Origin of the sequence: Streptomyces hokutonensis, from assembly GCF_042751305.1 — a bacterium.
Classification (GTDB): domain Bacteria; phylum Actinomycetota; class Actinomycetes; order Streptomycetales; family Streptomycetaceae; genus Streptomyces; species Streptomyces hokutonensis_A.
The window spans coordinates 1-56,446 of the sequence record NZ_JBHYWD010000019.1 but is presented as its reverse complement, the minus strand read 5'-3'; the positions used below and the strand labels follow the sequence as shown (position 1 = coordinate 56,446).

The 56,446-nt window shown below is 70.2% G+C and carries 51 protein-coding genes, 1 tRNA gene and 1 pseudogene (1 of these 53 cut by a window edge); 19 read left to right on the top strand and 34 right to left on the bottom strand.

Annotated elements, in window-relative coordinates; genetic code table 11:
• Nucleotides 1-414, top strand: the 3' end of a protein-coding gene (locus ACFXC1_RS37300; RefSeq protein WP_381251402.1) for a coagulation factor 5/8 type domain-containing protein. Its footprint begins 1,353 nt before the window's first position; only the last 414 of its 1,767 coding nucleotides appear in the window; its start codon lies off the left edge, out of view; the stop codon is at nt 412-414.
• Between the two features lie 53 nt (nt 415-467).
• Here ACFXC1_RS37300 and ACFXC1_RS37295 read toward each other — a convergent pair whose 3' ends face one another.
• From ACFXC1_RS37295 to ACFXC1_RS37265, 7 genes are all read right to left on the bottom strand, one after another.
• A complete protein-coding gene (locus ACFXC1_RS37295; RefSeq protein ID WP_381251400.1) occupies nt 468-794 on the bottom strand; it encodes a putative quinol monooxygenase in 327 nt (108 codons plus the stop codon).
• Between the two features lie 229 nt (nt 795-1,023).
• Nucleotides 1,024-3,078: an elongation factor G gene (fusA, locus tag ACFXC1_RS37290; RefSeq protein WP_381251398.1), complete on the bottom strand. Its 2,055-nt coding sequence runs from the start codon at nt 3,076-3,078 to the stop codon at nt 1,024-1,026.
• A 268-nt stretch (nt 3,079-3,346) separates the two neighbouring features.
• Complete coding sequence (locus tag ACFXC1_RS37285; RefSeq protein WP_381251396.1) at nt 3,347-4,480, bottom strand: lactonase family protein; 1,134 nt, start codon at nt 4,478-4,480, stop codon at nt 3,347-3,349.
• A gap of 153 nt (nt 4,481-4,633) precedes the next feature.
• A complete protein-coding gene (locus ACFXC1_RS37280; protein ID WP_381251394.1) occupies nt 4,634-5,326 on the bottom strand; it encodes a response regulator in 693 nt (230 codons plus the stop codon).
• Nucleotides 5,323-6,639 (bottom strand): sensor histidine kinase, encoded by a 1,317-nt coding sequence (locus ACFXC1_RS37275; RefSeq protein WP_381251392.1) that lies wholly within the window; start codon nt 6,637-6,639, stop codon nt 5,323-5,325. The genes ACFXC1_RS37280 and ACFXC1_RS37275 overlap by 4 nt, the downstream gene beginning before the upstream one ends.
• A gap of 128 nt (nt 6,640-6,767) precedes the next feature.
• Nucleotides 6,768-7,613, bottom strand: coding sequence for an ABC transporter permease (locus ACFXC1_RS37270; protein WP_381251390.1), 846 nt, complete (start codon nt 7,611-7,613; stop codon nt 6,768-6,770).
• Entirely contained in the window at nt 7,610-8,545 is a 936-nt protein-coding gene (locus ACFXC1_RS37265; RefSeq protein WP_381251388.1) for an ABC transporter ATP-binding protein, read from the bottom strand. The genes ACFXC1_RS37270 and ACFXC1_RS37265 overlap by 4 nt, the downstream gene beginning before the upstream one ends.
• A 300-nt stretch (nt 8,546-8,845) precedes the next feature.
• Between ACFXC1_RS37265 and ACFXC1_RS37260 the strand changes: the two genes are divergently transcribed.
• Nucleotides 8,846-9,958, top strand: a complete 1,113-nt coding sequence (locus ACFXC1_RS37260; protein WP_381251386.1) for a glycoside hydrolase family 53 protein — start codon at nt 8,846-8,848, stop codon at nt 9,956-9,958.
• 75 nt (nt 9,959-10,033) lie between these two features.
• On the opposite strand, the gene ACFXC1_RS37255 is transcribed toward ACFXC1_RS37260, so the two are convergent.
• The gene (locus tag ACFXC1_RS37255; RefSeq protein ID WP_381251384.1) at nt 10,034-11,047 is read right to left on the bottom strand and encodes a glycoside hydrolase family 26 protein; all 1,014 of its coding nucleotides are present in this window, start codon (nt 11,045-11,047) and stop codon (nt 10,034-10,036) included.
• A gap of 265 nt (nt 11,048-11,312) precedes the next feature.
• Here ACFXC1_RS37255 and ACFXC1_RS37250 point away from each other — a divergent pair, with 265 nt between their 5' ends.
• Nucleotides 11,313-11,666, top strand: coding sequence for a response regulator transcription factor (locus tag ACFXC1_RS37250; RefSeq protein ID WP_381251382.1), 354 nt, complete (start codon nt 11,313-11,315; stop codon nt 11,664-11,666).
• A 10-nt stretch (nt 11,667-11,676) separates the two neighbouring features.
• Here ACFXC1_RS37250 and ACFXC1_RS37245 read toward each other — a convergent pair whose 3' ends face one another.
• The 6 genes from ACFXC1_RS37245 to ACFXC1_RS37220 form a co-directional block, all read right to left on the bottom strand.
• Entirely contained in the window at nt 11,677-12,549 is an 873-nt protein-coding gene (locus ACFXC1_RS37245) for a GNAT family N-acetyltransferase (RefSeq protein WP_381251380.1), read from the bottom strand.
• 157 nt (nt 12,550-12,706) lie between these two features.
• Nucleotides 12,707-12,850, bottom strand: coding sequence for a hypothetical protein (locus tag ACFXC1_RS37240; RefSeq protein WP_381251378.1), 144 nt, complete (start codon nt 12,848-12,850; stop codon nt 12,707-12,709).
• On the bottom strand, nt 12,847-12,990 hold the full coding sequence (locus ACFXC1_RS37235) for a hypothetical protein (RefSeq protein ID WP_381251376.1): 144 nt from the start codon (nt 12,988-12,990) through the stop codon (nt 12,847-12,849). Before ACFXC1_RS37235 ends, ACFXC1_RS37240 begins: the two co-directional genes overlap by 4 nt.
• A gap of 2 nt (nt 12,991-12,992) precedes the next feature.
• Complete coding sequence (locus ACFXC1_RS37230) at nt 12,993-14,390, bottom strand: MATE family efflux transporter (protein WP_381251374.1); 1,398 nt, start codon at nt 14,388-14,390, stop codon at nt 12,993-12,995.
• Nucleotides 14,381-15,361 carry a dipeptidase gene (locus tag ACFXC1_RS37225; protein ID WP_381251372.1) on the bottom strand — a complete coding sequence of 327 codons (981 nt, stop codon included), beginning with the start codon at nt 15,359-15,361 and terminating at the stop codon, nt 14,381-14,383. The genes ACFXC1_RS37230 and ACFXC1_RS37225 overlap by 10 nt, the downstream gene beginning before the upstream one ends.
• Nucleotides 15,362-15,386: 25 nt before the next feature.
• Nucleotides 15,387-16,391 (bottom strand): LacI family DNA-binding transcriptional regulator, encoded by a 1,005-nt coding sequence (locus ACFXC1_RS37220; protein ID WP_381251370.1) that lies wholly within the window; start codon nt 16,389-16,391, stop codon nt 15,387-15,389.
• Nucleotides 16,392-16,528: 137 nt separating this feature from the next.
• Between ACFXC1_RS37220 and ACFXC1_RS37215 the strand changes: the two genes are divergently transcribed.
• Both ACFXC1_RS37215 and ACFXC1_RS37210 read left to right on the top strand, forming a co-directional pair.
• On the top strand, nt 16,529-17,683 hold the full coding sequence (locus ACFXC1_RS37215; protein WP_381251368.1) for a Gfo/Idh/MocA family protein: 1,155 nt from the start codon (nt 16,529-16,531) through the stop codon (nt 17,681-17,683).
• A 175-nt stretch (nt 17,684-17,858) separates the two neighbouring features.
• Nucleotides 17,859-20,168 (top strand): LuxR C-terminal-related transcriptional regulator, encoded by a 2,310-nt coding sequence (locus tag ACFXC1_RS37210; protein WP_381251366.1) that lies wholly within the window; start codon nt 17,859-17,861, stop codon nt 20,166-20,168.
• Nucleotides 20,169-20,443: 275 nt separating this feature from the next.
• Here ACFXC1_RS37210 and ACFXC1_RS37205 read toward each other — a convergent pair whose 3' ends face one another.
• The 8 genes from ACFXC1_RS37205 to ACFXC1_RS37170 form a co-directional block, all read right to left on the bottom strand.
• Nucleotides 20,444-21,370, bottom strand: coding sequence for a trypsin-like serine peptidase (locus ACFXC1_RS37205; protein WP_381251364.1), 927 nt, complete (start codon nt 21,368-21,370; stop codon nt 20,444-20,446).
• Between the two features lie 65 nt (nt 21,371-21,435).
• Nucleotides 21,436-21,825 carry a hypothetical protein gene (locus tag ACFXC1_RS37200; protein ID WP_381251362.1) on the bottom strand — a complete coding sequence of 130 codons (390 nt, stop codon included), beginning with the start codon at nt 21,823-21,825 and terminating at the stop codon, nt 21,436-21,438.
• A 46-nt stretch (nt 21,826-21,871) separates the two neighbouring features.
• The gene (locus ACFXC1_RS37195) at nt 21,872-22,582 is read right to left on the bottom strand and encodes a DUF4232 domain-containing protein (RefSeq protein WP_381251360.1); all 711 of its coding nucleotides are present in this window, start codon (nt 22,580-22,582) and stop codon (nt 21,872-21,874) included.
• A gap of 237 nt (nt 22,583-22,819) precedes the next feature.
• A complete protein-coding gene (locus tag ACFXC1_RS37190) occupies nt 22,820-23,710 on the bottom strand; it encodes a glycoside hydrolase family 19 protein (RefSeq protein WP_381251358.1) in 891 nt (296 codons plus the stop codon).
• Between the two features lie 231 nt (nt 23,711-23,941).
• A complete protein-coding gene (locus ACFXC1_RS37185) occupies nt 23,942-26,257 on the bottom strand; it encodes a penicillin acylase family protein (RefSeq protein WP_381251356.1) in 2,316 nt (771 codons plus the stop codon).
• A gap of 246 nt (nt 26,258-26,503) precedes the next feature.
• Nucleotides 26,504-27,523, bottom strand: coding sequence for a DNA-directed RNA polymerase subunit alpha (locus tag ACFXC1_RS37180; protein WP_019073061.1), 1,020 nt, complete (start codon nt 27,521-27,523; stop codon nt 26,504-26,506).
• 175 nt (nt 27,524-27,698) lie between these two features.
• Nucleotides 27,699-27,786, bottom strand: a tRNA-Leu gene (locus ACFXC1_RS37175).
• Nucleotides 27,787-27,970: 184 nt separating this feature from the next.
• Entirely contained in the window at nt 27,971-28,408 is a 438-nt protein-coding gene (locus ACFXC1_RS37170; RefSeq protein ID WP_381251354.1) for a MarR family winged helix-turn-helix transcriptional regulator, read from the bottom strand.
• A gap of 73 nt (nt 28,409-28,481) precedes the next feature.
• Here ACFXC1_RS37170 and ACFXC1_RS37165 point away from each other — a divergent pair, with 73 nt between their 5' ends.
• Nucleotides 28,482-29,429 carry an LLM class flavin-dependent oxidoreductase gene (locus ACFXC1_RS37165; protein WP_381251352.1) on the top strand — a complete coding sequence of 316 codons (948 nt, stop codon included), beginning with the start codon at nt 28,482-28,484 and terminating at the stop codon, nt 29,427-29,429.
• Nucleotides 29,430-29,444: 15 nt separating this feature from the next.
• On the opposite strand, the gene ACFXC1_RS37160 is transcribed toward ACFXC1_RS37165, so the two are convergent.
• The 3 genes from ACFXC1_RS37160 to sucC all read right to left on the bottom strand — a co-directional run bounded on the left by ACFXC1_RS37160 (nt 29,445) and on the right by sucC (nt 33,068).
• The gene (locus tag ACFXC1_RS37160) at nt 29,445-30,980 is read right to left on the bottom strand and encodes an aldehyde dehydrogenase family protein (protein WP_381251350.1); all 1,536 of its coding nucleotides are present in this window, start codon (nt 30,978-30,980) and stop codon (nt 29,445-29,447) included.
• 64 nt (nt 30,981-31,044) lie between these two features.
• The gene (gene sucD / locus ACFXC1_RS37155; RefSeq protein WP_381251348.1) at nt 31,045-31,926 is read right to left on the bottom strand and encodes a succinate--CoA ligase subunit alpha; all 882 of its coding nucleotides are present in this window, start codon (nt 31,924-31,926) and stop codon (nt 31,045-31,047) included.
• Between the two features lie 11 nt (nt 31,927-31,937).
• The gene (gene sucC, locus ACFXC1_RS37150) at nt 31,938-33,068 is read right to left on the bottom strand and encodes an ADP-forming succinate--CoA ligase subunit beta (RefSeq protein WP_381251346.1); all 1,131 of its coding nucleotides are present in this window, start codon (nt 33,066-33,068) and stop codon (nt 31,938-31,940) included.
• Between the two features lie 154 nt (nt 33,069-33,222).
• On the opposite strand from sucC, the gene ACFXC1_RS37145 reads away from it, so the two are divergent.
• The 5 genes from ACFXC1_RS37145 to ACFXC1_RS37125 all read left to right on the top strand — a co-directional run bounded on the left by ACFXC1_RS37145 (nt 33,223) and on the right by ACFXC1_RS37125 (nt 41,206).
• On the top strand, nt 33,223-34,905 hold the full coding sequence (locus tag ACFXC1_RS37145) for a thiamine pyrophosphate-binding protein (RefSeq protein WP_381251344.1): 1,683 nt from the start codon (nt 33,223-33,225) through the stop codon (nt 34,903-34,905).
• Between the two features lie 11 nt (nt 34,906-34,916).
• Nucleotides 34,917-36,149: a formyl-CoA transferase gene (frc, locus tag ACFXC1_RS37140; RefSeq protein ID WP_381251342.1), complete on the top strand. Its 1,233-nt coding sequence runs from the start codon at nt 34,917-34,919 to the stop codon at nt 36,147-36,149.
• A 4-nt stretch (nt 36,150-36,153) separates the two neighbouring features.
• Complete coding sequence (locus ACFXC1_RS37135) at nt 36,154-38,298, top strand: acetate--CoA ligase family protein (protein WP_381251340.1); 2,145 nt, start codon at nt 36,154-36,156, stop codon at nt 38,296-38,298.
• 120 nt (nt 38,299-38,418) lie between these two features.
• Complete coding sequence (locus ACFXC1_RS37130) at nt 38,419-39,807, top strand: OFA family MFS transporter (RefSeq protein ID WP_381251338.1); 1,389 nt, start codon at nt 38,419-38,421, stop codon at nt 39,805-39,807.
• 1 nt (nt 39,808) lies between these two features.
• Complete coding sequence (locus ACFXC1_RS37125) at nt 39,809-41,206, top strand: OFA family MFS transporter (RefSeq protein WP_381251336.1); 1,398 nt, start codon at nt 39,809-39,811, stop codon at nt 41,204-41,206.
• 124 nt (nt 41,207-41,330) lie between these two features.
• On the opposite strand, the gene ACFXC1_RS37120 is transcribed toward ACFXC1_RS37125, so the two are convergent.
• The 4 genes from ACFXC1_RS37120 to ACFXC1_RS37105 form a co-directional block, all read right to left on the bottom strand.
• The gene (locus ACFXC1_RS37120) at nt 41,331-42,008 is read right to left on the bottom strand and encodes a GntR family transcriptional regulator (RefSeq protein WP_381251334.1); all 678 of its coding nucleotides are present in this window, start codon (nt 42,006-42,008) and stop codon (nt 41,331-41,333) included.
• Between the two features lie 181 nt (nt 42,009-42,189).
• Nucleotides 42,190-43,128, bottom strand: a complete 939-nt coding sequence (locus ACFXC1_RS37115; RefSeq protein WP_381251332.1) for a beta-ketoacyl-ACP synthase III — start codon at nt 43,126-43,128, stop codon at nt 42,190-42,192.
• Between the two features lie 150 nt (nt 43,129-43,278).
• Nucleotides 43,279-43,413 carry an MFS transporter small subunit gene (locus ACFXC1_RS37110; protein WP_019073074.1) on the bottom strand — a complete coding sequence of 45 codons (135 nt, stop codon included), beginning with the start codon at nt 43,411-43,413 and terminating at the stop codon, nt 43,279-43,281.
• On the bottom strand, nt 43,382-44,713 hold the full coding sequence (locus ACFXC1_RS37105; RefSeq protein WP_381251329.1) for an OFA family MFS transporter: 1,332 nt from the start codon (nt 44,711-44,713) through the stop codon (nt 43,382-43,384). The genes ACFXC1_RS37110 and ACFXC1_RS37105 overlap by 32 nt, the downstream gene beginning before the upstream one ends.
• A 240-nt stretch (nt 44,714-44,953) precedes the next feature.
• Here ACFXC1_RS37105 and ACFXC1_RS37100 point away from each other — a divergent pair, with 240 nt between their 5' ends.
• The 3 genes and pseudogenes from ACFXC1_RS37100 (at nt 44,954) to fdhD (ending at nt 46,929) form a co-directional block, all read left to right on the top strand.
• Nucleotides 44,954-45,925, top strand: a complete 972-nt coding sequence (locus ACFXC1_RS37100) for a 2-dehydropantoate 2-reductase (protein WP_381251327.1) — start codon at nt 44,954-44,956, stop codon at nt 45,923-45,925.
• A 10-nt stretch (nt 45,926-45,935) separates the two neighbouring features.
• Nucleotides 45,936-46,073 (top strand): annotated as a pseudogene (locus ACFXC1_RS37095) (2Fe-2S iron-sulfur cluster-binding protein); the annotation flags it as partial.
• A 7-nt stretch (nt 46,074-46,080) separates the two neighbouring features.
• Nucleotides 46,081-46,929 carry a formate dehydrogenase accessory sulfurtransferase FdhD gene (gene fdhD, locus ACFXC1_RS37090; protein ID WP_381251326.1) on the top strand — a complete coding sequence of 283 codons (849 nt, stop codon included), beginning with the start codon at nt 46,081-46,083 and terminating at the stop codon, nt 46,927-46,929.
• A gap of 505 nt (nt 46,930-47,434) precedes the next feature.
• Here the strand turns inward: fdhD and ACFXC1_RS37085 are convergent.
• The gene (locus ACFXC1_RS37085) at nt 47,435-47,983 is read right to left on the bottom strand and encodes an isochorismatase family protein (RefSeq protein WP_381251324.1); all 549 of its coding nucleotides are present in this window, start codon (nt 47,981-47,983) and stop codon (nt 47,435-47,437) included.
• 19 nt (nt 47,984-48,002) lie between these two features.
• Nucleotides 48,003-48,440 carry a MarR family winged helix-turn-helix transcriptional regulator gene (locus ACFXC1_RS37080; RefSeq protein WP_381251322.1) on the bottom strand — a complete coding sequence of 146 codons (438 nt, stop codon included), beginning with the start codon at nt 48,438-48,440 and terminating at the stop codon, nt 48,003-48,005.
• An 83-nt stretch (nt 48,441-48,523) separates the two neighbouring features.
• Between ACFXC1_RS37080 and ACFXC1_RS37075 the strand changes: the two genes are divergently transcribed.
• The 3 genes from ACFXC1_RS37075 to ACFXC1_RS37065 all read left to right on the top strand — a co-directional run bounded on the left by ACFXC1_RS37075 (nt 48,524) and on the right by ACFXC1_RS37065 (nt 52,719).
• The gene (locus tag ACFXC1_RS37075; RefSeq protein ID WP_381251320.1) at nt 48,524-49,441 is read left to right on the top strand and encodes a quinone oxidoreductase family protein; all 918 of its coding nucleotides are present in this window, start codon (nt 48,524-48,526) and stop codon (nt 49,439-49,441) included.
• Nucleotides 49,442-49,598: 157 nt separating this feature from the next.
• Complete coding sequence (locus tag ACFXC1_RS37070) at nt 49,599-51,470, top strand: exo-alpha-sialidase (protein ID WP_381251318.1); 1,872 nt, start codon at nt 49,599-49,601, stop codon at nt 51,468-51,470.
• Nucleotides 51,471-51,480: 10 nt separating this feature from the next.
• Entirely contained in the window at nt 51,481-52,719 is a 1,239-nt protein-coding gene (locus tag ACFXC1_RS37065; RefSeq protein WP_381251316.1) for a DUF4185 domain-containing protein, read from the top strand.
• Here the strand turns inward: ACFXC1_RS37065 and ACFXC1_RS37060 are convergent.
• Entirely contained in the window at nt 52,652-53,668 is a 1,017-nt protein-coding gene (locus ACFXC1_RS37060) for a bile acid:sodium symporter family protein (RefSeq protein ID WP_381251314.1), read from the bottom strand. The genes ACFXC1_RS37065 and ACFXC1_RS37060 overlap by 68 nt on opposite strands.
• Nucleotides 53,669-53,851: 183 nt before the next feature.
• Here ACFXC1_RS37060 and ACFXC1_RS37055 point away from each other — a divergent pair, with 183 nt between their 5' ends.
• On the top strand, nt 53,852-54,721 hold the full coding sequence (locus tag ACFXC1_RS37055; RefSeq protein ID WP_381251586.1) for a LysR substrate-binding domain-containing protein: 870 nt from the start codon (nt 53,852-53,854) through the stop codon (nt 54,719-54,721).
• Between the two features lie 146 nt (nt 54,722-54,867).
• On the opposite strand, the gene ACFXC1_RS37050 is transcribed toward ACFXC1_RS37055, so the two are convergent.
• On the bottom strand, nt 54,868-55,797 hold the full coding sequence (locus ACFXC1_RS37050; protein WP_381251312.1) for a DUF3500 domain-containing protein: 930 nt from the start codon (nt 55,795-55,797) through the stop codon (nt 54,868-54,870).
• Between ACFXC1_RS37050 and ACFXC1_RS37045 the strand changes: the two genes are divergently transcribed.
• Nucleotides 55,781-55,990 (top strand): hypothetical protein, encoded by a 210-nt coding sequence (locus ACFXC1_RS37045; RefSeq protein ID WP_381251310.1) that lies wholly within the window; start codon nt 55,781-55,783, stop codon nt 55,988-55,990. The genes ACFXC1_RS37050 and ACFXC1_RS37045 overlap by 17 nt on opposite strands.
• Before the next feature lie 205 nt (nt 55,991-56,195).
• On the opposite strand, the gene ACFXC1_RS37040 is transcribed toward ACFXC1_RS37045, so the two are convergent.
• Nucleotides 56,196-56,446, bottom strand: a 251-nt coding sequence (locus tag ACFXC1_RS37040; RefSeq protein WP_381251308.1) for a hypothetical protein, incomplete at its 5' end; no start/stop codon positions are given.

Below are 56,446 nucleotides of genomic sequence, written 5' to 3'. Positions count from 1 at the left end.
GGCGCCGACGTGCTGGCCACCGGCCTGTTCGTGGAGCACTTCAACAAGTACGACGTGCAGTGGAACGGCGAGCGGGGCCGCACGATCTTCTTCCAGAACGAGAAGGCGTACGACGCCCCGAACCAGGCCGCGATCCAGAACGGCTCGGTCAAGGGCTACGCGGCCTACAAGATCGCCGACGCCGTGACCGTGCACGAGGGCTGGGGCCTGGGCAGTTACTGCTACTACAACGTCGACCCGACGATCGTGCAGCACAACGGCTTCGCGGCCCCCACCCGGTCGGGCGTTAAGTTCCACGACCTCCTGGTCGTCTCGCTCGGCGGCCAGGGCCAGTACGAACACGTCATCAACGAGACGGGGGCGGCGACTTCGGGCACGTCGACGGTCCCGTCCACGGTGGTGTCGTACCCCTGAGGTCGTGGTGGGTGCGGGCCGAAGCTCCCCCTTCCGGCTCGCACCCGCCACCGTCACCCCCGTGGCGTGATCTCCGCCATCGGCGACCAACCCCCGCCCTCCACCTCGCCGTTGATGATGTCGGGCGTCGCGGCGACGACATCCGGCATCCACGTGATGGCCGCCTTGAAGTGCTCGGAGCCGACGTGGGCGGCGCCGGCCTCCGGGGAGGCGAACGCCTCCAGCAGCACGAAGCGGTTCGGGTCGACCGCGTCGACCGACCACTCGAAGAACAGGTTGCCGGGCTCGGCCCGGGTCGCGGCGGTGAACTCGGCGACCCGGTCGAGCCATTCGTCCCGGTACTCGGGGCGGACGGGGAACCGTACGGCGATGAAGATCATGCGGTGCTCCTGGATTGTCGGGCCGGCACGCGGAAACGTGCCGTCCCGAGCGTGCCTCCCACGGGAAGGCGGCGGGAGGTGCCCCACCGTGGACACCTCCCCTACGGGGACGGGCACCGGGCGGTTCACCACCGCACCCGTGCCCGTCCCCGCGCCCCTACCGGAGAGCGTCCCCAGGACACCAACGACGAGAGGCGTCCCCACGCGGAAACACCTCCCACCGCGCCCGCTACCGGGCCACCACCGCACCCGGCACCCGCGCATACCCCGTCGGCCGGGCCGTGAACGTACCCCGGCCCTGGGTCCGGCTGCGCAACCTCGTTGCGTAGCCGAAGAGTTCGGCCAGAGGCACGGTCGCCGTGACGAGCGCGGAACCCGAGCGGGTCGTCGAGCCGGTGATCCTGCCGCGGCGGGCGGCGAGGTCACCAAGGACGCCGCCGACCATGTCCTCGGGGACGGTGACCGTGACCTCGGCGACCGGTTCCAGGAGGATCGTCTCGCAGGCGCGCAGTGCTTCGCGCAGGCCGAGGCGGCCGGCCGTGCGGAACGCCTGCTCCGAGGAGTCCTTCACATGGGTCGCCCCGTCGGTCAGCGTGACGCGCAGCCCGGTCACCGGGAACCCGCCGACCGGCCCCTCGGTGAGGGCGTCGCGGCAGCCCGCCTCCACCGAGCGGACGTACTCCTGCGGCACCCGCCCGCCGACGACCGCCGAGTGGAACGCGAAATCGCACCCTTCAAGCGGTTCTACGTCCAGCACCACGTGCGCGAACTGGCCCGCGCCGCCGTCCTGTTTGACGTGCCGGAACACGAACCCGGACACCCCGCGCACCACCGTCTCCCGGTAGGCCACCCGGGGGCGGCCGACGTCGACCTCGACCCCGGTGGCCAGGCGGATCTTCTCCACCGCGACCTCCAGGTGCAGTTCGCCCATGCCGGACAGGACCGTCTGGCCGGTCTCGGCGTCGGTGCGCACGACCAGCGAGGGGTCCTCCTCGGCCAGTCGGGCGAGCGCCGACGTCAGCCGGTCGGTGTCGGTGCCGCGCCGTGCCTCGACCGCCACCGAGACCACCGGGTCGGCGACCGCGGGCGGTTCGAGGACGAGCGGGGCGTCGGGTGCGCACAGGGTCGAGCCGGCGCGGACGGACTTGAGTCCGGCCACGGCGACGATGTCCCCGGCGACCGCCCGCTCCAGCCGTTCGTGCCGGTCGGCCTGCACCCTGAGGATCCGCCCGATCCGCTCGGTGCGCCGCGTGCCCGAATCCCACACCGTGTCCCCCCTTTGGACCGTTCCCGAATAGATCCGCAGATACGTCAGCCGTCCGGTTCCCGCCGCACTCACCTTGAACGCCAGTGCGCACAACGGCACTTGTGGGTCGGCCGCCCGCTCCTGTTCGCCGCCGTCGTACGTTCCCCGTACCGGGGGCACGTCCGACGGGGAGGGCAGATACGCCACCACGGCGTCCAGCAGCGGTTCGATGCCCCGGTTGCGGTAGGCCGAGCCGCACAGCACGACCACACCGTCGCCGGTGCGGGTCAGGTCGCGCAGCGCCGTGCTCAACGTCGCGGCGGACAGGGTGGATTCGGCGCAGAACTCCTCCAGCGCGCCCGGATGCAGTTCCGCCACCGCCTCCTCCAGCAGCCGCCGACGCCGTCGCGCCTCCGCCAACAGGCCCTCCGGCACCGGGACTTCGGCCACCGGACCGTCCGTGTCCGGCCACACCAGCGCCCGTAGGCGCAGCAGGTCGACGACTCCGGTGAAGCCGTCCTCCGTACCGATCGGCAACTGCACCACCAGCGGCGCCGGATGGAGCCGTTCCCGGATGGAGGCGACGGCCGTGTCGAGGTCGGCGCCCGCGCGGTCCAGCTTGTTGACGAAGGCGATGCGCGGCACGCCGTACCGGTCGGCCTGGCGCCACACCGACTCGCTCTGCGGCTCCACGCCCGCGACGGCGTCGAACACCGCGATCGCACCGTCGAGGACGCGCAGCGAACGCTCCACCTCGTCGGCGAAGTCGACGTGCCCCGGCGTGTCGATGAGGTTGACGCGGTGGCCGTCCCAGGAGCAGCTGACGGCCGCGGCGAAGATGGTGATGCCGCGGTCGCGTTCCTGGGGGTCGAAGTCGGTGACGGTGGTGCCGTCGTGGACCTCACCGCGCTTGTGCGTGGAACCGGTGAGATAGAGGAACCGCTCGGTGACGGTGGTCTTGCCGGCGTCGACGTGGGCGAGGATGCCCAGGTTGCGGACGGCGGTGAGCGGGTTGGTGACAGGGCGTTCGGTGCGCACGGCCCGTGGCCTTTCGAGAGTGATTCCGTGCAGGGCGGCGCGATTCCCGTACGAGAAAAGGAAGTTGACGTGTAGTCAGATACTCAGTTGCTCGTCACGGGTGTCCGGTACCGGCCGCGCGGCGGGTACCGGAGGGACGAGGACAGGAGGATCACTGCGGTGCGGTCACGCACGGCGGGCTCCCCTCACTCATCTCACTCGTCAACGGTTGTGGCGAGTGTAGGGAAGCCCGGGGCGGTGGGGCACGGGATTTATCGGGGGCGGGCGGTCAGGCGAGGACGGCGATGGAGTCGGGGCTGGGCAGGGGCAGGGAGTTCCCGGTGCCGGTCAGCAGCCCGGAGCGGGGGTCGACGGCGAAGACGTCGACGGTGCTGCTCGCCTCGTTGGCGACCAGCAGCCGGCGCCCGCTCGGGTGCACGGTGAAACTCCAGGGCTTCAGGCCCCCGCCGGGGATGCGCTGGAGGAGGGGGAGCAGGCCGGTGTGCCGCTCGATCTCGTGCACGACGAGGGTGTTCTCGCCTCGACTCGACGCGTAGACGAAGCGGCCGTCGCGGCTGATGGCGAGTTCGGCGCCGCTCTTGGTGCCGGTGAAGTCGGGCGAGTCGATCGCGAGACTCTGCCGGTGCGTCAGTTCACCGGATCTGCCGTCCCAGTCGAGGAGTTGGAGTTCCGCGGTGAGTTCGGTCAGCAGGTACGCCTTGCGCCCGTCGGGGTGGAAGACGAGTCGTCTGGGACCCGCTCCGGCGTCGGTGGCGTAGGCGCCTGGACCGGTCCCGCCCGGGGACAGCGCACCCGTCGTACCGTCGAAGCCGTGGACGAAGACGCGGTCGGCGCCGAAGTCGGGGACCAGGGCGTGACGGCGGCCCGGAGCGACGACGACCTGGTGCGGGTGCGGGCCCAACTGGCGTGGGCTGGGCCCCGATCCGGTGTCCACGACGACCGACACGGGTGCGCCGAGTGTGCCGTCCCGCCGGATCGGGAGTGAAGTGGCCAGGCCCGCTTCGAAGTTGGCGACGAGGAGGGTGCGCGAGGACCGGTCCACGCCGAGGTACGACAGGCCGCCGCCCGCCGTGGTTCCGCCGTCGGTGCTCACCTGACCGAGCCAGGTCAGCGCGCCGGTCGTGCGGTCGACGGCGAGGGCGGTGACGATTCCGCCGTTCAGCCGGCTGCCGACGTAGAGCAGCGGGCGGTCCGGATGTGCCGTCACCCAGCCCGAACCAACCTGCGCCACCGGCCCGTTGGGCGTCAGGACTCCTTGAACGGGGTCGAACGCGACCCCGTAGACCTGCCCGCCGTTCCAGCTGCCGACGTAGAGCAGATCGGGTCTCGCCCGTGGAGTGGCTTCGGCGCTCGGTGCTCCGGCGGTCAGCGGCACGGTCGCCGCGGTCGCCGTCGCCGTCATGGCGCCCAATACCGTTCTGCGGGACACAGCCCCTTTGATCTCGGCCATGGGAAGCAACAGTTGTCGCGATGCGCGACAGCGTCCAGAGCGCGTACGAGGCTTTGCGTGCGGGCCGCGCAAGCTGAGCTTTCACGATCCGCATGCTCAACTCGGCTACTGGTCGGGCGCGTTGGGGCGGGCGAGGCCGAGGTCGTAGGCCAGGATCACGGCCTGGATGCGATCGCGGGCGCCGACCTTCGCCAGGACGCGGCCGACATGGGTCTTCACCGTGGACTCGGAGACGAAGAGGCGCTCGGCGATCTCCCCGTTGGTCCAGCCCTGGCCGATGGCGAGCAGGATCTCGCGCTCGCGTTCGGTGAGGGAGCGGATGCGCGGGTCGTCCGCCGCCGGACCCTCGGCGGAGCCTTCCGGTGAGTGTTTCGGCAGGTGCTGGGCGTAGGCGTCGAGCAGGCGGCGGGTGAGGGCGGGGGCGATGACGGCGTCGCCGGAGGCCACCGCGCGGATGCCGGCGAGGAGTTCCTCGGGGTGGGCGTCCTTGAGGAGGAAGCCGCTGGCTCCCGCGCGCAGTGCCTCGTGGGCGTACTCGTCGAGGTCGAAGGTGGTGAGGATGAGGACGCGGGAGCGGTCGCCGGCCGCGACGACCCGGCGGGTGGCCTCGATGCCGTCCATGCCCGGCATCCGTACGTCCATCAGGATCACGTCGGGCCGCAGTTCGGCGGCCATCCGCACCGCCTCGCCGCCGTGCCCGGCCTCGCCGACCACCTCGGTGTCGGGGTTGGCCTCCAACAGCATGCGGAATCCCAGGCGTTGGAGGGGCTGGTCGTCCACGATGAGCACGGTCGTCATGCGGCTCCCCCGATCGCGTCGAGCGGGGTGAGGTCGAGGGTGGCCCGTACCGTCCAGCCGCCGCCGGGGGCGGGGCCGGCGGTGACGGTGCCGTGGTAGAGGGCGGCGCGTTCTCTCATGCCGGCGAGTCCGTGTCCTTCGTCGTGGCTCGGTGCGGGTCCGGTGCCGGCCGTGCTGGGGCCGGTGTCGTGGCAGTCGATGTGCACGCGGGTGTCGTCGACGTTCACCGTCAGCTCGACGCGGGTGTCGTGGCCCGCGTGCTTGAGGGCGTTGGTCAACGCCTCCTGCACGATGCGGTACACGGTGAGCTGGACCCCCCGGTCCAGGGTGGCCGGGTCGCCGCCCGTGCGGTACACGACCTGCGGGCCGGCCGCGCGGATCCGGGCGCACAGCGTGTCGAGGTCGGCGACGCCCGGCTGGGGGCTGAGTTCGGGGGCGTCCGGGGTGGGGCTCTGTACGCGCAACACGCCCAGCATGCGCCGGAGTTCACCGAGCGCCTGGCGGCCGGTGTCGCCGATGAGGAGCAGTGCCTGCTTTCCGCGTTCGGGCGCGAGGTCGTTGGCGTAGGCGCCGCCGTCGGCGAGGGTGATGATGACGGAGAGGTTGTGGCCGATGATGTCGTGCATCTCCCGTGCCACGCGGGTGCGTTCGGCGGCGGCGGCGAGCTTGGAGCGCTGGTCGCGCTCCACCTCCAGGCGGGCGGCGCGGTCGCGCAGCACGGCGAGCTGGGCGCGCCGGATGCGGACCACGAAGCCGAGTGCGACGGCCGCGGTGATCGTGCTGAACAGGACGAACAGCGCGTCCAGGACCGGGACTTGGGACGGCAGCCGCAGCGCGAACAGTCCCAGGGCGGCGAGGGTGACCGCGCAGGCGGCGGGCAGGCGCCGCAACTGCCCGTGCAGGACCAGGCTGTAGAGGGAGATCAGCAGGGCGACGTCCGCGCGCAGCCAGACCCCCAGCCCGGCCTGGACGAAGAAGACCGCGGCGATCAGCGCGAAGGCCAGGGTCGGCCGGCGGCGCCGCCACAGCAGCGGCAGCACCAGGCCCAGCTGCAGGGCGACGGTCCCCGGCCAGGGGAGGTGGATGAAGCTGTTGTCGAAGCCGCGCCGCCGGCCGTCGTCGCCGTCCACCATGTCCGGCAGGCAGAACATCAGCACGACCAGGACGATCAGAGCCGTGTCCAGCACCCAGGGGTGCCGCCGGTCGCCCTGCTTGATCCGGCGGCCGAACCGGGACAGCCGGCCGGCCACGGGGTGGCTCCACGGGAGGTCCGTCTCCGCGAACAGCACGTGGGCGGGGTCGTCGGGGCTCATCGGTGTCACTGGTCCGGGTTCATGGAGGTCACCTGTCCATTGTGGGGGCGCCCCGCGCGAAACCACCGGCGCGGCACCCGGCCCGTGAACAGGCCGGATGCCGCGCCGTGGCCGCGGGGGGAATCGGCTCAGGCGTCGGACTTGACCAGCCGGTAGGCGGCCCCGCCCAGCGCGAGCGCCGTCCAGGCGAGGAAGACGAGGAGTCCGGCGCCGGGCGAGAGGGTCGTCGAGTCGTGGGTGAGCGAGAACATCGCCTCGCCCGCGTTGCTCGGCAGATAGGGGCTGATGTTGTCCTGCCAGGAGCTGGGCAGCAGCGAGATCAGCCCGGGAACCAGCATCAGCGAGGCGACCAGCACCGAGATGCCACCGGCCACCGAGCGCAGCCACGCGCCCAGCGCGGTGCCGATCACGCCGACCAGGCCGAGGTAGAGACCGGCGCCGAACAGGCTGCGGACGACTCCGGCGTGCGAGAAGGAGAGGGCCGCGGGCGTGCCGGAGACGATGCCGCTGACGATCGGGAACGCCACGAACACCCCGACGAGCGAGACGCCGAGCGCGACCACGCCGAACACGAGGGCCTTGGACCACAGCACCGGCAGGCGGCGCGGTACGGCGGCCAGCGTGGAACGGATCATGCCGGTCGAGTACTCACCCGCGGTGACCAGGACGCCCAGCACGCCGAGGGCCAGCTGCGCGAAGTTCGTCCCGAAGAGGGAGACGTCGAGCGCGGTGGAGTTGGCGTCGTCGGGCTGCAGATGCCCGCCGTCGTAGGAGGACTTGTAGTGCGCGGCGGCGATCAGGCCGAACCCGATCAGGAACAGCAGGCCGAGGCCCAGGGTGATCCAGGTGGAGCGCAGGGACCACAGCTTGGCCCACTCGGAGCGCAGCACGCGGCGCCCGGTGACCTTGTACACCGGACGGGCCGGCTGTACGGCTGCGGGTGCGGCGCTGTCGATCTCGGTGACGGTGCTCACGCGGCCCTCCCGGGGGTCTCGACGGTGGTGGTGCCGTGGTACTCGACGGCGTCCCGGGTGAGGTCCATGAACGCCTGTTCCAGAGAGACGGTCCGCGCGCTGAGTTCGAACAGCGGGATGCCGTGCTCGGCGGCCTTGAGGCCGATGGCGCGCGCGGTCAGCCCGGTGACGTGCAGTTCCTCGGAGCCGACCTCGCCGGTGATCTCCACACCGGGACCGGCGAGGACCTCGCGCAGCCTGGCCGGCTGCTCGGAGGCCACGGTGACGGTGTCGCCGCCGGCCGTGCGGACCAGGTCCTGCACGGTGGTGTCGGCCAGCAGCCGCCCCCGTCCGACGACGATCAGGTGGTCGGCGACCAGCGCCATCTCGCTCATGAGGTGCGAGGAGACGAAGACGGTACGGCCGTCCGCGGCGAGCCCGGTCAGCAGGTTGCGGATCCACAACACGCCTTCGGGATCAAGCCCGTTGACGGGTTCGTCGAGCATCACGGTCGCCGGGTCGCCGAGCAGCGCGGCGGCGATGCCGAGCCGCTGCCCCATGCCGAGGGAGAAGGCCCCGGCCCGCTTCTTGGCCACCGACTGGAGGCCGGTCAGCTCGATGACCTCGTCGACGCGGCGGCGCGGGATGCCGTGCGTGTAGGCCTGCGCCATCAGGTGGTCGAAGGCGGAGCGGCCCGGGTGGATCGACTTGGCCTCCAGGAGCGCGCCGACCTCCTGGAGTGGCGCGGTGTGTTCGGCGTAGGGCTTGCCGTTGACCGTGACGGTGCCCGCGGTGGGTGCGTCCAGGCCGACGATCATGCGCATCGTGGTGGACTTCCCGGCACCGTTCGGACCCAGGAAGCCGGTGACCGTGCCCGGCTTGACGACGAAGTCCAGCCGGTCCACCGCCGTCTTCTCCCCGTACCGCTTCGTCAGCTGTTGCGCCTCGATCATCGCCATCCCTCACGCTCACGTGCCACTGCCCCGACTGGACACCCGCAACGCTAGGAGAGCGGGGGCCCCAAACCCGTCGTACCGAGGGGCCGTTGCGGGGGCGGGCGTAGTACCGCGGTACGACTCTGTGCTGCGTGTTGTGTACGTTCCCATTCCATTCGCACGGGCTTCACGTCTACCAGCTGCGTGAAATACAACCGTCACACATATTTACAGTGCCTGTTACCTCTCTTACTGTGAACGTTCTCAGAACCCAACCCGCATGCGCATGTCAGTCGACCCAAGGAGGTCGGGTACCCCGTGAAAATCCCGGGCCGCATAGTGAAGGCCGCCTTGCTGCTGGCCGCAGTCGCCCTGCCGGCGGCGATGCTCACCCCCACGGACGCCGCCGCCGCGAACTCGCTCACGATGCTCGGCGCCGACGTCTCGTCCGCGCAGCGCGCGATCGACCTCGGCGCCAAGTACTACGACTCCAGCGGGACCGCCAAGGACCCCCTCGACATCCTCAAGGGCGCCGGCGTCAACTACGTCCGCCTGCGGATCTGGAACAATCCCGCCAGCGGCTACAACAACAAGGCGAAGGTGCTGGCCTACGCGAAGCAGGTCAAGGCCAAGGGCCTCAAGCTGCTGATCGACTTCCACTACTCCGACACCTGGGCCGACCCGGGCAAGCAGTACAAGCCCGCGGCCTGGTCGAGCCACGGCATCGGCGCGCTGCAGACCGACGTCTACAACTACACCTACGACGTCTGCAACAGCCTCAAGTCCCAGGGCACCACCCCCGACAGCGTGCAGATCGGCAACGAGATCAACGTCGGCATGCTGTGGGACGACGGCAAGGTCGTCAACAACAGCTTCACCAACCTCGGCCTGCTGCTGAAGTCGGGCTACAACGCGACCAAGGCCTGCAACAGCTCCACCCAGGTGATCATCCACACCGCCGACGCGGACAGCGACTCCAACGCCCGCTGGTTCTACGACGGCATCAAGGCGCAGGGCGTCAACTGGGACATCACCGGGCTGAGTTACTACTGCATGTGGCACGGCACGCTGGCCAACATGGGCAGCGTCGTCTCGGACATGAAGTCCCGCTACGGCAAGGACGTCATCATCGCGGAGACGGCCTACCCGTTCACCACGTCCGACGCGGACAGTACGGCGAACTCGGTCACCTCGGGGTGTTCGGGCTATCCGCTCACCTGGGCGGGGCAGGGCGCGGAGTTCACCGCCGTGCAGAACACGGCGCGCAGCGCGGGCGCGATCGGCGTCTTCTACTGGGAGCCGACCTGGTACGCGGTCACGGGCAACGGCTGGGACCCGGCCAACATCGCAACCAGCGGGGACGGTTGGGACAACATGGCGATCTTCAACTGGACCGGCCAGGTGAATCCGAACGTGAAGTGGACGCCGTAGACGGGTAGTTCGACAACGCGCACGAACGGCACCGCCCGCTTCCCCGGGCGATGCCGTTCTCCGCGTTCAAGGCATTCAGGGCAGATGATCCGTCAGGGCACGGTATACCGCCGCCGACTTGGGGTTGGCGCGGCAGCGCCACACGCCGTGCGGGCAGTAGTCGCTGATGGTCTGGTAGAGCGGGTGCTGTCCTGCCATCCAGGTGAGCATGCCGCGCACGTAGGTGGGGTTGTCGCCGTTGTCGAACAGGCCCCACTCCGGGTAGGAGATGGGCTTGTGGTGGGCGCGGGCGAAGTCGGCCTGCGTCAACAGGCCGTACGGCTCCGTCAGTTGGCCGGTGAAGGGCAGGCCCCGGGGGGCGTCGTAGGCGTCCATGCCGATGACGTCGACGTAGGCGTCGCCGGGGTAGCAGTCGGTCCAGGGGATCGCGTCGAGGCCGCGGTTGGGAGTGAAGTCGAAGCGGAAGTGCTGGCCGGGGACGGACCGCATCGCGGTGACGATGCGAGTCCAGTACTGCTTCCACGCCGTGGGGTCGGGCGCGCAGCGGTGGGTGTAGGTGGTGCCGTTCATCTCCCAGCCGAGGACGATCTCGGTGTCGGGGGCGCCGAGTTGGACCAGGCGGCGGGCGAGCGCCCGGAAGTGGTCGTCGTTGCGGCCGCCCGCCCCCTCCCCCAGTTCGGTGCGGACCGCGTCGTCGGGCAGGTGGGCCTCGTTGCGGTCCAGCATCGGGACGTTGAGGACCAGCAGACGGTCCTGACGGGCCCGGCGCCACTGGGCCCACTGGTCCAGGTCGCCGGTGGCGCCCTCGATACCGGTCCAAGTGTCGCCGGGCAGATACGCGTGGCCGACCCGGGGTTCGGGCCGGCCGAGCCAGACGCCGAACTCCGCGACCCGGTGGACGGCTTCGGGGCCGTAGCCGACGTAGGCGCCATAGGCCGTCGGCGGGCCGGACGCTTGTACGGGGGCCGCCCGTGCGGGCCGGGGCGGGGGCTCGCCGCCGGGTACGCAGGCCGGTCCGGCCAGCAGGACGAGCGCGAGGGCGGCGGTGAACAGGGCCGGCAGGCTGCGGCGCGTCCCGTGCGGGGCCACTGGACGCCTCTCCTTCTTCCCGGGTGCGTGGGCGGCGGACGGCTCCGACGCCCGAGCAACGTACCAGCGCGGGGCAGAGGATGACGTAGCACGCCATTCACGACATGACCGGCGCACCCGGAGTGGACCGGTCCACCGCGACCGCGCGCCCGGGCGAAAGGACTGCGCGCCGGGGCGAAAGACCATGTCGGTGGGTGCTTGGCAGAGTCGGGTCCAAGCATGCGGAACCGGTGCGGAACGTGGTGGCGAGCGGTCACCGGCACCGGTGCGCCGTGCCAGGGCGGGCGCCGCTGCCCGGACGCATCTGGAGGCCGCGCTGTCCACGTTCGACCGGCTGGGCGCGGTTCCGTGGAGTGCGCGCGCCGCCAACGAGCTGCGGGCGAGCGGGATTCCGGTCGGTCCGGTGGTGTCCGACGGCCGGGACCCGCACGCGCTGCTGACCCCTCAGGAGCGCCGGACGGCCCGGCTGGCCGCCACGGGACTGACGAACAAGCAGATCGCCGCGCAGCTCTTCCTGTCCCCGCGCACGGTGGCCGCTCATCTCCGCAGCGTCTTCAGGAAGTTGAACGTCACCTCCCGGGGCGGTCTGCGCGACGCACTGACCGGCCCGGTTCCGTGACGTCGTCGGCTCAGTGCCCGGTGGTGTCCGCGCCATCAGTGCCCTCGGGGGTCAAGTGCCAGCGCCAGTTGGGGCGTTCGTAGGCGACCTCGAAGCCGAGGCGGAGCATGTTGTGCAGGGAGCTGTTGTGGGTGCCGGCCCGTTCCGCGCCCGTCTCGGCGACGAGGACCCGGCAGCCGAGCTTTCGTGCCGTGCGCGCCCGGGCGGCGAGCAGCGCGGTCTGACCGCCGCGACCGCGCGCGTGGGGCAGTACGGCGCCGGCGAACATCTGCGCCGTCCCGCCACGGACGAGGAGGGTGCCGGTGCCAACCAACTCGCCGTCCAGCCAGGCGCCGTAGGGATGCCAGCCCGGCCGGGTCACGGTGGCGGCGGCCATCTCGGCGTAGTGCTCGACCGGTGTCCCGAAGGCCCGCATCATCACCGTGCCCCATTCCAGGGCCTCTTCGGCGGCCAACGGGGTGACCTGGATGCCGTCGGGCTTGTCCAGGGCGTCGGCGCGGGCGACGGCCTCGTCGGCCGGGCAGACGAGCTTGACCCAGGACGGGGCGCGGACGATGCCCTCCCGCGCGCAGATCTCCGGCCAGTCCTCGGGCAGGAAGGCGGGCGCGATCTGCAGGACGGCCTGCGGGGTGCGCTCGGCGCGGTAGAAGTCGCAGATCTCCGCGACCAGTTGGGCGGTGACGGGCTCGGTGACCCCGAGGCCGAGGGCCTTGCTCCAGAAGTGGGTGCTGTCGTTGCGCATCGACAGCACCACCCCGCCGCCGATCCGGGTGGCGCTCATGCCTAGCGCGGTGCGGACGGACTCGGGGGTCTCCGTCTGGAATCGGTAGAGGGTTTCCGCCTCCGACTGCTCGGCGACGGACGGCTGGACGACGGTCGTCAAGGTGCTGCTTCTTTCTCGGGTGGTCCAGGGAGGGTGCGCGGGCAGCCCGCCTGGAGAGAACAGGCAGGCAGTCAAGGGGAGTCGACGGGTGGTCAGTTGGTTTCGGAGGGAGTGCCGTGCCGGGCCGTGGCCTCGGCGACCCGGCCCGGGAACGCGGTCAGCCCCGGTCGCCCGCGGCCTGCTTGATCAGTTCCGAGACCGCCTCCGGCCTGGAGACGTAGATGGCGTGGCTGCCGGCGATCTCGGTCACGGTGGCGCCGGCGCCCTCGGCCATCTGGTGCTGGACCGGCGGCGGGATCATGTGGTGGGCGACAGCTGCTCGATGGCCTCCCAGATCCAGTCGCGCATCGTGTGGTGCTCCAGCCACCGTTCCGGGCCGGACTCGGTGGCGCCGCGGCTTCTGACGTCACATCGCGGGGTGGCCCGCTTGGACCGGTCCACGTTCAGGCGTCCGTCGGGTCCCGGACGGGCTCCGGGGCGGGCGCGGCCACGATCCGGGTGCTGTGCCGCCGGAAGGAGACGAACTTGGTGCCGGCCTGAAGCAGGTTCGCGCAGGCCAGCGCGGTCCACAGGCCCCGCAGTCCGGTGGCGTCGGCGATCGGGACGGCCAGCGCCGCCAGCACGCCGAACCACACCGCCGTCGACACCAGGCTCGGCACGGTACGCCGCAGCCCGACGAGTCCGAAGCCCGCCACGGCCTGAAGTGCGTCGCCGACCACCACCGCCAGGACCAGCGGCAGCAGGTGGACGACCTGGTCGGCGAGGTCCGGGCTCCTGGTGAACCGGTCGATCACCGGTCCGCGCAGCACGACCAGGAGAGCGCCGAGGACGACGACCGCGCTCAGGGCGACCGCGAACCCGGCGTCCACACTGCGCCGTATTCGGGCGAGGTCGCGCTCCTCGGCGTATCCGGCGATCAGCGGCACAGTGGCCTGGCCGACCGCCACCGCGGCGGTGAAGACGACGTTCACCAGGGACTCGGCGACGCTGTGCACGGCGACGCTGTCGGTGCCGATCCGGGCGGCGGCGAAGGTCAGCACGCCCAGTACCGAGAACTTCACCAGCACGGTGGCGCCGAGCGGCAGCCCGACCCCGGCCAAACGCAGCACCTGGCGCGGATCGGGCCGTCCGGGCCGGATCGGACGGCCGACAAGCACCGTACGGCGGCGCAGCGCGTACTGGTTCAGCCCGGCCGCGACCAGACTGGACGCGAGCATGGCCAGCCCCGCCCCTGTCAGTCCGAAGCTGGGCAGCGGCCCCGGTCCCCCGACCAGTAGCACCGACAGTGTCACGGACACGGCGGTGCCCACGAGCCCGGACCGCATCACCTGCGCCGACCGCCCGAGCGCGACCAGGACGGACGAGGCCGAGGAGTTCACCGCGATCAGCAGTACGCTGCCCGCCAACATCCAGGGAAACAGGCCCAGTTGGCCGAGAATGCCGTCCGGGACGCCGAACGCCCCGCCGAGCAGCGGCACCGCCGCGACCGCCGCCGCGCAGACCCCGCCCACGGCGAACGCCAGCCACATCCCGGCGCGCACCAGCGGCAACAGCCCCTCGGGGTCGTCCCGGTGCGGTGCGACGAACGGCATCACCCCGCGCAGCGCGCCCGCCACGGTGGCGGTGGCCGGGCCGAACACCGCGATCGTGACGGCGAACGCGGCCAGCGACACGGTGGCGTGCCGGCCCAGCAGCGCGGTGTCGACGAGCGAGCCGGCCGAGGAGGCGAGCATGGTCACGTACAGCGGTGCGGCGGCCCGGGCGATGGTCATGAATGCGCTGCGCTCGCTCACGTCCGACCAACTGCCCTGCCCCGCGCTCCGGTTGCCCACTACCGCCACACCCGCTCCGCCACCCGCCGGAAGTTGCCGCCCAGGATCGCGGCGACGGCACCCTCGGGATATCCCCGGGCACGCAGCGCGCCCTCGACGGTCAACAGGCCTTCCGGCGGCATGAATTCGATCGCGCCCCAGCGGGTGTAGCACTCGGGGTACAGCTCCGGGCTCTGTGCGAGCATCGCGTTGAAGTCCCCTTCGTCGAACGGGTAGTCGGTGGACACGCCGACGTGTTCCGGCCCGACGAGGCCGACGGCGTGGTCGATGTGCCGTACGAGGGCGTCCACGGAGGCGTCGTTGGGGCCGAGGAAGATGCCGACGCCGGTGATGCCCACAACCCCGCCGGTGGCGGCGCACTCCTTGGCCTGCTCGTCGGTGATGTTGCGGGGGTGGTCCCACACCGCGCGCATGTTGGAGTGGCTGTAGACGACGGGAAGTTGGGACACCTCGCAGAGGTCGAGGCCGGTACGGGCACCGCAGTGCGAGCCGTCCGCCACCATGCCGACGGCGTTCAACTCCCGTACCAGCGCCCGCCCGTAGCCGGTGAGCCCCTCGTCGACCGCGTCCAGGCAGCCGCCGCCGGCCGCGTTGCGGGTGTTGTAGCTCGGCAGCATGGTGCGCACACCGAGGTCGTAGAAGTGCCGGACCCGGTCCAAGTCCCCTTCCAGCGGCCCGGAGTCCTCCAGGTCGAAGGCGACCGCCACTTCGCCCGCGCGCACTGCGGCGTCGATGTCGCCGACGGTCGTGGCCAACCGCAATCGGTCGTCGGCGGCGATCCGTTCCCGCCAACTCGCGATCAGACCTGTGACGTCGGCGGCGCCGTGCGGCGCGTAGCCGACGTTCACCGAGACGAAGCTGCCGCCCGGTCTGCGGTAGCGGGCGAGTTCACCGATGTCGGCGTTCTTCTCCAGGGCCAGGCAGCAGTGTTGTTCCCAGAGCAGGGGCGGGCGGCGGGCTTCCGCGGATTCGTTCGACATCGTACGGATCATGCCCGCGCCGGAGTTACGCCGTCGAGGGCGGCCCCGTGCTCCCTCGCACCTCGAGCCTCGGCTCCGACAACACCGTCTCCGCCGGCCGCCTCGGGTCCTTCATCCGGTGGACGAGAAGCTGCGCGGCGCGGCGGCCGATGTCATGGCTGCCGTTGTCGACTGTGGTGAGCCAGAGGTGTCGTAGGCGCGCGAGGTACGTGTTGTCGTAACCGACGAGGGACAGGTCCCGAGGCACCTGGAGGCCCAGTTCCTCGGCCGCCGAGAGCGCGCCGACGCCCGCGATGTCGTTGAAGGCGAAGACGGCCGTGGGGCGTTGCGGGGCGGTGAGCAGGCGGACCATCGCGCGGTAACCGCCCTCCTCCGTGTGGTCCCCCTGTTCGACCGTCGCGAGGTCGGTCAGGCCGTGGGCATGCATGACCTCTTCGAAGGAGGTGCAGCGGAGTGCGCCGGCGACGCCCGGGCCGGCGATGTGGGCGATACGGCGGTGGCCCAGGCCGATGAGGTGTTCCGTAGCCAGGATGGCACCGTACGAGTCGTCGCCGGCCACGACGTCGACGTGGGGCAGGACCGGTTCAATGGCGCCCGCGACCACCGTGGGGATGTGGGTCGCGGCGGCGAGGAGTTCGTCGGAGCCGGGGAGGGTGCCCACCGCGATCAGGCCGTCGACGCGGAGCTCCGTGAAAATGCGGGTGAGGTCCTCGCCGAGGTGGCGGTTGAGGCGGCCGTCGGCCAGCATCATGTGCAGGCCATGCTCGTGCAGGCGGGAGCCCAGGCCGTCGAGGAGTTCCACGAACCAGGGGTTGCGCAGGTCGTTCAGCAGGACGCCGACCGAGCGGGTGCGGCGTTCGCTGAGGCTGCGGGCGGCGGCGTTCGGGCGGTAGCCGAGTTCCGCCACCGCGGCCATCACGGCCTGCCGTTTCTCCGGTCGTACCTGTTCGGAGCCGCGCAGCACCAGGGAGACCAGGGATTTCGACACACCGGCCCGCTCGGCGACATCACGGATGGTCGGAGCGCTCATGACTGGACCGTTCCACGCGGTCGCGCCCCCTGTCAAAAGCCCGGACACTCGGTGTTGACATCCACGTATTGACATCAGGACGAACGGGTTCCACTGTGGCGGGGACAGTTTATGGACCGGTCCAAAGAAGGGCAGTCATGGTGACCTCGCTCGGTGTAGCCGTCGTGGGCTTCGGATGGATGGGGCGGGTGCACACCCAGGCGTACGCCCGTGTCCCGCACCACTTTCCGCAGCTGACCGTGCGGCCGCAGCTCGTGTCGGTCGCCGAGGACGTGCCCGGGCGGGCCGAGCAGGCCGCCGAGCAGTTCGGCTTCGCCTCCACCACCCGCGACTGGCGCGAGGTGGTCGCCGATCCACGCGTGCAGGCGGTGAGCATCACCGCGCCGAACTTTCTGCACCGCGAGATCGGCGTCGCGATGGCCGAGGCGGGCAAGCACATCTGGATCGAGAAGCCGGTGGGCCTGTCGACGGCGGACGCCTCCGCAGTGTCCGACGCGGTCGCCAAGGCCGGAGTCCAGGGCGCGGTCGGCTTCAACTACCGCAACGCGCCCGCCGTGGAGGCCGCCCGCGACCTGATCGCCTCCGGCGAGCTGGGCACGGTCACGCACATCCGCGTCCGCCTCTTCAGCGACTACGCGGCCCACCCGGACGGCGCCCTGACCTGGCGCTACGAGCTGGAGCGCGGCGGCCACGGAGTCCTCGGCGACCTGGCCTCGCACGGCGCCGACCTTGCCCGATTCCTCCTCGGCGACATCACCTCCCTCGCCGCCGACACCGCGATCTTCCTCCCGCAGCGGGCCCGCCCCACCGGCGCGACCGCGGGCCACGCGCTGGCAACGGGCGGCGAGTTGGGCCCGGTGGAGAACGAGGACTACGTCAACTGCCTGCTGCGCTTCGCCTCCGGCGCCCGGGGTGTCCTGGAGGCCTGCCGGGTCTCGGTCGGCGAGCAGAACAACTACGGCTTCGAGGTGCACGGCACCAAGGGCGCGGTGTTCTGGGACTTCCGCCGGATGAACGAACTGGCCGTCAGCCGCGGCACCACGTACCAGGACCAGCCCGTCACCACGGTGTATGTCGGCCCGGGCGACGGCGAGTTCGGAGCGTTCCAACCCGGCGCGGCGAACGCTATGGGCTACGACGACCTCAAGGTCATCGAGGCGTACCGCTTCCTGCGATCCGTCGCCGAGGGCAAGCCGTACGGCGCCACCCTTCCGGACGCCGTGCACAGCGCTGCGGTACTGGACGCCATGGTGCGCTCCGTCGAGAGCGGTGGCTGGGCGAGCCCGGCATAGAGAGGCACCCGGGTGGGCCGGGCGCGAGGGGCGCACACTCGGGCGGACCCGCACGCCCCCGCCCTGAGCCACCGGCGCGATCTCGCGTCCACCCGCCGGACTCGACTACCGTTCACGCTCGGGAGTCACTCGCCTACGCTGTGGTGACCGGTTGGCGGACGGGTATGGGGGCGGCATGGGATACGGCTTCGGACAGCGGCGCGGTGGTCAACTCCCCGTCGAGTTGACCAGTTTCGTCGGACGAACCGGCGAACTCGCCGCACTGCACTCCGAGTTGACGCGTTCACGGCTGGTCACGCTGGTCGGTCCCGGCGGTGTCGGCAAGAGCCGGACGGCGCTGCGGGCGGCCCGCGCGGCCACGGACCGGTTCGCCGACGGGGTGCGGCTGGTGGAGCTCTCCGCCCTGCACGACCCGGAGTTAGTGCCGCCGACCCTCGCGGGCGTACTGGAGCTGCCCGAGCAGTCCGGCATGACGCCCTTGGACGCCATCGTTGAACACCTGCGCGGGCGGCGGATGTTGATCGTCCTCGACACCTGCGAGCACCTGGTCGACGCGTGCGCGATGCTCTGCGACGTCCTGCTGCGCGAGGCTCCCGGGCTGAGCGTGCTCGCGACCAGCCGGCAGCCGCTCGACGTGCCCGGCGAGCGCTGTCTGCCGATCGCCCCGCTGACCCGCGACGACGCCGTCGACCTGTTCACCCAGCGCGCCGCCGCCGTGACCGGCGGCCCCGCCCTCGAAGGCGCCGACCGGGAACACGCTCTCGCCCTCGTCGACCGCCTCGACGGCATCCCCCTCGCACTCGAACTCGCGGCCGTACGACTGCGGGCCGTACCCCTCTCCGAACTCGTCGCCCGCCTCGACCGCCACTGCGAGGTCCTGACCGGCGGCCGGCGTACGGCCCTGACCCGGCACCAGACCCTGCGCGCGGCCATCGACTGGTCCTACAACCTGTGCACACCGCAGGAGCAGTTGCTGTGGGCGCGGCTGTCGGTGTTCGCCGGTTCCTTCGCGCTGACCTCCGCCGAGCGGGTGTGCGCGGGTGGCGCGGGCGACCTCGGCGGCGAGGAGGTCGTCGAGGCGCTGATCGGCCTGGTCGACAAGTCGGTGGTCCAGCGTCTCGGCGAGGACGGGGGCCGCTACCGGCTCCTGGACACCATCCGCGAGTACGGCGCCGGGCGGCTCGCGCAGAGCGAGGACGCAGAGGCCGTACGGCGGCGGCACTTCGCCCACTACGACGAACTCGTCGGCCGCTTCTGGGACGGTCTGGTGGGCCCGGCGCAGGTCACGCTGCACCACGCGGTGCGTGTGGAGATCGCCGACGTGCGGGCCGCCCTGGAGTACGGCTGTGCCACCGAGGGCCGGGCCGTGGACGCGCTGTGGCTGGCGACCCGGCTCGGGGCGTACTGGCGGGCGGCGGGGACGCTGTCCGAGGGCCGGTACTGGATCGACAAGGGGCTTGGACCGGTCCAGCAGGAGTCCCCCGTGCGGGCCTGGGCGCTGTTCATGACCGGGGTGTTCGGGGTGTGGACGGCCGATCTGGAGACCGCGTTGGACCGGTTCCCGCGCGCCCTCGACGTGGCGCGGCGGGTCGGCGAGAGCCGGGTGGAGCTGTTCAGCGAGGGCTATCTGGCCGCCATGACCGTGCTCGGCGGCGCGGTGGAGGAAGGAATGTCGGCGCTCGACGCGGTCCGCGCGCGGATGGTCGCGGCGGACGACGCGCTGGGCATCGGCGTCGTGCACTACGAAGGGGCCCTGCTGTACGGGGCGTTGGGCTTCACGGACCGGGCGCTCGAGTGGTGCGAGGCGGGGCTGGCGTATCTGGAGGGCCGGGGCGAGCGCCAGTTGTACGGGTCCACGCTCACCGTGCAGGGCGTCATCCTGTGGCTCGTCGGGCGGCCCGAGGAGAGCGCGGCGGCGTTGCGCCGGGGCCTGGAGGCGGCGAGCGAGATCGGCGAGGTCCTCGTCGCGGCGCTCGCGTCCCTGGGGCTCGGCTGGCACGCGGCAGGGCAGCAGCGGTACGTCAGGGCCTGCTGGCTGCTGGGCTACGCCGAGCACGCGCGCCGGCTGGGCGGCGACCCCGTCGGCATGCTGCCCCGGTTGCTGGAGGAGCAGGAGGCCCAGCAGCGGGCGGTGCGCGCGGCACTGGGCGACGAACCGTACGAGCGGTGGCGGGAGGCAGGCGCCCGCATGTCGGGACGCGAACTCCTGGACGCCGTAAGGGCGGACGCCGACGAGCCGCCCGGTGTCCCCGCGGCCCGCACCGGCAGCGCGGACGGCCGCCCGGCCGATCCCCTCACCCGGCGCGAACGCGAGGTGGCCGCGCTGGTGACCCGGGGCCTGTCCAACCGGGAGATCGCCGAACGCCTCGTCATCTCCAAACGCACCGTGGACGCCCACGTGGAGCACATCCTCGCCAAGCTGGGGATCACCTCCCGTACCGAGATCCTGGCCCCGGCACAGGCGGAGGGCACCTCGACGGCGTAGGTATCCCGGTGTGTCCGGAGGCCTCCGCATACCTAGGTATCCCTTGCGCGGCCCCTGCCCGCGACTGGGTGCACCGATCTCCCGGGGTTCGCACCCCCCGCACCCGCCCGGCAGCGCAGGCTGGTCGCACCGTCAGGGGAACGGAACGTCGCGGGCGTCGGCAGTGTTGGTCAACCCCACGGCTGTCATGGCAAGGCGTCCGTCACCGCACCTCCCCTGGCGGTACTCACATGGGGCTGCCCCTGTCGGCGGGGGCAGCCCTCGGACAGCTGCGGTCAGCCGCGCCCGGCCCGTTCGTACATCGCCTTGGCGGTGGCGCCCAGGATCTCGCCGTACATCTTGGTCGGTGTGAAGCCGTCCAGCGCGCTGTTGACGGAGACGAGGGTGCCCTTCCCGGTGACCTCGTCGAACCCGGCCAGCCACGGGCCGCCGCTGGAGCCGCCGGTCATGTCGCAGGGAATCACCTGCTGACCGTTCTCCTTCTTCTCCGTACCGACACAGCGCAGGAGTTCCTCGCCGAGCTGCGGATGGGTGGCGGGATAACCGAAGGACGAGATCTTCCCGCCGACCGCGCGGTTGAAGGCGACGGGCGTCCCGCCCACGACGTCCGTGAGCCTACGACCGTTCTTGTCCGTGTCGACGACCATCGCGGCCACGTCGTTCGTGCCCTCCTCGCCGAAGGTCCGCGGCGTCAGGACGGTTCGGACCGCGAAGGCGCCGTACGGCTGTTTGCCCTTGCTGTAGGCCGGGACGAACACCATCGACATGTTGGTGTTGTCGGGCGAGGCCGCACGCCGGACGCAGTGCCCCGCGGTCATCACGACGGACCGGTTGGCGCTCTGCACGGCGGTGGCCGTGCACCAGGTGTCGGACCCCCGGGCGTTGACCATGAAGAGCCGCCCCACGGTCTTCAGTTGTGGACCGGTCCACGCCTTGGTCTTCGGCCCGGTCGGCCCGAGGTCCACGGACTTCCCTACGGCCTTGATCCGGGCCGGCGTCCAGTAGGCGAGGGCGTCCTTGCGTTCCTGGGTGGTGAACCCGAAGGAGGACACCGGGTTGGGGGCAGCGGCGGCGGTGCGGCCGGCGCCGGAAACGGCCGTGGCCGAGACGGGGACCGCGAGGGCGAGGGCCGTGCCGGCGACAGCGAGGGCCGTGGCTCGGCCGATTGGGCGCCGGCTCCCGGTGAGGGGGCTGTCGAACATGGGGGGATGTCTCCTCGACTGGTTCAGGTGGCTCAGATGGTTCGGGTGGTTTCGGGTGGGACCGGCTACGCGCAATCCAGGAGAGGTAAATCCGGCGATGCGGGTTGCGTCGCCGGGTCACCGGCTGTCTCGCGGAGAAAGGCGAGGAACTCCCCCACCGTGCAGCTCCACAGGCGGCGTTCCACCAACGCCGTGTGCCGGCGGGCGAGTTCGTGATCGTCGCCGTAGACGAACCCGGCGACGAGCGGACCCCCGAACTCGCGCATCTCGATTCCGCTGGGCTGTACCTCGTCCGCCGAGTGCAGGCCGACCGCGATGCCGATGATCTCCCAGGCGAGCACGCCCGCTCTCTTGAACGCGCCGTCGGACGAGGTGCGCCACACCACCTCGAAGTACTCGTGCGCGGGCGCCCCTGGATCGAGCCGCCGAGCCACGTCGTTCGCTGTACTGGACACACCTCTGTCCTTTCTGTGCGGCACGGAAGTTCGCTACGAGGACTGCCTAGTTGAGGGCGTACGCAGGGTCGGTCAGCCAGTAGGTGGTGGTCAGGGAGCTGTCGATCCAGACACCCTTGGCGGGCAGCGCGACCTTGACGCCCGAGCCCACGAAGTCGAGCGCGCGGTTCTGGAAAATCACCTTGAGCGTCTTCGCGGTGTAGCCGCCGGTGCCGCTGCCGTCGGCGGCGGAGAGGAGGACGCCCGCATAGCCCGACTGTCCGGGGCGGAGCGTGGTGACCGCCTGCGGCTGCGTGTCCTCGTCGACCGGGGGCACGGCCTGGGCGTCCTGGAAGTTAAGGGCCGGGTAGCCGTACAGGTAGCAGGTCTTGGAGCCAGTGTTCTTGACGGCCAGCAGCAGGTGGTTGAGCGGACGCCTCACGGTCTGCGCGTTGACCTCGGTGTTGGCGCCGGTGCAGGTGACGGTGCCCGAAGTGCCCTTGGACCCGGTGGATCCCTTGGCGGAGGTGCTGCTCCGGCCCGACTTCGAGACCGTCACGGCCGAGTCCGTACCGGAGGCCGCGGCGCCGGTGTCCGTCCCGGACGTCCCGGACGTCCCGGGAGTCGCCGTGGCAGAGGCGCCGCTGTCGGCGGCGGCCGGGTTGGACCGGTCCTGCGCGGCGTGGTCGGTTCCGCAGGCGGTCAGTGCGAGCGAGGCGGTCGCGGCGAGGCCGGCGGCGAGGAGGGCCGTACGGCGGCGGAAGATCGTGGTGGACATGGTCGGGTTCCCCCTGGGTGCGGTGCTGGAAGGCGAGCCACCCGTTCGTGGTGGGTCTCGCTGCGAACAACCGCAGCTTGCGCGGGGAGCCGTCCCAGCCGCCAGGACAGTCGGGGGAAACGGGAAGCTGGAACGCTCGCGCAGGGGCTGACCTGCGGGAACGCGCCCTCCCTGGAACGCGTGGACGGGACGGGCACCGGCCGTTGGAGCGGTCCAGCCAGTGCCCGTGCCGCACACTCAGCAGTAGAGATTGGCCCCCGTGCTGGTCCCGAGGATCGACGTGAACCGCTGGTAGGCGTCCACGCGGCTCTGCACCTGCGCGGGGTTCTTGCCGTCGCACTCGACCGAGCCGTTGATGCTGCGGATGGTCTGGCCGAAGCCGGCGCCGCTGACGATCGCGTTGTGCGGGGTCATGGATCCGGGACCGCTCTGGGTGTTCCAGTACCAGAGCGCGGTCTTCCAGGCCACGGCCGAGTCGTTCTGCACCAGCCAGGGGTTGTTGAGCAGGTCGATGCCCAACGCGTCCCCTGCTGCCTTGTAGTTGAAGTTCCAGCTGAGCTGCAGCGGGCCGCGCCCGTAGTAGGCGGACTGGCCGGCCGGGCAGCCGTACCACTGGCTCCAGTCGCAGTACGTCGGGTAGTTGGCTGTGTTCTGCTCGACGATGTACACCAACCCGCCCGTCTCGTGGCTGACGTTGGCGAGGAAGGCGGCGGCCTCCTGCTTCTTCGTGGTGTCGCTGCCGGTGGTGGCGAAGCCCGGGTAGGCGCTGAGGGCAGCGGTGAGACCGCTGTACGAGTAGAACGAATTCCGGCTCGGGAACATCTGGTTGAACTGCGCCTCGCTGACGACGAAGGTGCCGGCGGGCGTGTCCGAGCCGCCGTCGCAGGCGTACGGCTCCCAGTACCAGGTGCTGATGACCGGGTCGTAGCCCGGGTTGTCGTGCTCGGCGATGTACGCCTTGCCGTCGGTGTAGCGGACGATGTCGCCGGTGACGTACGACTGCCCGGCCACCCAGTTCGGGTAGCTGGAACAGGACGCGGCGGACGCGCCGGCGGCGGGGAGGACCACGGGCGTAAGGCTACCGAGGACGAGTGCGGTCAGTACTGCGGCGATGCGGCGTCTCGACACAGGGTTCAACTCCTCTGTGGAGCACGGCCGCACCCCGCCAAGGGCAGGGCGGAGCGGAGCCTTTGTGCGCACGGGCCGGTCGGACCGGTCACGGCGTGGGGGGCGGCCGTGGTGGGGGGATGACTCCACTCACTGAACCGCATTGGTATGTACCAGTCAAGGGTATAGACCAGTCAACCCCATACCTGGGCGGCCGAGTTGCGACCGGCCCGTGCAGCTCCGATACCCGCGTCACCTGCGCAGAGGCGTCACCTCCAGCCCGGGGGCGGCGGCGATCTCCGCCCCGGTGAAGCGTTCGGTGACCCACTGCTTGCGCGAGAACAACCCGGTCTGGTCAGAGAAGTGGGGTGACGTCGGGTTCGCGGACTCCCCGTAGGTGAGGAGGGTGTGGGCGCGGGGCCCGTCGGGGGTCAGCTCGACGGTCATCAGGAAGCTGCTGCCGAAGGCGCCGGTGGTCGGGGTGCCGGTGCCCGAGTCGGGCCCCGCCTCCACGACGTCGAAACAGCCCGCGTCGCAGCCGGGCAGCGGTATGCCGTCCCACTTCTGTACGGCGCCGAGTTCGACGTCGACCGGGAGGTCGCGGGCGGCGAACTCCTGGACGGCGTCGGCCAGGGCGCGTTGGACGCGCGGGTCGTCGCCGTTGAATCCCCTTGGCGTGGTGAGGGGTTGGGCGGGGTCGTAGGGGACACGGCGCCAGGGGTCGGGCGGCCCGCCGTCGAGGAGGCGGTTGTAAAACGTGCTCCAGAGCACGATGCCGCGGCTGGTGGTGTCGGCGCGGGTGTCCCAGCGGGCGAGTGCCGCGCAGGCCTGTGTCACGTCGACCTCCGTGCCGTCCGTGGCCGTCAGGCTAGGGTGGGCGCGGCACATGGCGACGATGTCGTCGCGGCCCGTCTCGGCCGACCGGACACGGTTGCCGAGCATCGAGGGGCGCAGGGTTGCCTCGGTGAAGCCCGGGGCGCCCAATCCGTCCGTGCCGTCCCGGCGTTCGGCGATCATGCGGAGTCCGAGTTGAGCCCGCCCGTCGAGGTGGGGATCGGTGTCGTACACGCCCGGAAGTCCCGTGATCGGCGCCTCCGGATTGACGTACTGGGGACCGTTGTTGGAGTTGGCGACATAGTCGCTGCGCACCGACTTCGGCTGGCGGGAGGGCCCGTAGAGGCCGGGCACGAGCGCGTCGGGGTCGCTGCCCCAGGCGCAGGCCGACGTCGAACCGTCCAGGGCGTCGGGCGCTCCTTCGGCAGTGACGGTGCAGCGCTTCAACTGCCCGTCGGTGAGGTGCGGTACGGCCGAGGAGTCGGTGAAGTACGTGGCGCCGCTGGTGTCGGCCGCGAGGGTGTAGGTCCAGGGGACGCCCTGGAACGTGTCCTGGGCGGCGCGGAGTTGGCCGAGTGTGCGCGCCTTCCCCATGGCCAGCCAGGTGTTCATGGAGCGCAGGTTGTCGGCGTTGGCGTCGCGGATCGCGTAGGCGGTGGTCGTGGTCCAGCCGGACGACAGGACGGGGCCGAACCGCGAGGTGTACAGGGTCCGTTCGACGGTCGACAGGTTGCCGTCCGCGCCGCGCAGGGTGACCGGGACCTTACGGCGTTCCATCCGCACGGCCTTGCCGTCGAGCAGATAGCGGGTCGGGTCGCCGGGCACCAGCTTGAGGGCGTAGAAGGAGCCGTGCTGGGCGTCGCTCGCGGTGTGGGTCCAGGCGAGGCTGTGGTTGTGGCCGATCTCCACCAGCGGGGTGCCGTAGAGGCCGGCGCCGGACACGTCCAGGGTGCCGGGGATCGTCAACTGCACTTGGTAGAAGCGGAAGTTGCCCTCGGCCCAGGGCAGGTGCGGGTTGGCGAGCACCATCGCGTTGCCGGTGCGGGTGGCGTCCCGGCCGAGCGCCCAGCCGTTGCTGCCGACGTCGGAGGAGGCGAGACCGAGACCAACGAGGCCGTCCCGGGAGGCGGTTGTCGTCGCCGTCTGCGCATGGGTGGTCGTCGGGGGCTGTGCGCTTCCGATGTCCGGGGCCAACGGCACCGTCCCGGTGACCCTGTTGACGTCGTAGACGACGTTCCACAGGTCGAGCGCGGTGATCGGCCGCACCCAGGGTTTGTCCTTGCAGCGCGCGTCCGGCAGTCGGTCGACTCCGGTGTCACGGAGGTAGCGGTTGTATCCGGCGGCGTAGCCCTCGACCATCCGCCGCAGTTCCGTCGTCGGCCCCAACGGTGCCTTCTCGTCGAGCAGTCGGCGTACCGTCCCGGCGCGCAGCTGTCCGCCGTAGTAGGTGTCGCTCGCGAGGTTGGCGCCCGTACCGGAGTCTCCGTCGGGGCCGAAGAACCGGGACCGCTCGCCCCGCAACGTCACGACCTGGTCGGCGAGTTCGCACACGTTGTCCTGCGCGAACGCGTATCCGTAGCCGTAGCCGAGTCCGTCGAAGTCCTGGGCCACCATGTGCGGTACGCCGTACTCGGTCCGGCTGATCCGGACCGAGTGCCCGCCGTCGGCCACCGTCGTGGCGGCGGACACGGGGGTGGGCAGCAGGGCCATGGTGACCGAGGTGAGACAGAGCACAGCTCCTATGGCCGCCAACCTGCCTGATAACAAACGTCTGTGACGCTTCGTCAGTTCTCCGGTTTCACGCATGCCCGCCACCCTGCTGTGCGGACGGCGAGGCGGCATCCCACCCCCGGCGGATTTCCGGGCCGGTCTGTCAGCCTCGGGATGTAGGCCGTGAGGCCCGGCATGCCACGGCGCCCCGGTCGGGCTGTTGCTCGACCGGGGCGCCGGGACTTACCGCTTGCACCGTTCCAGTACCGCCTAGTACTGCTCGGTCTCCACGAACCGCGTGTCCGCGTCGTTGGTGGCGAAGGTGTCGACCGCGGCGGTCGGGTCGAATCCGGGCGGGCTGTCCTTCAGGCCCAGGCCCAGACCGGCCAGCTTCGCCTTGACCTCGTCGATGGACTTCGCACCGAAGTTGCGGATGTCCATCAGGTCGGCCTCGGAACGAGCCAGCAGCTCGCCCACCGAGTGGACGCCCTCGCGCTTGAGGCAGTTGTACGACCGAACGGTGAGCTCCAGCTCCTCGATCGGCAGCGCCAGGTCGGCGGCCAGGGCGGCGTCCGTGGGGGACGGGCCCATGTCGATGCCCTCGGCGTCGATGTTCAGCTCGCGGGCAAGACCGAACAGCTCGACCAGCGTCTTGCCCGCGGAGGCCATGGCGTCACGGGGACGCATCGCCTGCTTGGTCTCGACGTCGACGATCAGCTTGTCGAAGTCGGTGCGCTGCTCGACACGGGTCGCCTCGACCTTGTAGGTGACCTTCAGCACGGGGCTGTAGATGGAGTCGACCGGGATACGGCCGATCTCCTGTCCGACCTGCTTGTTCTGCACGGCGGAGACGTAGCCGCGACCGCGCTCGACGGTCAGCTCCATCTCCAGCTTGCCCTTGCCGTTGAGCGTGGCGAGGACGAGGTCGGGGTTGTGGACCTCGACACCGGCCGGGGGCGCGATGTCGGCGGCGGTGACCAGACCGGGGCCCTGCTTGCGCAGGTACATCACCACGGGCTCGTCCTGCTCGCTGCTGACGACGAGCTGCTTGATGTTGAGGATCAGGTCGGTGACGTCCTCCTTGACGCCCGGCACAGTGGTGAACTCGTGCAGGACACCGTCGATGCGGATGGACGTGACCGCCGCACCCGGGATCGAGGAGAGGAGCGTACGGCGGAGGGAGTTGCCGAGGGTGTAGCCGAAGCCCGGCTCCAGCGGCTCGATCACGAACCGGGAACGGAACTCGTCGACGACCTCTTCGGTCAGGGACGGACGCTGAGCAATGAGCACGGGGTGTTGCCTCCATTTTCGGCGCCCACTATTTGACGCCGTAGACCTCAAGAAGGATACGTCGACATCGCTGCAAACCTCGCCGGGCCTGCCCGGCTGGGTGAGATGTCATCTGCGGGCCAACCGCACGACGGCCCTGGCAAGCAGAAAACCCCACGTGAAGTGGGGTCTCAGCTGGTGTCCGAGGGGGGACTTGAACCCCCACGCCCGATAAAGGGCACTAGCACCTCAAGCTAGCGCGTCTGCCATTCCGCCACCCGGACGAGGTGTCTGCCGCCTGACCGGGGGTGTTCCCCGCGGCGACATGGACAACAATACCAAGCTTTCGGAGCGCCTTTCACCTGCATATCCACCCCCGCGGAACCAGCAGCGCGAGGCCTGTCACCTGCGGGTACTCCGCCACCGCGGGTGAACGGACCGCTACGGACCCGCGCCGGTTTACAGCCCTCACTCGGTGAGCACCAGGGTCTGCAGCGCCCGCACGAGCGCTGCCGCTCCCGCCTCGTCCAGCGGAGCGAGAAATCGGCGTTCCGCCGCCCGACGAGCCTTCTCCGCCTGCCCCAGGCAGTCCTGCCCCTCGGGCGTCAGTTCGACGATGTTCTTGCGGCGGTCCTGCGGGCTGCGCCGCCGTACGACCAGGCCGTGGTCCTCCAGGCCGTCGATCAGCGACACCATCGTGGTGCGGTCGACACCGAGCCGCCCGGCGGCCTCGACCTGCGACAACGGCTCCCCCGCCGCGAGCACCACCAGTACGGCCAGCTCATGACCGTCGACACCGTGCGGGGCGAGCGCCTCGGCCGACGCCCTGGCCAGCTTCGCCTGGGCGTGCTTGAGGAGATAGCCGAGCCGGGACTCCAGGGGGCTGGGCGACTGATCGTTGGACATTCCCCGACTGTATCCCGACATGAATCCCCTATCTGATCGTCAGCACTACTGATGATTTAGTAGGCTGACGGCCATGACGGACGAGACCACTGTGCGCTTCGGAATCAAGACCACACCCATGCATGTGTCGTACGAGGACATCCGGCGGGTCTGGCTGGAGGCGGACGCCGTCCCGGAGATCGCGGACGCCTGGCTGTGGGACCACCTGCTGCCGGTCGCCGGACCGGAAGACGGACAGATACACGAGGGGTGGACGCTGCTCAGCGCTCTCGCCGCCCAGACGGAGCGGCTACGGCTCGGCCTCCTCGTCACCAGCAACCGCCTCCGGCCACCGGCGGTGCTCGGCAAGATGGCGTCCACGGTGGACGTGATCTCGGGCGGGCGTCTCGTGCTCGGGCTGGGCGTCGGCGGGACCCGGCAGCCGCCCGGCGCCGGGGGAATCCCGGGTGCCAATCCGGCGATCGCGGAGTACGCGGCCTACGGCCTCTCGCTCGTTCCGCCGGGTGAGGGCATCGAGCGGCTCGCGGAGACCGTCGCGATCCTGAAGGGGATGTGGACCCGGGACGTCTTCGACTTCGAGGGTCGCCACTACCGGCTCCGGGGTACGCGCTGCGAACCCAAGCCCGTGCAGCGGCCCGGTCCGCCGCTGCTGATCGGCGGCTGGGGCACTCGGCTGCTGCGGCTGGTGGCCGAGCATGCCGACATGTGGAACGTTCCAGGGCCGCCGCACAACTCCGTCGAGTACGTCGCCGAGCGCGCCCGCGTCCTCGACGCGCACTGCGCCGAGTTGGACCGCGACCCGGCGGGGATCACGCGTTCGGTGCAGGTCCTGGTGTCGTACGACGAGCCGGCCACGACCCGGGAGACGGTCGGCCGGCTCGTCGACGCCGGGATGAACCACATCGTGCTGAACCTGCCACGCCCCTATCCGCGGGGCGTGGCCCGCTGGCTGGCCGACGAGATCATCTCCGGGCGGCACTCGACGAACCCGAGTGCCGCCCGGCCGCGGATCACCGCGTGAGCCGACGGGGGCCGGTCACGGGATGAGCTGGTACTCCGGGAAGTTGCCGGGGAGCCGCTCCCCCACCGACCCTTGTGTCACCGCGCGGACGAGGAGTTCGCCGCCGACGAAGGCACCGCGCCAGGAGGCACCGAACCCGCCGAACAACTCGTCGCGGTCGCCTCGGGAACGTGGCTTCCCGTGCCCGACCTTGAACGCCCTTATCTGCGGGGCGAGTCGGTCGTAGGTCGCCCGGTCGTCGGTGGACAGGGTGGCGACCAGCGCGCCGTTGGACGCGTTCATCGCGGCCAGCAGCTCCGCCTCCGTGTCGACCAGGACGATGGTGTCGACCGGTCCGAACGGCTCCGCGTGGTGCAGCGGCGACGACGGCGGCGGATTGAGCAGCGTGACGGGGCGGACGTACGCCGAAGTGTCCTGCCCCGGAAGGAAGCCGGCCTCGGACAGCTTGCCGCGGTGCAACGGTACGGCGCCGCGGTCGATCGCCTCGGCCACCTGGTCGTGGAGTTCCTTGGCCTTGGCCGCGTTGATCACCGGGCCGAAGTCCAGCTCGGGGCAGGGGTCTTCGGCGTGCTGGACGGCAAGAGGGTGGCCGACGCGCAGAGTTCGGACCGCGGGGAGGTAGGCGGTGAGGAACTCGTCGAACAGTTCGCGCTGGACGACGAACCGCGGATACGCGGTGCAGCGCTGCTTGCCGTAGTCGAAGAGCTTGGGAATGACTGCGGTGAGGGTGTCCCAGTCCGTGTGGTTCCAGATGCCCCAGGTGTTGAGTCCTTCCTGCTCCAGTACGTGCCGTTTGCCGAGGTCGGCGACGGCTGTGGCGACCGCGGCCCCGGTGTCGCGTCCGCCGACGAAGGAGACGCAGCCGATCTCGGGCGCCCGGACCAGCGCCTCGGACAGTTCGCCGCCGCTTCCGCTGACGAGGGTGACGGGGACTCCCTCGCGTGCGATGAGCGCGCAGGCCAGGGTGAGGCAGGCGACGCCGCCGTCGGTCGGGGTCTTGGCGATGACCGCGTTGCCCGCCAGCGCCTGGACCAGCATGGCGTGGACGAGCACGCTCATCGGGTAGTTCCAGCTCGCAATGTTCGACACCGGGCCGTCCAGCGGGGTGCGGCCGGCGAGCATCGGTTCGATGCCGTCGACATACCAGCGCACCCCGTCGATGGACCGGTCCACGTCGGCCCGCGCGAGCCGCCAGGGTTTGCCGATCTCCCAGACCAGCAGCAGCGCGAGGAGTTCACGGTGTTCGGTGAGGGCGTCGAGCGCGGCGGCGACGCGGGCGCGCCGTTCGCCGAGCGGGACGTGCCGCCAGGCGCGGTGCTGGTCGAGGGAGGCGCGGACGGCCTGGTGGGCGGTGGACCGGTCCAGCCGGGGCGGTCCCACGATAGGGCTGCCGTCGACGGGGGTGGTGGCGGGCAGTGCCCGGCCGTCCGGCTGCCAAGCGGCGTTCCAGAGGTTGAGGACACGGTCGTCCTGGAACGCCTCGGGCGCGACGGCGAGACAACGCCGCCAGGCGTCGCTCCAGGACGTACCGGTTTTGAGGGTTGATGCCATGCTTCTGCTCCGCTCTCGGTGCACAGTCGGGGCGGGGTGAGGCAGGAACGGCCGTACAGAAGGGCTAGTTGCGCTCCAGTCGGTCCAGCACCAGCCGGGCGGTCTCCGTCGGCGTACGGCCGACCCCGACTCCTACGGCCTCCAGCGCCTCCTTCTTCGCCGCCGCCGTGCCGGATGAGCCGGACACGATGGCACCGGCGTGGCCCATCGTCCTGCCCTCGGGCGCGGTGAAGCCGGCGATGTAGCCGACGACCGGCTTGGTGACGTGGTCACGGATGTACGCGGCCGCCCGCTCCTCCGCGTCGCCGCCGATCTCCCCGATGAGCACGACGAGTTCGGTGTCGGGGTCGTCCTGGAACGCGGCGAGGCAGTCGATGTGGCTCGTGCCGACGACGGGGTCGCCGCCGATGCCGACGCAGGTCGAGAAGCCGATGTCCCGCAGCTCGTACATGAGTTGGTAGGTGAGCGTGCCGGACTTGGACACCAGGCCGATGCGGCCCGGCTTGGTGATGTCGGCGGGGATGATGCCCGCGTTGGCCTGGCCTGGGGTGATCAGCCCGGGGCAGTTGGGGCCGATGATCCGGGTGCCCTTCGCCCTGGCGTAGGCCGTGAAAGCGACCGAGTCGTGGACGGGGATGCCCTCGGTGATGACGACGGCGAGGCCGATGCCCGCGTCGGCGGCCTCGGTCACGGCGGCCTTGGCGAAGGCCGGCGGTACGAACACGACGGTGACATCGGCTCCCGTCGACCGCATACCGTCGGCGACCGACCCGAATACGGGCACGGCCCGGTCGTCGAAGTCGACGGTGCGGCCCGCCTTGCGCGGGTTGACTCCGCCGACGATGTTGGTGCCGGCGGCAAGCATCCGGCGGGTGTGCTTCATGCCCTCGCCGCCGGTCATGCCCTGGACGAGGACCTTGCTCTCCTTGGTGAGGTAGATCGCCATGTCCCGGCTCCTTAGCGTGCGTTGGCGAGATCGGCGGCGCGGCGGGCGGCGCCGTCCATGGTGGTGGCCTGCTGGACCAGTGGATGCGCGTGCCCGTCGAGAATCGCTCGTCCTCGGGCCGCGTTGTTTCCGTCGAGCCGGACGACCAGCGGCTTGGTCAACTGGATGGTGTCCAGCGCCCGCACGATGCCGTCGGCCACCGCGTCGCACGCGGTGATCCCGCCGAAGACATTGACGAAGACCGACTTCACGGCGGGATCGGAGAGGATGACGGACAAACCGTCGGCCATGATCTGGGCCGAGGCTCCGCCCCCGATGTCGAGGAAGTCGGCGGGACGGGCACCGCACCCCGCGACCACGTCGAGCGTCGACATGACCAGGCCGGCGCCGTTGCCGATGACGCCGACCTCGCCGTCGAGCTTGACGTAGTTGAGTCCCTTCGCGGCTGCCGCGGCCTCCAGCGGATCGTCGTGCACCGCACCCTCGGCTCCCCAACGGGCCTGCCGGAAGCGGGCGTTGTCGTCGAGGGTGACTTTGCCGTCGAGGGCGAGGATCTGTCCCTGCCGGGTGCGCACGAGCGGGTTGACCTCGACAAGGACGGCGTCCTCGCGGACCAGCACCTCCCACAGTCGCACGAGGACGTCGACCGTCTGCGGCGGCAGTCCGGCGGCCTCGGCGATCTCGGCCGCCTTCGCCGAGGTGACGCCCTCGGCCGGGTCGATGTGCATACGGGCGACCGCGTCCGGTCGGTGGGCGGCGATCTCCTCGATCTCCATACCGCCCTCCGCGGACGCGATCGCGAGGAAACGGCCCGCCGCCCGGTCGAGGACGTAGGAGACGTAGAACTCGCTCTCGATGTCGACGGGTTGGGCCAGCATCACCGTGCCGACCGTGTGCCCCTTGATGTCCATGCCGAGGATCTGCCGTGCGGTCAGCTCGGCGGCGGCCGGGTCGGCGGCGAACTTCACTCCGCCCGCCTTACCTCGTCCACCGGTCTTCACCTGGGCTTTCACCACCACCCGGCCGCCCAGCCGGCGGGCGATCCCGCGTGCCTCCTTGGACGAGGAGGTGACCTCGGCCCGGGGCACCAAGATGCCGTGTTCCTCGAAGAGTTCCCTTGCCTGGTGCTCGTACAGGTCCATCTCGGCTCCCTCTCGGCTCCCACTTAAAAGTGCCGCACGCCCCCTGGACACCACCCACCGGATGCGGGATAACAAGCTTCATACAGTATTCGTCGACTGTATGCAATGTACCGCGAGAGCCTCCCAACCCCCTACGAAGGGACAGGACTTCGCCATGCCCGACGACACCCAGGACGTGATTTCCGGTGGTCATCTCGTCGCCAAAGCCCTGAAGGCCGAGGGGGTCGACCGCATCTACACCCTGTGCGGCGGCCACATCATCGACATCTACGACGGCTGTGTCGACGAGGGCATAGAAGTCGTCGACGTACGCCACGAGCAGGTGGCAGCCCACGCGGCGGACGGCTACGCACGCATCACCGGCAGGCCCGGGTGCGCGGTCGTCACCGCGGGGCCCGGTACGACCGACGCCGTCACCGGTGTCGCCAACGCCTTCCGCGCGGAGTCCCCGATGCTGCTGATCGGCGGCCAAGGGGCCCTCACCCAGCACAAGATGGGGTCCCTCCAGGACCTGCCGCACGTCGACATGATGACGCCGATCACCAAGTTCGCGGCGACCGTGCCGGACACCACACGCGCCGCCGACATGGTGTCGATGGCGTTCCGCGAGTGCTACCACGGCGCCCCCGGTCCCTCCTTCCTGGAGATCCCGCGCGACGTCCTCGACGCCAAGGTGCCGGTGAGCAAGGCGCGAGTGCCGCAGCCCGGCGCCTACCGTGCCTCGACCCGCTCGGCCGGCGACCCCGATGCGATCGAGAAGCTCGCCGACCTGCTGGTGCACGCCGAGAAGCCGGCGATCCTGTTGGGCAGTCAGGTGTGGACAACTCGCGGCACCGAGGCGGCCATTGACCTGGTCCGCACGCTCAACATCCCCGCGTACATGAACGGCGCGGGGCGCGGCACCCTCCCGCCGGGCGACCCGCACCACTTCCAGCTCTCGCGCCGGTACGCCTTCTCCCACGCCGACGTCATCGTCATCGTCGGCACGCCCTTCGACTTCCGTATGGGCTACGGCAAGCGTCTCTCCCCCAACGCGACCGTCGTGCAGATCGACCTCGACTACCGCACCGTCGGCAAGAACCGCGACATCGACCTCGGCATCGCCGGCGACGCGGGGCTCGTCCTGAAGTCGGTCACCGAGGCCGCTTCCGGACGCCTCAACGGCGGTGCGTCCAGGCGCAAGGAGTGGCTCGACGAACTGCGCGCAGTCGAACAGGCCGCGATCGAGAAGCGGTTGCCGAGCCTCAGGTCGGACGCCTCACCGATCCACCCGTACCGTCTGGTCAGCGAGATCAACGACTTCCTCACCGAGGACTCCATCTACATCGGCGACGGCGGCGACATCGTCACCTTCTCCGGGCAGGTCGTCCAGCCCAAGTCGCCCGGCCACTGGATGGATCCGGGCCCGCTGGGCACGCTCGGCGTCGGCGTCCCCTTCGTCCTCGCGGCGAAGCAGGCGCGGCCGGACAAGGAGGTCGTCGCGCTGTTCGGCGACGGCGCGTTCTCCCTCACCGGCTGGGACTTCGAGACCCTCGTCCGCTACGACCTCCCGTTCGTCGGCATCGTCGGCAACAACTCCTCGATGAACCAGATCCGTTACGGCCAGGCCGCCAAGTACGGCGTGGAGCGCGAGCGGGTCGGCAACACCCTCGGGGACGTCCACTACGACAAGTTCGCCCAGATGCTGGGCGGTTACGGCGAGGAGGTCCGCGACCCCGCCGACATCGCACCGGCTCTGCAGCGAGCCCGCGAGTCGGGCAAGCCGTCGCTGATCAACGTCTGGGTCGACCCGGACGCGTACGCCCCCGGAACCATGAACCAGACGATGTACAAGTGAGGTGAACGGCCATGACCGCCAGGGCACTTGAAGGCATCCGCGTCCTCGACATGACGCACGTCCAGTCCGGCCCCTCCGCCACCCAGCTCCTCGCCTGGCTCGGCGCAGACGTCGTCAAGCTGGAGGCACCGACCGGCGACATCACGCGCAAGCAGCTGCGCGACCTCCCGGACGTCGACTCCCTCTACTTCACGATGCTCAACTGCAACAAGCGCAGCATCACCCTCAACACCAAGACCGAGCGCGGCAAGGAGATCCTCACCGAGCTGATCCGGCGCTCCGACGTCATGGTCGAGAACTTCGGGCCGGGCGCGGTCGACCGTATGGGGTTCACCTGGGATCGCATACAAGAGATCAATCCCCGCATTGTGTATGCGTCCATCAAGGGCTTCGGGGACGGCCCGTACACCAACTTCAAGGCGTACGAGGTCGTCGCGCAGGCCATGGGCGGGTCGATGTCGACCACCGGCTTCGAGGACGGGCCGCCGCTGGCGACGGGTGCTCAGATCGGTGACTCGGGCACGGGAGTGCATACAGTAGCCGGGATACTGGCGGCACTCTTCCAGCGGGAGAGCACCGGCCGGGGTCAGCGCGTGAACGTCGCCATGCAGCACGCCGTGCTGAACCTGTGCCGGGTGAAGCTGCGCGACCAGCAGCGGCTGGCGCGCGGGCCGCTCGCCGAGTACCCGAACGAGGACTTCGGCGACGAGGTGCCCCGCTCGGGCAACGCGTCCGGCGGCGGCCAGCCCGGCTGGGCGGTCAAGTGCGCGCCGGGCGGCCGGAACGACTACGTGTACGTCATCGTGCAGCCGGTCGGCTGGCGTCCGCTCACCGAGCTGATCGGCCGGCCCGAGCTGGCCGAGGACCCCGAGTGGGCGACGCCGGAGGCCCGGCTGCCGCAGCTGGCCAAGATGTTCCAGCTGATCGAGGAGTGGTCCTCCACGCTGCCCAAGTGGGAGGTGCTGGAGAAGCTCAACGCCCACAACATCCCGTGCGGACCGATCCTCTCCACCAGGGAGATCATCGAGGACGCCTCGCTGGTCGCCAACGAGATGGTCGTGACGGTGCCGCACCCCGAGCGCGGCGAGTTCGTCACCGTCGGCAGCCCGCTCAAACTCTCCGACTCCCCCGTGGACGTGACCAGTTCACCGCTGCTCGGCGAGCACAACGAAGAGGTCTACATCGGCGAACTCGGTCTCGGCGACGAAGAGTTGCGCCTCCTCAAGTCGAACGGGGTGATCTGACGTGATGGCAGAGGACCGGGCACTGAAGGTGCGCGCCCTGCTCGACTCCGTGCGGGCCGAGGAGCGGCTCGCGCTGACCGCGCCGGAGGGCAAGGTGATCGCCGACGCGTACGGGATCGCCGTACCGGGTGAGGAGTTGGCGACGGACGTCGACGAGGCCGTGGCGTACGCGGCGCGGCTCGGCGGGCCCGTGGTGATGAAGATCGTGTCGCCGGACATCCTGCACAAGACCGACGCGGGTGGCGTGATCGTCGGGGTCGAGGGCGCGGCGGACGTACGGGCCGCGTTCCACAGGATCGTCAACAACGCGCGGGCGTACGACGCGCAGGCCCGCATCGAAGGCGTCCAGGTACAGGAGCTGCTGCCGCAGGGGCAGGAGGTCATCGTCGGGGCGGTGACCGACCCGACGTTCGGGAAGGTGGTCGCGTTCGGGCTCGGCGGGGTGCTGGTCGAGGTGCTCAGGGACGTGACGTTCCGGCTCGCGCCCGTGAGCCCCGACGAGGCGCTGTCGATGCTGGACTCGATCCGCGCGGCCGAGATCCTGCGCGGGGTGCGCGGTCAGGCGGCGGTGGACCGGTGGGCGATCGCCGAGCAGATCCGCCGGGTGTCCCAACTGGTCGCGGACTTCCCGGAGATCGCCGAGGTGGACCTCAACCCGGTGATCGCGACCCCGGAGGGGGCGGTCGCGGCGGACATCCGTGTCATCCTCGCCGAATCGCAGCCGGTAGCCCGTCGACGGTATACACGCGACGAGATCCTGACGACCATGCGCCGCCTGATGGAGCCGACTTCAGTCGCCGTGATCGGCGCCTCGAACGAGCAGGGCAAGATCGGCAATTCGGTGATGCGCAACCTCGTCGACGGTGGCTTCGCCGGCGAGATCCACCCGGTGAACCCCAAGGCCGATGACATCCTCGGCCGGAAGGCGTACAAGAGTGTCACGGACGTTCCCGGTGAGGTGGATGTGGCCGTCTTCGCCATTCCCGCCAGGTTCGTAGCAGCGGCACTGGAGGAGGTGGGTCGCAAGAACATCCCCAACGCCGTCCTCATCCCCTCGGGCTTCGCGGAGACCGGCGAGGTCCAACTCCAGGAGGAGATAGTCGAGATCGCCGAGCGCCACGGCGTCCGACTCCTCGGACCGAACATCTACGGCTACTACTCGACCTGGCAGGACCTGTGCGCCACGTTCTGCACGCCGTACGACGTGAAGGGCGGGGTGGCGCTGACCTCGCAGTCCGGCGGCATCGGCATGGCCATCCTCGGCTTCGCGCGGACCACGAAGACGGGGGTGTCGGCGATCGTCGGGCTCGGCAACAAGTCGGACCTGGACGAGGACGACCTGCTGACCTGGTTCGGCGAGGACCCGCACACGGAGTGCATCGCGATGCACCTGGAGGACCTCAAGGACGGGCGCGCGTTCGTCGACGCGGCCCGAAAGACCGTACCGCGCAAGCCGGTTGTGGTGTTGAAGGCGGGTCGTACGGCGGCGGGTGCGAAGGCCGCGGGGTCGCACACGGGCGCGCTGGCCGGCGACGACGCCGTGTACACGGACGTCCTGAAGCAGGCCGGTGTCATCCGTGCCCCCGGTCTCAACGACATGCTGGAGTACGCGCGCGGCCTGCCCGTGCTGCCAACTCCCAAGGGTGACAACGTGGTTATCATCACGGGCGCAGGCGGCAGTGGCGTGCTGCTCTCGGACGCGGTGACCGACAACGGCCTTTCCCTGATGGAGATTCCGCCGGATCTCGACGCGTCCTTCCGGGAATTCATCCCGCCCTTCGGGGCCGCGGGCAACCCGGTCGACATCACCGGCGGCGAGCCGCCGTCGACGTACGAGGCGACGATCCGGCTCGGCCTTGAGGATCCGCGCATCCACGCACTGGTCCTCGGTTACTGGCACACCATCGTCACTCCCCCGATGGTCTTCGCCGAACTCACCGCGCGTGTGGTCGCCGAGTTCAAGGAGCGTGGGATCGAGAAGCCGGTGGTGGCGTCGCTCGCGGGTGACGTGGAGGTCGAGGAGGCCTGCCAGTACCTGTACGAGCGTGGGGTGGTGGCGTACCCGTACACGACGGAGAAGCCGGTGGCCGTGCTCGGTGCGAAGTACCAATGGGCGCGTGCGGCAGGGCTGTTGGGCGGTGGTTCATGACGTGAGCCGACGCGGGGCCGGCCGACAGTGCGGTCGGCCGGCCCCGGGAACCCGTGCGCACACGAAAGGCAATGGACAGGGGGCGCTGGCCAGAACTTTCGACGCAAGGGGCACTGAGCGATGGCAACAACGGACTGTTCGACGTCCGTCCCTTTCAGGGAGGTGACGGACCGTCACGGCCGCGTGTACCGCATCGGTGAATCCGATGTCGACATCATGGGCCGTACCCGCAAGTGGATGGTCGTCCTGCCCTGGGTGGGCATGATGGGCATCAGTTCCGCCGAGTACGCGTTCACATCGGCGGAGGACACGCTCCATGACGCGCATCTGTGGAGCAGTGGGCACATCTTCTGGCTGATGGGCGTCTGGGTGTTCTTCCAGGCGGCCGTGGCCTTCCCTGCCGGGCAACTGCGCGAGAGCGGCAGACTGCCCGCCCGTACGGCCATGTTGATCGGCGCGCTCGGCACGCTGCTGGGCTATCTGGCGCTGGCGTTCGCGCCGAACGTGCTCGTCGCGTACTTCGGCTTCGGTATGTGCAGCGGTATCGGCGCCGGTCTTGTGTATGCGACCTGCGTGAACATGGTCGGCAAGTGGTATCCGGAGCGCAAGGGCGGCAAGACGGGCTTCGTGAACGGCGGATTCGCGTACGGGTCCGTGCCGTTCGTGTTCCTGTTCACCTCGGTACTGGACCTGGGCAACTACAAGGTGCTGCTCAGCCTGGTCGGCGTCGGGCTGTGTCTGGTGGTGGCGTCGGCGGGCTGGTACTTCCGTGATCCGCCGAAGAACTGGTGGCCCGCGCACGTCGATCCGCTGAAGGCGGCCCAAGACCCCAGGATCCGGAGGGCGTTGGAGAAGAACCCGCCGGCGGTCAAGCAGTACACACCCAAGGAGGCCGCCCGTACTCCCGTGCTCTGGATGATGTGGTTCTGTCTGCTGTGCACGGCCGGCATCAACATCTTCGGCATCGCCTTCCAGGTGCCGTTCGGCAAGGACATGGGCTTCGCGGGCGGGATCGTGGCCACGGCGATGTCCCTGAAGGCGATCGTGAACGGCACCGGGCGCGGGGTCATCGGTTGGATCTCGGACCGTTTCGGCCGCCGTCACACGCTGATCATTGTATGCATTGTGCTGGGTACCGCCCAGTTCGGTGTGCTGGTCTCGGGCCAGATGGGCAGCATGCCGTTCTTCCTGTTCTGCTCCATGGTCTCGGGGTTCGGCGGCGGGGCGATCTTCCCGCTGTTCGCGGCCATGACGGCGGACTACTTCGGTGAGAACAACAACGCCAGCAACTACGGGATGGTCTACAGCTCGAAGCTGATCTCGGGGCTCGTCGGGTCCGGTCTGGGCGCGGTCGTCGTCGGTGAGTGGGACTACCACGGCGCGTTCGTGCTGGCCGGTTCCGTGGGCCTGGCCTCCGCGGTGCTGGCGCTCTTCCTCAAGGCACCGGGCAGGCCCAGCGCCCGGCGCATCGTCCCCAACCCGCACCCGCTCGGCGAGGAGATGGCGTGACATGACCGCAGATCCCATCACCACGAACGAATCCGGCGCCGCGAACCGTCCCTACCGTGAAGTGACCGACGTCAACGGCCGCGTCTACCGCGTCGGCGAGACCGACCGCGACATCCTCGGCCACTCACGCAAGATCATGATCTATCTGCCGTGGATCGCCATGATGGCGATCAGCGTCTTCGAGTACGCGTACGGCTCGGCGGAGGACACCCTGTCCAGCGCGCACGGCTGGACGCAGAGCAACACCTTCTGGATCCTCAGTGTTTGGGTCTTCTTCCAGGCCGGCATCGCCTTCCCGGCGGGCTGGATGCGGGAGAAAGGCATCCTCACGGCCCGCAAGGCGATGTACGCCGGCTCGGTGCTGTGCGTGCTCGGTTTCCTCGCCCTGTCCCACCTCGACGACGTGTGGCTGGCGATCATCGGCTTCGGCGTGATCGGCGGCATCGGTGCCGGTCTGGTCTACGCGACGTGCATCAACATGGTCGGCAAGTGGTTCCCCGAACGGCGGGGCGCCCGGACCGGGTTCGTGAACGGCGGCTTCGCGTACGGTTCGCTGCCGTTCATCTTCATCTTCAACTACGCCTTCGACACCGGGAATTACCACCGGGTCCTGGATCTGATCGGCTGTTACATCCTGATCGTGGTGTTCGGGTGCGCGTTCTTCTTCAAGGACCCGCCGAAGAACTGGTGGCCCGCCGACATCGATCCGCTGACCTACGGCGGCAACGACAAGAGCGCGACGAGCCTCGCCAAGAACCCGCCTGCCGTACGGCAGTTCACGCCCAAGGAGGCCATCCGCACCGGCATGCTGCCGCTGATGTGGCTGTCGATCGTACTGACCGCCGGGGTGTCGATCTTCGGGATCTCCTTCCAGGTCGACTTCGCGAAGGACGTGGGCTTCGGCCCGCTGGTGGCGGCCTCGTCGATGGGTGTGATGGCCGTCATCAACGGCATCGGCCGCGCGGTCGTCGGCTGGCTGTCGGACCTGTGGGGCCGCAAACTCACCCTGGTCTTCGTCATCGTCGTCCTGGGCCTCGCCCAGTTCGGTGTGATCTGGGCCGGTCATCTGCGCAGCGAGTGGCTGTTCCTAGTCTTCGCGTTCCTGTCCGGTTTCGGCGGCGGCGCGTTCTACCCGATGTTCGCCGCCCTGACCCCGGACTACTTCGGCGAGAACTTCAACGCCACCAACTACGGCCTGGTGTACAGCGGCAAGCTCATCAGCGGCCTGTTCGGCGGCGGCCTCGGCTCGATGGTGGTGGCGGCCTGGGGCTACAACGGTGCGTACGCGCTGGCCGGCGGAGTCTCGATGGTGGCGGCGGCGATCGCGCTCCTGCTGCGCCAACCGGGACGCGGGGACAGGGAGTTGACCCAGGTTCCCCAACCACAGCCCGCGACCTGACAGTTCGCCCCACGGAACCGGCGCAGACCTACGCACCTGGACCCACCCGATGGCCCTCCTCGACGCGGGAGGGCCATCGCCGCCTTCTTCGGAACCTGTCGGTGCGTCAGGAGCCTGGTGGGGCTCAGGACTTGTCGCGCTCGTGGTACGACCGCCGGGTGTGCTCGGTGTGTTCGCGCATCAGCAGGCTCGCGCGCAGTTCGTCGCGGGCCTCGATCGCGTCGATCAGGTGACGGTGCTCGATCCAGGAGGACAGGCCGCGCTGCCGGGCAACCGGCGTGTAGTACCAGCGGACCCGGCGGTCTACCTGTGCTGCGAGTTCGGCGAGGACCGCGTTGCCGGCCAGTTCCATGACCTTGGCGTGGAAGCGGGCGTTCATGGCGACGGCGGCGTCCACGTCGTCGGCGTCCACGGCGCGCTCGCCCTCCGCGCACAGTTCCCTCAGGACGGCGATGCCGGCGCTGCCCGCCTCGGCGGCGGCGAGGCGGGCGGCCTCGGCCTCCAACAGGGTGCGTACGGTGAGGAGTTGGTCGGCCTCCTCCTCCGTCGGCTCGTGCACGAACGCGCCCTGGGCGGGCCGCAGATCGACCCAGCCCTCGGTGTTGAGCCGCTGCAGCGCCTCCCGCACGGGCTGCCGGGACACTCCGAGGTGCCCGGCGAGTTCACTCTCGACGAGATGCTGGCCGGGCTGCAGGGCGCGCGTGGTGATGAGTTCGAGCAGCGCCTCGTAGACACGGTCTCGCAACGGGCCAGGGCGTTCCAGCTTGGGCACCGCTCCCTGCGGCAGTCCTTGCGACAACATCGCGGTCCCCCTCGTGGGCAACATCGGCATTTTGCAGACAGTAGCCAGCAGACAGCGGCCGTACGCGGCCGCACGACCAAGTATCGATTGTCTATCGTCTACAGTCTACGGCGCCCAGTAGCCAGGGGGTGCGGGAGTCGACCTCGTCACATCGAAGGTCACACCTGAGCGTATGCGCAGGTCACGGGCACCGCACGACCTGACCGGCGTACGACAGATTCCCGCCGAAGCCGAACAGCAGGACGGGGTCGCCGGTGCGGACGGCCCCCTGTTCGACGAGCTTCGAGAACGCGAGGGGGATGCTGGCGGCGGAGGTGTTGCCCGATTGGACGACATCGCGGGCGACGACCGCGTTGACGGCGCCGATCTTCTCGGCGAGGGGCTCGATGATGCGCAGGTTCGCCTGATGGAGGACGACGCCGGCGAGGTCGGCGGGGGTGAGGCCGGCCTTCTCGCAGGCCTTGCGGGCGATGGGCGGAAGCTGGGTGGTGGCCCAGCGGTAGACGCTCTGGCCCTCCTGGGCGAAGCGCGGGGGCGTGCCCTCGATCCGTACCGCGTGGCCCATCTCGGGCACGGATCCCCACAGGACCGGTCCAATACCGGGTTCGTCGGCCGCCTCCACGACGGCCGCGCCCGCTCCGTCGCCGACGAGGACACAGGTCGTGCGGTCGGTCCAGTCGGTGACCTCGGACATCTTGTCGGCGCCGATGACCAGGGCCCGTAGGGCCGCTCCGGCGCGGACGGCGTGGTCGGCGGTGGCCAGGGCGTGGGTGAAGCCGGCGCACACGACGTTGACGTCCATGGCGGCGGGCGAGGGGATGCCGAGGCGGGCGGCGACACGCGCGGCCATGTTCGGGGAGCGGTCGATGGCCGTGGAGGTGGCGACCAGGACGAGGTCGATGTCCCCGGGCGTGAGGCCGGCGGCGGCCAGCGCCTTGGCGGCGGCGTGCGCGGCGAGCTCGTCGACGGGTTCGTCGGGGCCGGCGATGTGGCGGGTCTTGATGCCGACCCGGGAGGTGATCCACTCGTGGCTGGTGTCGACCATGCCCGCCAGGTCCTCGTTGGTGAGTACCTTGGCGGGCTGGTAGTGGCCGACGGCGGCGATCCGCGTGCCGTTCATTGGGTGGTCCCCCTCGTTGCCTTGGGTAGCGGGATCCACCAGTCTTGCCAGTGACTCGCGGGTACGACGGCAGGTGATGCCACAGGAAACTGCCGTCGGGGTTGTCGGCTTCTGTCATCCGTCCTGTGGTCGACGGTATACACCGAACATTCAGCCGGTGAACAGCTGCTTCGCTTTGAGGATCAGTTCGTAGAGGCCGTAGACGAGGGGTGCGCCGACCCAGAGCCAGGCGAAGGCGATCAGCGGTCGTCGGTCAGGCGGGCTCTGACTGCTGTCGTTCGACATCGGCGGCCTCCCTCGGGGCGGGGATGTGGTGGCGGGCGTCGACGGGCCGGACGAGTTCGTTGGCGACGAACCCGACGACGAGCAGCCCGATCATGATGATGAAGGAGGTGTCGTAGAGGGAGGCGCCGTTTTTGCCGGCGTTCTTCTGGTGGTCGGCGATCCAGTTCACGATCAGCGGTCCGAGGACGCCGGCCAGGGACCAGGCGGTGAGGAGCCGACCGTGGATCGCACCGACCTGGTAGGTCCCGAAGAGGTCCTTCAGGTACGCGGGTACGGTCGCGAAGCCGCCGCCGTAGAAGGAGAGGATCACCAGCGCGCACAGGATGAACAGCGGCTTCGAGGAGTCGCCGAACAGTGCGATGAGCGCGTACATGACCGCTCCGACGCCGAGGTAGACGCGGTAGATGTTCTTGCGGCCGATCAGGTCGGAGGTCGACGACCAGCCGATACGGCCCGCCATGTTGGCCGCGGAGAGCAGCGCGACGAAGCCGGCGGCGGCCGACACGGAGACCGGTGTGGAGGTGTCCGCGAAGAAGTCCGTGATCATCGGGGCGGCCTTCTCCAGGATGCCGATGCCCGCGGTCACGTTCATGCACAGGACGACCCACAGGCACCAGAACTGCGGGGTGCGTACGGCGCTGTTGGCGGAGACCTGTACGCCGGTGAGGACGCCGGGGGCGTTCTCGACGGGCTTCTCCGTGCGCGGCACCCGTACGAGCAGCACGCCGAGTGTCATGAAGACCGCATACGAAAGACCGAGTACGAGGAACGTCTGCGCGATGCCGGTGTGGTCGGAGCCGAACGACTTCAGCATCTGGGCGGACCACGGGGAGGCGATGAGCGCGCCGCCGCCGAAGCCCATGATGGCGATGCCGGTGGCCATGCCGGGCCGGTCCGGGAACCACTTGATCAGGGTCGAGACAGGGGAGATGTAGCCGATGCCGAGGCCGATGCCGCCGACGAAGCCGTAGCCGAGGACGATCAGCCAGAACTGCTTCGTCTCCGCGCCCAATGCGGAGATCAGGAAGCCGGAGGAGAAGCAGATCAGGGCGACGGTCATCGCCCAGCGCGGTCCGTTGCGTTCGACGAGGGTGCCGCCGAACGCGGCCGAGAGGCCGAGCATGACGATGGCGAGCTGGAAGGGCAGCGCGCTCTGCGTGCCGCTGAGGTTCAGTGAGGATTCGAGCGGCGGCTTGAAGACGCTCCAGGCGTAGGCCTGGCCGATGGAGAGGTGCACCGAGAGGGCGGCGGGGGGAACCAGCCAGCGGCTCCACGCTGGGGGTGCTACTGGGGGACTCATGATCCCGGACGGTAGGGAGTGGCAGGGGAGTTGAGAAGGCGGCGCGTCGACCGTGTGCGACGAGCGGTATGGAGAGTGCGCCGAACGGTCGCCGCCGGAACGGTAGTTGACGCAACGGTCGCTGTCCGGACTCTTGCCGACCCTCGACTCCATACTGTAGACAATATTTCGTCGACACTGTTCGACTGCCGGACGGCAGCCACCTCCGCGGTACTCCCTCGACCGAACGGAGAGTCCCCAGTGAAAGTCGCAGTCCTCGGCGCCGGTGCGATCGGCGCCTATGTCGGCGCCGCACTGCACCGTGCGGGCGCCGATGTGCATCTCGTCGCCCGTGGACCGCATCTCGCGGCCATGAGGCAGCACGGCGTCCAGGTCCTCAGCCCGCGCGGCGACTTCACCGCCCGCGCCCACGCCACCGACGACCCGGCGGAGATCGGCCCGGTCGACTTCGTCCTGCTCGGCCTGAAGGCCAACTCGTACGCGGCGTGCGGGCCGCTCATCGAGCCCCTGCTGCACGACACCACGGCGGTGGTGGCGGCCCAGAACGGCATCCCGTGGTGGTACTTCCACGCGCACGGCGGCCCCTACGACGGGCAGCGCGTCGAGAGTGTGGACCCGGGCGGCGCGGTCAGTGCGGTGCTCGCGCCCCGGCGTGCCGTCGGCTGTGTCGTCTACGCGGCAACGGAGCTCGCGGGACCGGGAGTTGTGCGCCATCTCGAAGGCACCCGGTTCTCGATCGGGGAGCCGGACCGGAGCGTCTCGGCGCGCTGTCTCGCGCTGAGCGAGGCCATGCGGGCGGGCGGGCTCAAGTGCCCGGTCGAACCTGAGCTGCGCAACGACATCTGGCTCAAGCTGCTCGGCAACATCTCCTTCAACCCGATCAGCGCGCTGTCCCGCGCCACCATGCGGCAGATGTGTCTGCACGGCGGCACCCGCAGGGTCATCGAGATCATGATGACCGAGACGCTCTCGGTCGCCGAGGCCCTGGGCTGCGAGGTCGGTGTCTCCATCGAGCGGCGGCTCGCGGGCGCGGAGCGCGTCGGCGACCACCGCACCTCGACGCTCCAGGACCTGGAGCGCGGCAAGCCGCTCGAACTCGACGTACTGCTCGCGGCAGTGGTCGAGTTGGCGGAGATCACCGGCGTGGAGGTTCCCACCCTGCGCACCGTGCACGCCATCTCGGACCTGCTCGCGCTGGGGAGTGCCGCGTGAGGAAGCGCGGGTGGGCCGCAGGCTCACCCGGCACGTGCAGGACAATGAGAGCGTGAGGGTCACCTCGCCGCACGACAACCGGGTGACCTGCGGCGACTTTCGCAGCAAGGGCCGTTTCGGCCACCAGTACGTACAGAACCGGGGCTGATCAGGACATGGGACGAGTCACGGAACGACGCAAGGTGATCCGGATCCGCGACGGCGCGGTCTCCAGCCGTCCGGACACGCTCGTCGCGGAGGAACCGCTGGAGATCCGGCTCAACGGCAAACCTCTCGCGATCACCATGAGGACACCCGGCGACGACTTCGCGCTCGCGGCCGGGTTCCTGGTCAGCGAAGGTGTACTGGCGAATGCATACGATCTCCGGAACATCGTCTACTGCGCGGGGGCGACAGCCGACGGGACGAACACCTACAACGTCGTCGACGTGCGGACCGCCCCGGACGTGGTGATCCCGGACATCACGCTGGAGCGGAACGTGTATACGACGTCCTCCTGCGGTCTGTGCGGCAAGGCGAGCCTGGACGCGGTCCGGACGACGACCCGCTGGCCGATCGCCGACACTCCCCCGGTCCGTGTCGAGCCCGCACTGCTGGCGAGCCTCCCCGACCGGCTGCGCGCGGCCCAGCGGGTCTTCGACCGGACCGGGGGGCTGCACGCGGCGGCCCTGTTCAGCGAGGAGGGCGAGCTGCTGGACGTACGGGAGGACGTGGGCCGGCACAACGCGGTCGACAAGCTGGTCGGCCGTGCACTGCAGAACGGGGACCTGCCGCTGTCCCGGGTGATCCTGCTCGTCTCGGGCCGGGCCTCGTTCGAGCTGGCGCAGAAGGCCGTGATGGCCGGGATCCCGGTGCTGGCGGCGGTGTCGGCGCCCTCGTCGCTGGCCGTGGACCTGGCGGCGGAGACGGGCCTGACCCTGGTGGGCTTCCTGCGTGGCAGCAACATGAACGTGTACGCGGGCGAGGACCGCATCGCCCTGACGGCCGCGGCCACCCAGGGCTGACGCCCTCGCCCCGCGGCACGGCGGCGGGGCCCCGGCCGGCGGGGAGCGCCCCCTGCGCCGCAGGGGCCCCGCCTCAGCCCGAACCCTCGACGCCTTGCGCCGCCCGTACGAACGCCGTGACGGGGGGTGAGCGGCGGACCGGGAGTACTTCTCGACGACGGAAACGGGGACGAGGGCGAGGGCGATGCCCGCTCCGTAGGCTCCGTTCTCGAACTTCTCCTCGACGCTGCGGATCGGTACGTCGTCGGGGTCGGGGTGGGGGTTGAGGCAGCGCAGCCAGGTCTCGCCGTCGAGGTCGGCGGTGCCGTCGAGGATGAACTGCTTCTGGTCGTCCCATTCGACCCGGCGGCCCTTGGCCTCGGCGTCGGTGTGGGCGGCGGCGAAGGCGCGCAGCGGGGCGGGGACGACCACACCGGCCCGGAGCCGACGACGAGGCGGTGCGGCCCGCGTGCGGCACGCTGCACCCTGCGGCGGAGGCACCGTCCTCGTCCGACGGCCGGCCCGCTCAGCTCCCCTCCGCGAACCGCATCTCCGCCGCCGTCACGACCGACCCCAGCCGCGGGAAGTCGAGTTTGACCGAGGCCTGGTGTTCGGCCTCGGTGAGCGCGCTCATGGCGTCCTCGACGAAGACGAGTTGGTAGCCGAGGTCGCCGCCGGCGCGGGCGGTGGATTCGACGCCGAGGTTGGTGGCGATCCCGCCGAACACCAGGGTGTCGACGCCCTGTTGACGCAGGCGCTCGTCAAGTCCCGTGCCCTGGAAGCCGCCGATGGTCCGTTTCACGATCTCCAGGTCGCGCTCCCCGGCGAGTCCGGCGGCGAGTCCGCTGCCGGAGGGCTGTTCGGTGATGCCGGGGCGTTCGACCCGGATCAGGACGACGAGCGCTCCGGCCGAGCGGAAGGCGGCGGCCAACTCCTCGGCCACGGCGAGGACTTCGGTGCCCTTGTACGGTTCGAGCGGCAGCGCGACGATGCGGTCCATCAGGTCGACGAGAACCAGGGCGGTGCGCGCGGGGTCGAGGGCGAGCCGGGGTTCGGGAGTCTGCGGTGGGGTCATGACGGAACGTTAGCTCCCGTCAGCCGTCCGTACCGGAGATCCGGATCAACAGGTCCATGAACCGGTCGCGTTCGGCCACCGTCAGTGGAGCGAGGAGCCGGTCGTTGGCCTCGCGGGCCGCCTTCTCGCACCGCTTCAGCAGCCGTGCGCCCTCCGGCGTGAGGGACACCGCGTTCTTGCGGCGGTCCTTGGGGTCCGGTTCGCGGACGACCAGGCGCGCGGCCTGGAGGTCGTTGAGGACGCCGACGAGGTCCTTGGGGTCGAGCGCGACACCGCGGCCGAGGTCGGCCTGGGCGACGGGGGCGAGATCGCGGACGGCGGAGAGCACCACGTGGTGCCACATCTTCAGGCCCTCGGCCGCCAGGGCGTCGGCGACGAGGGATCGGCCGCGGGCGGCGGCTCGGCCGAGGAGCCAGCTGGGGAGGGAGCGGATCGCGGGGAGGGGTGCTTCGGCCATGCGGGCAGTCTAGCGAAAAGTCGTTGGACTTCCCAACGAAATCGTGAATATCATTGGGCCTCCCAACGATTCCTGGAGGTGCGATGCGTCGCGTCCGGTACGAGTCCACCGGCGGCCCGCTGTTCCTGGAGGAGGCCCCCGCCCCCACCGCGGGCCCTGGTGAGCTCCTCGTGCGCACCGAGGCGGTCGGGGTCACCCTGCCCGTCGTCCGCAAGGTCTCCGAGGCGGCCGGGCCCATCCCGCTGGGCGGCGAGATCGCCGGCGAGGTGGTCTCCGCAGGAGAGGGCGTGACCCGCTTCGGCGCCGGCGAGCGGGTGACGGGGCTGTGCTTCGGGCACGGCTACGCCGACTTCGCCGTCCTCCACGAGGCCATGGCCTCCCCCGTGCCCGGCACCGCCTCCGCCGTCGACGCGGTCGCGCTCGTCCGCAGCGGCCTGGTGGCCCTCGGCGTGCTGGACGCGGCCCGGCCCGAGCCCGGCGAGTCCGTGCTGATCACGGCCGCGGCGAGCGGAGTCGGCCATCTGGCCGTCCAGTTGGCGAGGGCGCGGGGTGCGGGGCGGGTGGTGGGCGCGGTCTCCGATCCGGCGAAGGGCGACTTCGTGCGCGCCCTGGGCGCCGACGAGGTGATCGCCTACGACGCGTTGGGCTCGGTCGAGCCCGTGGACTGCGTACTCGACGCGGTGGGCGGCGAGTTGCTCACCCCGGCGGTGGCGGCGCTCGTCCCGGGCGGGCGGCTCGTGGCGTACAGCTCGGGTGGCGGGACGATCCGGGCGTACGACCTTGTCGTGGGCGCGAAGTCCGTGATCGGGTTCCAGATGGCGCGGATCGCGCGCGGGAAGCCGGAGTTGTACGAGCGCTGGCGGCGGGAGCTGTGGCGGCTGTTCGCCGAGGGTGCTCTGATGCCTTTCGTGCACGGGGAGTTCGGGCTGACGGAGGCGGCGGAGGCGCACGCGGTGATCGAGTCGCGGAGCAACCTGGGCAAGGTCGTGCTGCGACCCTGACGCCCCCTCATTTTCCGCCCGGGACCGTCAACTTCCCTGATGTCGAACACTGCACGCTTCTTGTGAGGCTCCGGATGCCCCAACTAACGTCTGTGACGCGCCCGTTGGACGTGGGATGTCCGGATGTCAAGACGAATGAAGGGCAGGTTGTACCACCATGCCGTCTAGTCTTCGCGCACGTCTGAGATCCACCCTCACCGCCGCACTCACCCTCGCCGCGCTGCTCATGCTCCCGAGCCCCGCGCACGCCGCCGCCCAGACCACCTCCCCCACACCCGAGTTCGACCAGCAGGTCCTCTTCAAGGCGTCGCAGGATCCGGGCTACGCCTGCTTCCGGATCCCGGCCGTCGTCAGGACGAACGACGGGACACTGCTCGCGTTCGCCGAGGGCCGGGTCCTCAACTGCGGTGACGCCGCCGACATAGACATCGTCGTCAAACGTTCCACCGACGACGGCGCCACCTGGAGCCCGCTGCAGGTCGTCAACCACGGCGGCGGCGACACGCACGGCAACCCGGCGCCCGTCGTGGACCGGAGGACCGGCCGGATCCTGCTCGCCGAGACGTACAACACGGGCCGTACGGACAGCGCCAGTTGCTCGGTCCCCTGCGACCGCACCCCGCATCTGCAGTACAGCGACGACGACGGCCTCACCTGGTCGCAGCCGCGCGACCTGAGCGACGAGATCCTGCCCCCGAACTGGAACTCCTGGTACGCCACCGGCCCCGTGCACGGCATCCAGCTCACCCGCGGCAAGCACAAGGGACGGCTCGTGTTCGGCGTCAACACCGAGACCTGGGACGGGAGTCGGGTCACCACGAACAACGCGGCGCTGATCGTGAGCGACGACGGCGGCGACCACTGGAAGATCGGTGCCACCGACTCGTACCCGATCGCGGCCGACGGGACCTGGCGGCAGAAACCGTCCGAGCTGACGATGACCGAGCGCACCGACGGCTCCATCCTGGTGAGCGGCCGCGAGCAGGACGGCACCGACCTCGGCCACCGCACCCAGGCGGTCAGCCGCGACGGCGGCGACAGCTTCACCGCGCCCTTCCTCGACCTGCCCGACCTGTACGCCCCGCAGGTCCAGTGCTCGACGCTCGGTCTCGGCTCCCGGATCCTGCTGTCCTGCGACGCGGACCCCGACCGCCGCCGGACCATGATGATCCGCTCCTCCTACGACGGCGGGCGCACCTGGGACAGCGTGGACCGCGGCACGGTGGTGACGAGGGACTGGTCCGGTTACTCGGACATGGCGCGGATCAGCGGGGACACGGTGGGTCTGCTCTACGAGGGCGGTGCCGTGTCGGCGACCGACGAGATCCGCTTCGCCCGCTTCAACGAGGCCTGGCTGCAACCGCGTCGGGGTCCGGACCCGACGACCGCCGACCTCGCCCCGCACGCCAAGCGCGCGGCCGTGCTCGGTGGTGCCCAGGAGACGGACGGCGTTTCGGGCGGCGCGCTGTCCTTCGACGGTGTCGACGACGCCGTACGTCTGCCGTACAGCGACCGACTGCCCCTGGGGACAAAGGACTTCACGGTCTCCCTCTGGTTCCGCTACACCGCGACGACCGGTGATCAGCCGTTCCTGTGGATGGGCGGGGTCGGTACCAGCCAGCCGCAGGTGTGGCTGCGCGGTGAGCCCGCCGGCAATCGTGTGCGGGCGCTGATCACCACCCGGGACGGTGCGACGGCCGTCCACACCACCTCCGTGGTGACCGCCGGCGCCTACAACGACGGGCAGTGGCATCACGCCGTAGTACGGCGCGGTGGTGGGCAGTTGACGCTGTCCGTGGACGGTACGACGGTGAGCACGGCGGATGTCGTGGGGTCCGTCAGCCGCAACTCGCCGTTCGGCGTGCACCTCGGTCAACGGGTGGACAGCCTGGTGTACTTCACCGGGTCGCTCGACGAAGTCCACGTCTGGGACCGGCTGTTGACGGACGACGAGCTGGCCGCACAGCAGCCGCCGACCGCCGGGACCGTGCTGTGGCTGCCCATGGACCATGTGAGCGACAGCCACTAACGTCCCGGGCGTGCCCGAGGACCGACGAGCACGACAGCGGACGGGAGCCCGGGTCGGCCTGCTGCTGACCCTGGCTCTCGCGGCCGTGGTGCTCACCGCCCTCCCGAAGGACCGCGACCGGGAGGGCGGCGGCGCGTGCCCGGCCCGTACGGTGCGCTCCTGGTCGGCCGACACGAAACTCACCAACTCCTTTGCCGCGTACGGCGACGACGCGACCCGTACCGACGACTGGACCGGCGGCGACGGCACCCACTCGGTGCGGCTGCCGGACGGGCGGGTGCTGTGGCTGTTCTCCGACACCTACCTCGGCCAGGTGCACGGCCCGCCCAACCCGGTCGGCGAGTCCTACGTCTGGCGGGACACCACGGCGCCGCTGGTGCGCAACTCGGCGGTGGTGATGCGCGACGGACACCCCCAACTCACCCTGCCCGCACCGCTGTTCCCCGATCCGGGCCCGAACGAGTGGCGTTGGCCGGTCGCGGCCCGCGTCGAGCCCCGCTCCCCCGGCTCGGCCGAGTCCGTCGTACGGGTGCTGCTGTGGACGCGGACGGCGGGGACGTATCCGTGGATCTACGGGGTGCCGACCGCCACCGAGGTGGCCACGCTGTCACTGCCGGACCTGCGGGTGGAGTCGATTGTGAAGGTCTTCGACCAGCAGCTTGTCCAAGACCCTTCGCGGCGTGTCCAGTTCGGGACGGCGCTGGTCTCGGTGGGCGGGTGGACGTATGTCTTCGGCGGGAACGACGCGCAGGCGGCGGCCCGGCCGACGTCCTCGGCGTATGTGGCGCGGGTGCCGGAGGGGCGGCTCGGGGAGCCGGGGGCGTGGGAGTACTGGGACGGTTCGGCGTGGACGGCCCGGGCCGGGCCGCGGGCGGTGCTCGGGGATGGTCAACACATCGGTGTGGGGAGCGCGTTCTCGGTGGTGCGGGACGGGAGGACGTACGTCCTGTTCACGATGGCGGCGGGCAGCCGGGGGCTGACCACCGTGACCTCGTACTGGGCCTGTTCGCCCGTCGGGCCGTGGCACGGGCCGGCCCGGGGGTTCAGTCCGCCGCTGCCGGCCGGGCAGGTTGCCGCGTACAACCCGCAGGTGCATCCGGCGCTCGGCGGCGACGGGCGGATCGTGCTCAGTTACGACGTCAACTGGCTGGACGCGACGGCCACTTCGGCGGCCTGGAACCTCAGCCGGAACGTGTCGCTGTACCGACCGCGGTTCGTGACCCTGCGGTTGGGGCCGCCGCCTCGGTGACCTCGGGCTGCGGATCGCGGGCGCGGCGCTTGGCGATGACCGCGCACACCATCAGCTGCATCTGGTGGAAGAGCATCAGCGGCAGTACGGCGAGCGAGGCGTGGGCGCCGAACAGGACGCTGGCCATGGGCAGTCCGGAGGCGAGGGACTTCTTCGAGCCGGCGAACTGGATGGCGATCCGGTCCTCCCGGTCGAAGCGCAGCGCCTTGCCGCCGTACCAGGTCAGAGTGAGCATCACGGCGAGGACGACGGCTTCGACGGCGAGCAGCCCGGCCAGGCGCAGGGCGCTGACCTGGTGCCAGATGCCCTGGACCATGCCTTCGCTGAACGCGGTGTAGACGACGAGGAGGATCGAGGCGCGGTCGACGTAGCCGAGGACCTTCTTGTGCCGGGTGATGAAGCCGCCGACCCAGCGCCGCAGCAGTTGCCCGGCGAGGAACGGCACGAGGAGCTGCAGCACGATCTTGACGACGGAGTCGGCGGAGAAGCCGCCCGCGTTGCCGCCGAGCAGGGCGGCGGCCAGCAGCGGGGTGATGACGATGCCCGCGAGCGAGGAGAAGGAGCCGGCGCAGATCGCGGCGGGCACGTTGCCGCGCGCGATAGAGGTGAACGCGATGGAGGACTGGACGGTCGAGGGGACGAGGGTGAGGAAGAGCAGTCCCTGGTAGAGGGGGTGGGTCAGGAGCACCGGGACGAGTCCGCGGGCGGCCAGGCCGAGCAGCGGGAAGACGACGAAGGTGCAGGCCAGGACGGTGGTGTGCAGGCGCCAGTGCTTGAGGCCGTCCATTGCCTCGCGGGTCGAGAGGCGGGCGCCGTAGAGGAAGAAGAGGAAGGCGATGGCGGCCGTGGAGGCGCCCGAGGCGACGTCGGCGCCGGTGCCTCGGGCGGGGAGGAGTGCGGCGATGCCGACCGTCCCGAGGAGCAGCAGGATGTAGGGGTCGATCGGCATCCGACTGGGCCATCGCAGGCGTTTCACTGTGCTCCACTGTCTCGCTGTACGTCCGCCCGTCCGGCGCGGACCGGTGCCCTCCCCATCGTCCTCTTCCGGCTCTTGATCGGGAATCCGTCATACCGCTCTGACTGCCATCACGTTTCGCGATGACCGGATACCGTGTATGCCATGGTGTATGCCATGTACGACCTCTCTCACCTGCGGACTTTCCTCGCGGTGTCCCAGACGCTGAGTTTCACGCAGGCCGCGCGGCGGCTCGGGCTGCGCCAGTCGACGGTGAGCCAGCATGTGCGGCGGCTGGAGGACGCGACGGGACGGCAGTTGTTCACCCGGGACACGCACTCCGTGGAGCTGACCGAGGACGGCGAGGCGATGCTCGGCTTCGCGCGCCGGATCCTGGAGGTGCAGGAGCAGGCGTCGGCGTTCTTCACCGGCACCCGGCTGCGCGGCCGGCTGCGCTTCGGGGCGTCCGAGGACTTCGTGCTGACCCGGCTGCCGGAGATCCTGGAGGGCTTCCGGTACGACCATCCCGAGGTCGACCTGGAGCTGACGGTCGAACTGTCCGGGACGCTGCACGAGCAACTGGCGGCCGGGAAGCTGGATCTGGTGCTGGCGAAGCGGCGGGCCGAGGATCCCCGGGGTGAACTGGTGTGGCACGACAAGCTGGTGTGGATCGGTGCGGAGCGGCTGCGGCTGGACGCGGACCGTCCGGTGCCGCTGATCGTCTACCCGCCGCCGGGGATCACCCGGGCCCTTGCCATGGAGGCACTTGAGCACCAGGGGCGGGCCTGGCGGATCGCCTGTACGAGCGGGAGTCTGAACGGGTTGATCGCCGCCGCCCGGGCGGGACTCGGGGTGATGGCGCACTCGAAGGGGCTGGTGCCGCCGGGACTCGTACGGGTGCCGGAGCGGGCGGGGCTGCCGGAATTGGGCGAGGTCGATTTCGTGCTGGTGCACGGGCGGCGCAGGGTTTCCGCACAGGGGGCGGCCGACGCGCTGGCGGCGGCGATTCTCGCGGGCGGGGATCGGCTGCATCGGCGCGGTCCATAATATCGACGGTATCGGCGTTCCATTGCGGGGTGATGCCGATGTCGAATTCCGCGGGGGTGGGAAATAGAACCGAGAAATACCGACTGCGGGAATGCGTGACAGCGGGCGGCGCTGTCGGTCAGGAGCAGCGCCGCCCGTTGTGCGGTTCAGGAGAACGAGAACTGTCCTCCGTAGTCGGTGTCGTGGTCGCGGTAGACGCTGTTGTAGCCGAGCCGGCCGGTGTCGACCACGCCGTCCTCGACCGAGAACTCGATCCAGACGCCGGGTCCGTCGATGCGTACGTAGTCGCCCGCGGTGTCCAGATCGGTGGTGCCGGAGTAGGAGATGTACGTGTCGTCGAGTTCCGACTTGTAGGTGCTCAGGGTGGCCGCGGCGGTCGAGTCGTCGGCGGCCTCCACCCAGGGGGTGATGGCGTCGAGGATCAACTGCTGCTGGTCGTCGGTAAGTTCGCTGCCCGCGATGCCTTCCTTGGTGGTGGGGAAGTCGCCGTCGTCGTCCGGGCCGAGTACGACGTCGGTGGTGGTTTCGGAGAGTTTCGCCTCGGTCAGTTCGTCGTCGGTCAGGCCTTCGAGCATCGAGACCAGGCCGTCGCGCATCCCGGACAGCGGTGCGTAGGTGGTGTCGTCGTCGGTCCAGCTGACGGGTTCGACGCCGGCGAAGTACGGGGTGGCGCCGACGACTTCCCCGTCCTTGTAGGTGAGGTTGACGGCCAACTGGTCGCCGCCGAAGTGCAGTTGCCAGGTGCCGGTGGTGCTCGGGGTGCCGAGGAAGGCGAGGTAGTAGTTGCCGCTGCCGTAACTGCTGTCGGTCTCGCCGAGGACGTCGTCGGCCGCGAGGATCTGGGAGATCTGGTCGTAGCCGGTGTCGCTGCCGGTGCCCGTGGCGGCCTCGACCACCGCCTTGGCCGCGGCGAGCTGGGGGTCGCTGAGCGAGCCGAGTTCGATGCCGACCCGACAGGTCGCGCCGCACGCCAGGTTCGACCAGGCGACGGCGTTGGCCTGGGTGAAGTCGAGGAGTACGTCGGCCTGTTGGTCGTCGTCCAGGGTGTCGAGGAAGGTGTTGGCGGCGTCGACCACGTCCGAGACGGAGGTGCCGGTCCCGGCGGAGTTCGAGGGCACGACGGCGGACGGGCGCGCGGATCCGGGCGTGGACGGGGAGGTGGATCCGGGGGTGGTCCGGGACTGGGATCGGGACGGGGATCCCGGGTCCGAGGCGGAGGCGCTGCTGGACGGGTCGGACTGGACGGAGGCGGCGTTCGCGTTGGCGTAGAGGCCGCCGCCGAGGAGGGCCGTCGCCGCCGCTAACCTCGCGCTTTCACCGAGCGGACGAGGGATGAGCGGCCAAGTAGGGAGGATGGGGCGTTGAGCTGGGGTGACAGGTTAATACCGTCTCGTTGCGACGTCCTGTCGCTCTTCACTCTGAAAGTGTTCCCGGCCAACGCCCACTCGCGTGCGAGTCAGGCAGTTCCGGGTATCTACCGTTGCTTGGCCAGCATCCGCGCCGCTTGCGAGAAGCAGATCAACGCAAAGCCGAAGCCGACAGCCAAGGCGGCATCGCCCCTGCCCGCGTGCTCTCCCAGCAGAAACCAGGAACCTCCTGCAACGAGGAGGAGGGCTCCCGTTACCAGCAAGCCAATTGTGATTCTGCGGTCGTTCATCTCGGGCCTCGCGCCTCGTCCATCGTCGTGCCCAACAAGTGGCCAGAAAGGTGAAGAGTGCTGCTGAC

Bases quoted from the DNA above. Each gene is read 5' to 3' on its own strand.
- frc (WP_381251342.1), top strand. From the start codon at position 34,917: ATGACCGCCAGGGCACTTGAAGGCATCCGCGTCCTCGACATGACGCAC.
- fdhD (WP_381251326.1), top strand. From the start codon at position 46,081: ATGGGACGAGTCACGGAACGACGCAAGGTGATCCGGATCCGCGACGGC.
- ACFXC1_RS37055 (WP_381251586.1), top strand. From the start codon at position 53,852: ATGTACGACCTCTCTCACCTGCGGACTTTCCTCGCGGTGTCCCAGACG.
- ACFXC1_RS37105 (WP_381251329.1), bottom strand. From the start codon at position 44,713: ATGAGTCCCCCAGTAGCACCCCCAGCGTGGAGCCGCTGGCTGGTTCCC.
- ACFXC1_RS37210 (WP_381251366.1), top strand. From the start codon at position 17,859: ATGGGATACGGCTTCGGACAGCGGCGCGGTGGTCAACTCCCCGTCGAG.
- ACFXC1_RS37135 (WP_381251340.1), top strand. From the start codon at position 36,154: ATGGCAGAGGACCGGGCACTGAAGGTGCGCGCCCTGCTCGACTCCGTG.
- ACFXC1_RS37060 (WP_381251314.1), bottom strand. From the start codon at position 53,668: ATGCCGATCGACCCCTACATCCTGCTGCTCCTCGGGACGGTCGGCATC.
- ACFXC1_RS37265 (WP_381251388.1), bottom strand. From the start codon at position 8,545: ATGATCGAGGCGCAACAGCTGACGAAGCGGTACGGGGAGAAGACGGCG.
- ACFXC1_RS37120 (WP_381251334.1), bottom strand. From the start codon at position 42,008: ATGTTGTCGCAAGGACTGCCGCAGGGAGCGGTGCCCAAGCTGGAACGC.
- ACFXC1_RS37160 (WP_381251350.1), bottom strand. From the start codon at position 30,980: ATGGCATCAACCCTCAAAACCGGTACGTCCTGGAGCGACGCCTGGCGG.
- ACFXC1_RS37170 (WP_381251354.1), bottom strand. From the start codon at position 28,408: ATGTCCAACGATCAGTCGCCCAGCCCCCTGGAGTCCCGGCTCGGCTAT.
- ACFXC1_RS37240 (WP_381251378.1), bottom strand. From the start codon at position 12,850: ATGATCCCGCCGCCGGTCCAGCACCAGATGGCCGAGGGCGCCGGCGCC.
- ACFXC1_RS37165 (WP_381251352.1), top strand. From the start codon at position 28,482: ATGACGGACGAGACCACTGTGCGCTTCGGAATCAAGACCACACCCATG.
- ACFXC1_RS37225 (WP_381251372.1), bottom strand. From the start codon at position 15,361: ATGTCGAACGAATCCGCGGAAGCCCGCCGCCCGCCCCTGCTCTGGGAA.
- ACFXC1_RS37280 (WP_381251394.1), bottom strand. From the start codon at position 5,326: ATGACGACCGTGCTCATCGTGGACGACCAGCCCCTCCAACGCCTGGGA.
- ACFXC1_RS37080 (WP_381251322.1), bottom strand. From the start codon at position 48,440: ATGGCCGAAGCACCCCTCCCCGCGATCCGCTCCCTCCCCAGCTGGCTC.
- ACFXC1_RS37205 (WP_381251364.1), bottom strand. From the start codon at position 21,370: ATGTTCGACAGCCCCCTCACCGGGAGCCGGCGCCCAATCGGCCGAGCC.
- ACFXC1_RS37125 (WP_381251336.1), top strand. From the start codon at position 39,809: ATGACCGCAGATCCCATCACCACGAACGAATCCGGCGCCGCGAACCGT.
- ACFXC1_RS37110 (WP_019073074.1), bottom strand. From the start codon at position 43,413: ATGTCGAACGACAGCAGTCAGAGCCCGCCTGACCGACGACCGCTGATC.
- ACFXC1_RS37215 (WP_381251368.1), top strand. From the start codon at position 16,529: ATGGTGACCTCGCTCGGTGTAGCCGTCGTGGGCTTCGGATGGATGGGG.
- ACFXC1_RS37295 (WP_381251400.1), bottom strand. From the start codon at position 794: ATGATCTTCATCGCCGTACGGTTCCCCGTCCGCCCCGAGTACCGGGAC.
- ACFXC1_RS37130 (WP_381251338.1), top strand. From the start codon at position 38,419: ATGGCAACAACGGACTGTTCGACGTCCGTCCCTTTCAGGGAGGTGACG.
- sucD (WP_381251348.1), bottom strand. From the start codon at position 31,926: ATGGCGATCTACCTCACCAAGGAGAGCAAGGTCCTCGTCCAGGGCATG.
- ACFXC1_RS37195 (WP_381251360.1), bottom strand. From the start codon at position 22,582: ATGTCCACCACGATCTTCCGCCGCCGTACGGCCCTCCTCGCCGCCGGC.
- ACFXC1_RS37115 (WP_381251332.1), bottom strand. From the start codon at position 43,128: ATGAACGGCACGCGGATCGCCGCCGTCGGCCACTACCAGCCCGCCAAG.
- ACFXC1_RS37085 (WP_381251324.1), bottom strand. From the start codon at position 47,983: ATGACCCCACCGCAGACTCCCGAACCCCGGCTCGCCCTCGACCCCGCG.
- ACFXC1_RS37275 (WP_381251392.1), bottom strand. From the start codon at position 6,639: ATGAGCCCCGACGACCCCGCCCACGTGCTGTTCGCGGAGACGGACCTC.
- sucC (WP_381251346.1), bottom strand. From the start codon at position 33,068: ATGGACCTGTACGAGCACCAGGCAAGGGAACTCTTCGAGGAACACGGC.
- ACFXC1_RS37285 (WP_381251396.1), bottom strand. From the start codon at position 4,480: ATGACGGCGACGGCGACCGCGGCGACCGTGCCGCTGACCGCCGGAGCA.
- ACFXC1_RS37220 (WP_381251370.1), bottom strand. From the start codon at position 16,391: ATGAGCGCTCCGACCATCCGTGATGTCGCCGAGCGGGCCGGTGTGTCG.
- ACFXC1_RS37145 (WP_381251344.1), top strand. From the start codon at position 33,223: ATGCCCGACGACACCCAGGACGTGATTTCCGGTGGTCATCTCGTCGCC.
- ACFXC1_RS37075 (WP_381251320.1), top strand. From the start codon at position 48,524: ATGCGTCGCGTCCGGTACGAGTCCACCGGCGGCCCGCTGTTCCTGGAG.
- ACFXC1_RS37070 (WP_381251318.1), top strand. From the start codon at position 49,599: ATGCCGTCTAGTCTTCGCGCACGTCTGAGATCCACCCTCACCGCCGCA.